General features: G+C 32.1%; 54 protein-coding genes and 2 pseudogenes (1 of these 56 only partly in view). 47 read left to right on the top strand and 9 right to left on the bottom strand.

Features of this window, described 5'->3' with window-relative positions:
* The 16 genes from HMPREF2580_RS07200 to hfq form a co-directional block, all read left to right on the top strand.
* Positions 1–1,027 carry the 3' portion of a 2-oxoacid:acceptor oxidoreductase subunit alpha gene (locus tag HMPREF2580_RS07200; protein ID WP_070831569.1) on the top strand. The gene continues 734 nt to the left of window position 1, outside the view, so the window shows 1,027 of its 1,761 coding nt (coding positions 735–1,761); its start codon lies beyond the left edge, outside the window; the stop codon is at positions 1,025–1,027.
* Positions 1,028–1,894: a 2-oxoacid:ferredoxin oxidoreductase subunit beta gene (locus tag HMPREF2580_RS07195; protein ID WP_002442615.1), complete on the top strand. Its 867-nt coding sequence runs from the start codon at positions 1,028–1,030 to the stop codon at positions 1,892–1,894. It abuts the gene before it with no gap.
* A gap of 157 nt (positions 1,895–2,051) precedes the next feature.
* Complete coding sequence (locus HMPREF2580_RS07190) at positions 2,052–2,672, top strand: poly-gamma-glutamate hydrolase family protein (protein WP_070831568.1); 621 nt, start codon at positions 2,052–2,054, stop codon at positions 2,670–2,672.
* Between the two features lie 83 nt (positions 2,673–2,755).
* Positions 2,756–3,052 carry a thiamine-binding protein gene (locus tag HMPREF2580_RS07185; protein ID WP_002442618.1) on the top strand — a complete coding sequence of 99 codons (297 nt, stop codon included), beginning with the start codon at positions 2,756–2,758 and terminating at the stop codon, positions 3,050–3,052.
* A 201-nt stretch (positions 3,053–3,253) separates the two neighbouring features.
* On the top strand, positions 3,254–4,798 hold the full coding sequence (gene miaB, locus HMPREF2580_RS07180) for a tRNA (N6-isopentenyl adenosine(37)-C2)-methylthiotransferase MiaB (RefSeq protein ID WP_070831566.1): 1,545 nt from the start codon (positions 3,254–3,256) through the stop codon (positions 4,796–4,798).
* Position 4,799: 1 nt separating this feature from the next.
* On the top strand, positions 4,800–5,165 hold the full coding sequence (locus HMPREF2580_RS07175; RefSeq protein ID WP_070831564.1) for a YlbF/YmcA family competence regulator: 366 nt from the start codon (positions 4,800–4,802) through the stop codon (positions 5,163–5,165).
* Between the two features lie 23 nt (positions 5,166–5,188).
* Positions 5,189–5,683 carry an energy coupling factor transporter S component ThiW gene (gene thiW / locus HMPREF2580_RS07170; protein WP_002442623.1) on the top strand — a complete coding sequence of 165 codons (495 nt, stop codon included), beginning with the start codon at positions 5,189–5,191 and terminating at the stop codon, positions 5,681–5,683.
* A 202-nt stretch (positions 5,684–5,885) separates the two neighbouring features.
* A complete protein-coding gene (gene mutS / locus HMPREF2580_RS07165) occupies positions 5,886–8,504 on the top strand; it encodes a DNA mismatch repair protein MutS (protein ID WP_070831556.1) in 2,619 nt (872 codons plus the stop codon).
* A 15-nt stretch (positions 8,505–8,519) separates the two neighbouring features.
* On the top strand, positions 8,520–10,490 hold the full coding sequence (gene mutL / locus HMPREF2580_RS07160; RefSeq protein ID WP_070831553.1) for a DNA mismatch repair endonuclease MutL: 1,971 nt from the start codon (positions 8,520–8,522) through the stop codon (positions 10,488–10,490).
* 13 nt (positions 10,491–10,503) lie between these two features.
* Entirely contained in the window at positions 10,504–11,037 is a 534-nt protein-coding gene (locus HMPREF2580_RS07155; protein ID WP_037541419.1) for a glycerol-3-phosphate responsive antiterminator, read from the top strand.
* A 330-nt stretch (positions 11,038–11,367) separates the two neighbouring features.
* On the top strand, positions 11,368–12,186 hold the full coding sequence (locus HMPREF2580_RS07150) for an MIP/aquaporin family protein (protein WP_037541420.1): 819 nt from the start codon (positions 11,368–11,370) through the stop codon (positions 12,184–12,186).
* A 156-nt stretch (positions 12,187–12,342) separates the two neighbouring features.
* A complete protein-coding gene (gene glpK / locus HMPREF2580_RS07145) occupies positions 12,343–13,842 on the top strand; it encodes a glycerol kinase GlpK (protein ID WP_002442632.1) in 1,500 nt (499 codons plus the stop codon).
* A 176-nt stretch (positions 13,843–14,018) separates the two neighbouring features.
* Positions 14,019–15,692 (top strand): glycerol-3-phosphate dehydrogenase/oxidase, encoded by a 1,674-nt coding sequence (locus tag HMPREF2580_RS07140; RefSeq protein WP_002442634.1) that lies wholly within the window; start codon positions 14,019–14,021, stop codon positions 15,690–15,692.
* A 247-nt stretch (positions 15,693–15,939) separates the two neighbouring features.
* Complete coding sequence (locus HMPREF2580_RS07135; RefSeq protein ID WP_070831551.1) at positions 15,940–16,875, top strand: alpha/beta hydrolase; 936 nt, start codon at positions 15,940–15,942, stop codon at positions 16,873–16,875.
* A 4-nt stretch (positions 16,876–16,879) separates the two neighbouring features.
* The gene (miaA, locus tag HMPREF2580_RS07130; protein ID WP_070832596.1) at positions 16,880–17,878 is read left to right on the top strand and encodes a tRNA (adenosine(37)-N6)-dimethylallyltransferase MiaA; all 999 of its coding nucleotides are present in this window, start codon (positions 16,880–16,882) and stop codon (positions 17,876–17,878) included.
* Positions 17,832–18,071 (top strand): RNA chaperone Hfq, encoded by a 240-nt coding sequence (hfq, locus tag HMPREF2580_RS07125; RefSeq protein ID WP_002442642.1) that lies wholly within the window; start codon positions 17,832–17,834, stop codon positions 18,069–18,071. Before miaA ends, hfq begins: the two co-directional genes overlap by 47 nt.
* Before the next feature lie 345 nt (positions 18,072–18,416).
* On the opposite strand, the gene HMPREF2580_RS07120 is transcribed toward hfq, so the two are convergent.
* Positions 18,417–18,893 (bottom strand): glutathione peroxidase, encoded by a 477-nt coding sequence (locus tag HMPREF2580_RS07120; RefSeq protein ID WP_037541421.1) that lies wholly within the window; start codon positions 18,891–18,893, stop codon positions 18,417–18,419.
* Positions 18,894–19,005: 112 nt separating this feature from the next.
* Here HMPREF2580_RS07120 and hflX point away from each other — a divergent pair, with 112 nt between their 5' ends.
* The 7 genes and pseudogenes from hflX to HMPREF2580_RS07090 all read left to right on the top strand — a co-directional run bounded on the left by hflX (position 19,006) and on the right by HMPREF2580_RS07090 (position 25,867).
* Entirely contained in the window at positions 19,006–20,244 is a 1,239-nt protein-coding gene (gene hflX / locus HMPREF2580_RS07115) for a GTPase HflX (protein ID WP_070831548.1), read from the top strand.
* A gap of 16 nt (positions 20,245–20,260) precedes the next feature.
* Positions 20,261–21,499, top strand: a complete 1,239-nt coding sequence (locus HMPREF2580_RS07110; RefSeq protein WP_044466342.1) for a methionine gamma-lyase family protein — start codon at positions 20,261–20,263, stop codon at positions 21,497–21,499.
* Positions 21,500–21,761: 262 nt separating this feature from the next.
* A complete protein-coding gene (locus HMPREF2580_RS07105; RefSeq protein ID WP_161792476.1) occupies positions 21,762–22,130 on the top strand; it encodes a MerR family transcriptional regulator in 369 nt (122 codons plus the stop codon).
* 19 nt (positions 22,131–22,149) lie between these two features.
* A complete protein-coding gene (gene glnA, locus HMPREF2580_RS07100; protein ID WP_037541422.1) occupies positions 22,150–23,490 on the top strand; it encodes a type I glutamate--ammonia ligase in 1,341 nt (446 codons plus the stop codon).
* A gap of 425 nt (positions 23,491–23,915) precedes the next feature.
* Positions 23,916–25,214, top strand: a pseudogene (locus HMPREF2580_RS12070) (minor capsid protein); the annotation flags it as partial.
* A gap of 191 nt (positions 25,215–25,405) precedes the next feature.
* A pseudogene (locus tag HMPREF2580_RS12470) lies at positions 25,406–25,499 on the top strand (hypothetical protein); the annotation flags it as partial.
* Positions 25,490–25,867, top strand: a complete 378-nt coding sequence (locus HMPREF2580_RS07090) for a capsid assembly scaffolding protein Gp46 family protein (RefSeq protein ID WP_070831545.1) — start codon at positions 25,490–25,492, stop codon at positions 25,865–25,867. The pseudogene HMPREF2580_RS12470 and the gene HMPREF2580_RS07090, both read left to right, overlap by 10 nt.
* A gap of 249 nt (positions 25,868–26,116) precedes the next feature.
* On the opposite strand, the gene HMPREF2580_RS07085 is transcribed toward HMPREF2580_RS07090, so the two are convergent.
* Entirely contained in the window at positions 26,117–27,142 is a 1,026-nt protein-coding gene (locus HMPREF2580_RS07085; RefSeq protein WP_070831543.1) for a threonine aldolase family protein, read from the bottom strand.
* Between the two features lie 321 nt (positions 27,143–27,463).
* Between HMPREF2580_RS07085 and HMPREF2580_RS07080 the strand changes: the two genes are divergently transcribed.
* From HMPREF2580_RS07080 to HMPREF2580_RS07055, 6 genes are all read left to right on the top strand, one after another.
* Positions 27,464–27,661 carry a hypothetical protein gene (locus HMPREF2580_RS07080; RefSeq protein ID WP_070831540.1) on the top strand — a complete coding sequence of 66 codons (198 nt, stop codon included), beginning with the start codon at positions 27,464–27,466 and terminating at the stop codon, positions 27,659–27,661.
* A gap of 60 nt (positions 27,662–27,721) precedes the next feature.
* The gene (gene cls, locus HMPREF2580_RS07075) at positions 27,722–29,194 is read left to right on the top strand and encodes a cardiolipin synthase (protein ID WP_070831536.1); all 1,473 of its coding nucleotides are present in this window, start codon (positions 27,722–27,724) and stop codon (positions 29,192–29,194) included.
* A gap of 178 nt (positions 29,195–29,372) precedes the next feature.
* Complete coding sequence (locus HMPREF2580_RS07070; protein WP_070831533.1) at positions 29,373–30,254, top strand: ABC transporter ATP-binding protein; 882 nt, start codon at positions 29,373–29,375, stop codon at positions 30,252–30,254.
* Positions 30,248–30,979: an ABC transporter permease gene (locus HMPREF2580_RS07065; RefSeq protein WP_070831530.1), complete on the top strand. Its 732-nt coding sequence runs from the start codon at positions 30,248–30,250 to the stop codon at positions 30,977–30,979. The genes HMPREF2580_RS07070 and HMPREF2580_RS07065 overlap by 7 nt, the downstream gene beginning before the upstream one ends.
* On the top strand, positions 30,980–32,080 hold the full coding sequence (locus HMPREF2580_RS07060; protein ID WP_070831528.1) for a sensor histidine kinase: 1,101 nt from the start codon (positions 30,980–30,982) through the stop codon (positions 32,078–32,080).
* Positions 32,077–32,679, top strand: a complete 603-nt coding sequence (locus HMPREF2580_RS07055) for a response regulator transcription factor (protein ID WP_070831525.1) — start codon at positions 32,077–32,079, stop codon at positions 32,677–32,679. Before HMPREF2580_RS07060 ends, HMPREF2580_RS07055 begins: the two co-directional genes overlap by 4 nt.
* Positions 32,680–32,710: 31 nt before the next feature.
* Here the strand turns inward: HMPREF2580_RS07055 and HMPREF2580_RS07050 are convergent, their stop codons facing one another.
* Entirely contained in the window at positions 32,711–32,890 is a 180-nt protein-coding gene (locus HMPREF2580_RS07050; protein ID WP_070831522.1) for a hypothetical protein, read from the bottom strand.
* 199 nt (positions 32,891–33,089) lie between these two features.
* Positions 33,090–33,278, bottom strand: coding sequence for a hypothetical protein (locus HMPREF2580_RS07045; protein WP_002442686.1), 189 nt, complete (start codon positions 33,276–33,278; stop codon positions 33,090–33,092).
* A gap of 164 nt (positions 33,279–33,442) precedes the next feature.
* Here HMPREF2580_RS07045 and HMPREF2580_RS07040 point away from each other — a divergent pair, with 164 nt between their 5' ends.
* Positions 33,443–33,979, top strand: a complete 537-nt coding sequence (locus HMPREF2580_RS07040) for a thermonuclease NucI (RefSeq protein ID WP_002442688.1) — start codon at positions 33,443–33,445, stop codon at positions 33,977–33,979.
* Positions 33,980–34,070: 91 nt separating this feature from the next.
* Here HMPREF2580_RS07040 and HMPREF2580_RS07035 read toward each other — a convergent pair whose 3' ends face one another.
* Positions 34,071–34,943, bottom strand: a complete 873-nt coding sequence (locus tag HMPREF2580_RS07035; protein WP_070831519.1) for an NERD domain-containing protein — start codon at positions 34,941–34,943, stop codon at positions 34,071–34,073.
* A 335-nt stretch (positions 34,944–35,278) separates the two neighbouring features.
* On the opposite strand from HMPREF2580_RS07035, the gene HMPREF2580_RS07030 reads away from it, so the two are divergent.
* Positions 35,279–35,872 carry a hypothetical protein gene (locus tag HMPREF2580_RS07030; protein ID WP_070831516.1) on the top strand — a complete coding sequence of 198 codons (594 nt, stop codon included), beginning with the start codon at positions 35,279–35,281 and terminating at the stop codon, positions 35,870–35,872.
* Between the two features lie 76 nt (positions 35,873–35,948).
* On the opposite strand, the gene HMPREF2580_RS07025 is transcribed toward HMPREF2580_RS07030, so the two are convergent.
* Complete coding sequence (locus HMPREF2580_RS07025; RefSeq protein ID WP_070831513.1) at positions 35,949–37,325, bottom strand: aspartate kinase; 1,377 nt, start codon at positions 37,323–37,325, stop codon at positions 35,949–35,951.
* Positions 37,326–37,513: 188 nt separating this feature from the next.
* On the opposite strand from HMPREF2580_RS07025, the gene HMPREF2580_RS07020 reads away from it, so the two are divergent.
* The 4 genes from HMPREF2580_RS07020 (at position 37,514) to HMPREF2580_RS07005 (ending at position 41,653) form a co-directional block, all read left to right on the top strand.
* On the top strand, positions 37,514–38,794 hold the full coding sequence (locus HMPREF2580_RS07020) for a homoserine dehydrogenase (RefSeq protein WP_070831510.1): 1,281 nt from the start codon (positions 37,514–37,516) through the stop codon (positions 38,792–38,794).
* 5 nt (positions 38,795–38,799) lie between these two features.
* Complete coding sequence (thrC, locus tag HMPREF2580_RS07015; protein WP_002442698.1) at positions 38,800–39,864, top strand: threonine synthase; 1,065 nt, start codon at positions 38,800–38,802, stop codon at positions 39,862–39,864.
* A gap of 1 nt (position 39,865) precedes the next feature.
* On the top strand, positions 39,866–40,786 hold the full coding sequence (gene thrB / locus HMPREF2580_RS07010; RefSeq protein WP_070831508.1) for a homoserine kinase: 921 nt from the start codon (positions 39,866–39,868) through the stop codon (positions 40,784–40,786).
* Positions 40,787–40,849: 63 nt separating this feature from the next.
* A complete protein-coding gene (locus HMPREF2580_RS07005) occupies positions 40,850–41,653 on the top strand; it encodes a Cof-type HAD-IIB family hydrolase (protein ID WP_002442702.1) in 804 nt (267 codons plus the stop codon).
* Positions 41,654–41,772: 119 nt separating this feature from the next.
* Here the strand turns inward: HMPREF2580_RS07005 and HMPREF2580_RS07000 are convergent, their stop codons facing one another.
* Entirely contained in the window at positions 41,773–42,087 is a 315-nt protein-coding gene (locus HMPREF2580_RS07000; protein ID WP_002442704.1) for a hypothetical protein, read from the bottom strand.
* A gap of 169 nt (positions 42,088–42,256) precedes the next feature.
* Positions 42,257–43,705, bottom strand: coding sequence for an amino acid permease (locus HMPREF2580_RS06995; RefSeq protein WP_070831506.1), 1,449 nt, complete (start codon positions 43,703–43,705; stop codon positions 42,257–42,259).
* A gap of 219 nt (positions 43,706–43,924) precedes the next feature.
* Between HMPREF2580_RS06995 and HMPREF2580_RS06990 the strand changes: the two genes are divergently transcribed.
* The 5 genes from HMPREF2580_RS06990 to HMPREF2580_RS06970 all read left to right on the top strand — a co-directional run bounded on the left by HMPREF2580_RS06990 (position 43,925) and on the right by HMPREF2580_RS06970 (position 48,347).
* On the top strand, positions 43,925–45,439 hold the full coding sequence (locus HMPREF2580_RS06990; protein WP_070831503.1) for a catalase: 1,515 nt from the start codon (positions 43,925–43,927) through the stop codon (positions 45,437–45,439).
* Between the two features lie 93 nt (positions 45,440–45,532).
* Positions 45,533–45,682, top strand: coding sequence for a 50S ribosomal protein L33 (gene rpmG, locus HMPREF2580_RS06985; RefSeq protein ID WP_001831295.1), 150 nt, complete (start codon positions 45,533–45,535; stop codon positions 45,680–45,682).
* A gap of 218 nt (positions 45,683–45,900) precedes the next feature.
* Complete coding sequence (gene rpsN / locus HMPREF2580_RS06980; protein WP_002442709.1) at positions 45,901–46,170, top strand: 30S ribosomal protein S14; 270 nt, start codon at positions 45,901–45,903, stop codon at positions 46,168–46,170.
* 160 nt (positions 46,171–46,330) lie between these two features.
* Positions 46,331–47,308, top strand: a complete 978-nt coding sequence (guaC, locus tag HMPREF2580_RS06975; RefSeq protein WP_070831500.1) for a GMP reductase — start codon at positions 46,331–46,333, stop codon at positions 47,306–47,308.
* Positions 47,309–47,321: 13 nt separating this feature from the next.
* The gene (locus HMPREF2580_RS06970) at positions 47,322–48,347 is read left to right on the top strand and encodes a CAP domain-containing protein (protein WP_176747472.1); all 1,026 of its coding nucleotides are present in this window, start codon (positions 47,322–47,324) and stop codon (positions 48,345–48,347) included.
* 230 nt (positions 48,348–48,577) lie between these two features.
* Here the strand turns inward: HMPREF2580_RS06970 and lexA are convergent, their stop codons facing one another.
* Positions 48,578–49,198 carry a transcriptional repressor LexA gene (lexA, locus tag HMPREF2580_RS06965; protein WP_002442714.1) on the bottom strand — a complete coding sequence of 207 codons (621 nt, stop codon included), beginning with the start codon at positions 49,196–49,198 and terminating at the stop codon, positions 48,578–48,580.
* 142 nt (positions 49,199–49,340) lie between these two features.
* Between lexA and sosA the strand changes: the two genes are divergently transcribed.
* The 7 genes from sosA (at position 49,341) to sbcC (ending at position 57,623) form a co-directional block, all read left to right on the top strand.
* Complete coding sequence (gene sosA, locus HMPREF2580_RS06960; protein WP_002442716.1) at positions 49,341–49,574, top strand: DNA damage-induced cell division inhibitor SosA; 234 nt, start codon at positions 49,341–49,343, stop codon at positions 49,572–49,574.
* 177 nt (positions 49,575–49,751) lie between these two features.
* Positions 49,752–49,997, top strand: coding sequence for a DUF896 domain-containing protein (locus tag HMPREF2580_RS06955; protein WP_070831497.1), 246 nt, complete (start codon positions 49,752–49,754; stop codon positions 49,995–49,997).
* A 124-nt stretch (positions 49,998–50,121) separates the two neighbouring features.
* Entirely contained in the window at positions 50,122–52,110 is a 1,989-nt protein-coding gene (gene tkt / locus HMPREF2580_RS06950; RefSeq protein WP_070831494.1) for a transketolase, read from the top strand.
* A 228-nt stretch (positions 52,111–52,338) separates the two neighbouring features.
* Positions 52,339–52,575, top strand: coding sequence for a YneF family protein (locus HMPREF2580_RS06945; RefSeq protein ID WP_037541427.1), 237 nt, complete (start codon positions 52,339–52,341; stop codon positions 52,573–52,575).
* 309 nt (positions 52,576–52,884) lie between these two features.
* Entirely contained in the window at positions 52,885–53,352 is a 468-nt protein-coding gene (locus HMPREF2580_RS06940; RefSeq protein WP_070831491.1) for a CcdC family protein, read from the top strand.
* Positions 53,353–53,465: 113 nt separating this feature from the next.
* Positions 53,466–54,590 carry an exonuclease subunit SbcD gene (gene sbcD, locus HMPREF2580_RS06935; RefSeq protein ID WP_070831488.1) on the top strand — a complete coding sequence of 375 codons (1,125 nt, stop codon included), beginning with the start codon at positions 53,466–53,468 and terminating at the stop codon, positions 54,588–54,590.
* Between the two features lie 3 nt (positions 54,591–54,593).
* A complete protein-coding gene (gene sbcC / locus HMPREF2580_RS06930; protein ID WP_070831485.1) occupies positions 54,594–57,623 on the top strand; it encodes an exonuclease subunit SbcC in 3,030 nt (1,009 codons plus the stop codon).
* Positions 57,624–57,671: the final 48 nt, after the last annotated feature.

Here is a 57,671-nt window from a genome sequence, read left to right as displayed (position 1 = left end):
CATTCAAACAGAGGATGAAATTGCCGCTGCAACAATGGCTATTGGTTCCAATTATGCTGGCGTGAGAGGATTTACTGCTAGTTCTGGTCCGGGATTATCACTAATGATGGAATCGATAGGGTTATCTGGTATGACTGAAACACCATTCGTTATTGTTAATACACAACGTGGAGGTCCTTCAACTGGTCTACCAACTAAACAAGAACAATCTGACTTAATGCAAATGATTTATGGTACACATGGTGATATTCCTAAAATAGTTGTTGCGCCTACAGATGCTGAAGATGCATTTTATCTTACTGTAGAGGCGTTTAATTTAGCTGAAGAATATCAATGTCCTGTTATTATTCTCAGTGACTTACAACTTTCTTTAGGTAAACAAACTGTTAAAGCGCTTGATTACAATAAGATTGAAATTAAACGTGGTGAATTACTTCAGTCTGATATTGAACGTGAGGAAGATGATAAGAGTTACTTCAGAAGATACGCATTAACTGGAAGCGGTATTTCTCCTCGTCCAATTCCAGGAGTTAAAGGCGGTATCCACCATATAACTGGGGTTGAACACAATGAAGAAGGTAAGCCTAGTGAAGCGGCTTCTAATCGCCAAGCTCAAATGGAAAAACGTATGCGTAAAACTGAAAATCTAGTTATCGAAAAACCTGTTGAATCAAATGAAAGACATGAACATGCCGACATTCTTTATATTGGATTTATTTCTAGTAAAGGAGCGATTATGGAAGGTTCCGAACGTCTTGAAGAACAAGGCATTAAAGTGAATACTTTACAAATTAGACAATTACATCCTTTCCCTAAAGATACGATTCAACAATCTATTGATAAAGCCTCTAAAGTAGTTGTAGCCGAGCATAACTACCAAGGACAATTATCCAATATTTTAAAAATGAATACCCAATTACAAGATAAATTAGTTAATCAAACTAAATATGACGGTACACCGTTCTTACCTCATGAAATTGAAGCAAAAGGTTTAGAAATAGTTAAGGAAATTAAGGAGTTGGTTTAATTGGCTACATTTAAAGATTTTAGAAACAATGTTAAGCCAAATTGGTGCCCAGGATGTGGTGATTTCTCAGTACAAGCTGCGATTCAAAAAGCTGCAGCCAATGTAGGCCTAGAACCAGAAGAGGTTGCAATTATAACTGGTATAGGTTGTTCTGGTAGGTTATCAGGTTATATTAAATCATATGGCGTTCATGCAATTCATGGACGTGCACTCCCTCTTGCCCAAGGCGTTAAAATGGCTAATAAAGATTTAACAGTAATTGCTTCAGGTGGAGATGGCGACGGATATGCCATCGGTATGGGACATACGATTCATGCATTAAGACGTAACATGAATATGACTTATATCGTTATGGATAACCAAATTTATGGTTTAACTAAAGGACAAACATCACCATCATCAGCAGTAGGATTTGTAACTAAAACTACACCTAAAGGAAATATTGAGAAAAACGTTGCACCACTTGAATTAGCGTTGTCCTCTGGAGCAACTTTTGTAGCACAAGGTTTCTCAAGTGATATTAAAGCATTAACGAAATTGATTGAAGATGCTATTAACCATGATGGATTTTCATTTGTAAATGTCTTTTCACCATGTGTAACGTATAACAAAGTAAACACATATGATTGGTTCAAAGAACATTTAACTAATATTGATGATATTGAGAACTATGATACATCAGATAAGCAATTAGCTATGAAAACTGTTTTAGAACATGAATCATTAGTTAAAGGTATTGTATACCAAGATACTGAAACACCATCTTATGAATCACAAATTGACGAATTAGAAGATGAAGCTCTCGCTAAAAAGGATATTCATATATCTGAAGAGACATTTAATGATTTAACTGCGCAATTCGTATAAATTATAAGTTAACTGAGTGCTTTTTGTGCGCTCAGTTTTTTTACACCAATTTTGAGATTTTAAAAAATCAATTAAAAGCGTTTAGATTATGTAAATCACTTTTTAAACTGAAAATTAGGGGAATGGATAACGTAAAAGTTGTTGTAGGGAGGTTACTATGGACAAATTTAAATCAATGAAAAAATTGGAAAAAAAGACAATTGAAAATGAAGATTGGGAGATTGAAATTGAAGATAAAGACAGTGATGTTTCGATATTAGCTATTCATGGGGGTGGAATTGAACCTGGTACAACTGAATTGGCTCAAGTTATTGCTGAGAAAGGTGGGTATAATTACTTTTCATTCAAAGGTATCCGTAGTAAAGGGAATAATGAATTACATGTCACTTCCATTCATTATGACAACCAACAAGCTTTAGATTTAGTGAAAAAAAGTGAAAGAGCAATAACAGTTCATGGATGTAAGGGTGAAGAGAGCGTAGTATATATAGGTGGCGATGATTATCAACTTATTGATATTTTAAGTGAAACTTTACAAGATATAGGTATTAAAGTCGAAGGGGCGCCGCATACAATGGCTGGGACTCAAAATAGAAATATCACAAACCAAACTAAAAATGATGCAGGTGTACAATTAGAATTAACTTCTGAACTAAGAAAATCATTATTCGTTAATCATAAAAGTTCGCGTAAAAGTAGAGAAAATCGTGATAATTGGGGAGATTTAATGTATGATTTTGCTGACGCAACTTCTAAAGCAATTCAGCAAGTACAATGAAAAGTTAATAAAAAATGATACTTGCTTTCATCATGTTAAAATAGGATTGTATTAATATTTTAACGAAGAGGAGTGTTTGTATAATGAATGATACATTGATGAGCGTACAAATTGTTCCGCGAACGCCTAACAATCAAGATGTGATTCCATATGTTGATGAAGCAATAAAAATTATTGATGAATCAGGTTTGCATTATAGAGTTGGACCATTAGAAACGACAGTTCAAGGTGATATGAGCGAATGTTTAATCTTAATTCAAAAACTTAATGAAAGAATGGTTGAACTAGAATGTCCAAGTATTATTAGTCAAGTTAAATTCTATCACGTGCCTGAAGGTATTGAGATAGAAACGTTAACAGGTAAATATGATCAAGAATAAAGTTTTTCAATTAGTAGATTGAAAATGAATAAATATAATAAATTTGTGGCTAGAGCATGGAATTAATCTTTTTTAAGTTTGATTTCGCGCTCTTTTTTTATAAAATTTTTCAAAAGCATATGTCAGCGTCTTTTTGCACTTTAATCTTAAATTTAATATAATGAAATAATGATTATGGGCATATAGAAAGGATTTTTCAAAGTGAATGAAGAACAAAGAAAAGCTGGTACGATAAATATTTTAGCTGAACGTGATCGCAAAGCTGAAAAAGACTATAGCAAATACTTTGAACAAGTGTATCAACCGCCAAGTTTGAAAGAAGCAAAGAAACGTGGGAAACAAGAAGTACAATATAACAGAGATTTCCACATTGGTGAAAAATATAAAGGTATGGGTAACGGACGAACATTTTTAATTAAAACGTATGGTTGCCAAATGAATGCACATGATACCGAAGTCATGGCGGGGATATTGAAAGCTTTAGGTTATAGTGCGACTTCAGATATTAATCAAGCTGACGTTATTTTAATTAATACTTGTGCGATTCGTGAAAATGCTGAAAACAAAGTGTTTAGTGAGATTGGAAATTTAAAACATCTTAAAAAAGAACGCCCTGAGTGCCTAATTGGCGTTTGTGGTTGTATGTCTCAAGAAGAATCCGTAGTGAATAAGATTTTGAAATCTTATCAAAATGTAGATATGATTTTTGGTACACATAATATTCATCATTTGCCTGAAATTTTAGAAGAAGCTTATCTATCTAAAGCTATGGTAGTTGAAGTGTGGTCTAAAGAGGGCGATGTAATTGAAAACTTACCTAAAGTACGTGAAGGTAGCATCAAAGCTTGGGTGAATATCATGTATGGTTGCGATAAATTCTGTACATATTGTATTGTTCCATTTACAAGAGGTAAGGAACGTAGTCGTCGTCCTGAAGACATTATTAATGAAGTGAGAGAATTAGCTAGGGAAGGTTATCAAGAAATCACTTTACTAGGACAAAATGTTAACTCTTATGGTAAAGATATTGAAGGATTAGATTATGGTTTGGGTGACTTATTAGAGGACATCTCTAAAATTGATATTCCTAGAGTACGTTTTACTACAAGCCATCCTTGGGACTTTACAGATCGCATGATTGAAGTCATTGCTAATGGTGGTAACATCGTTCCGCATATTCACTTGCCAGTTCAATCTGGTAATAATGCTGTTTTAAAAATTATGGGACGCAAATATACTAGAGAAAGTTATCTTGACTTAGTAAGTAGAATTAAAAATGCTATTCCTGATATTGCTTTAACAACAGATATTATCGTTGGTTATCCTAATGAAACAGAAGAACAATTTGAAGAAACATTATCACTATATGATGAAGTTGAATTTGAACATGCATATACTTATCTGTATTCACAAAGAGACGGTACACCAGCTGCAAAAATGAAAGATAACGTTCCAACTGAAGTTAAAAAGGAACGTCTACAAAGATTAAATAAAAAAGTTGGAGAATATTCTCAAAAAGCTATGAGCCAATATGAAGGTGAAATTGTCACAGTACTATGTGAAGGTTCAAGTAAAAAAGATGATACTGTATTAGCTGGATATACTGCTAAGAATAAACTAGTAAACTTTAAAGCTCCAAAAGAAATGATTGGAAAACTTGTTGATGTGAAAATTGATGAAGCCAAACAGTACTCATTAAATGGAACTTTTGTTGGAGAACATCAAAGTGAGATGGTGGTTCAATAGTATGTATTCAAAAGAGGATATCTTAAAACATGCTGATACCCTTGCAAATCGAATTAATAATTTGGAGATTGTTAAAGATTACCAAACTATTGAAAACCAAATCCATAATAATAAAACGATTGAAAATAAGATGAAAAATCTTAAAAAGCAACAAAAACAATCCGTTAATTTTCAAAATTATGGTAAAGATAACGCATTTCAGCAATCAGAGGATCAAATTCATCATATTGAAGATGAAATTAATCAATTGCCAATAGTTGAAGAATTCAGGTCAGCACAATATGATGCCAATGATTTGCTGCAGATGATGATTAAAACAATGGAAGACCGACTTAATGAACATAATGAACGAGAACATAAAGAGTAAATTCTAAATGAGGAGTAAATGCTATGAAAGTAAGGAAATTGACTATAACCGCAATTTTGATAGCTATTAATATAGTACTTAGTAGTCTTATCGTAATACCATTAGGACCGATTAAAGCAGCACCCGTTCAACATTTTATTAATGTATTATGTGCAGTCTTTGTTGGACCATGGTATGGCTTAGCTCAAGCATTTATTTCCTCAATTTTCAGAGTGAGTTTTGGCACAGGTAGTGTGTTTGCATTCCCGGGAAGCATGATTGGGGTATTCCTTTCTAGTTTATTTTATATGTATAGAAAACATATCTTTATGGCAGCTGTGGGAGAAGTATTGGGAACCGGAGTAATAGGAAGTTTAATGTGTATTCCTTTAGCATGGTTTATGAATTTTGATAACTTTTTAGTTAGACCATTAATGATAGCATTTATAGTTTCAAGTGTTATAGGTTCTTTAATAAGTTATATATTACTTATTGTTTTGAAAAGACGTGGTCTATTGGATAAATTTAATAAGAAATGATTTATTTACAGGTACGCTTTATTAGTGAGGGGTTAAATATTGGGGTTTAAACAATTTTGTCTCATGTTAAAGCGTACTTTTTTATACACTTTTTTGGTTAAGCGAGTTGTATTTATATATGTTAAAATGTATGAGTTAAAAGCGTATGTAAAAAATATTAAAATAAGAAAAATATTTATAAATAAGGGTTGTGAAAATAGAAATGGCTAATGTAACACCAATGATGCAACAATATTTAAAAATAAAATCTGAATATGACGATTGTTTATTATTTTTTAGACTCGGCGATTTCTATGAAATGTTCTTTGAAGATGCGAAAGAAGCTTCAAGAGTTCTTGAAATTACTTTAACAAAGAGAGATGCTAAAAAAGAAAATCCTATCCCTATGTGTGGCGTACCCTATCATTCAGCTGATAGTTATATTGAGACATTAATCAACAATGGTTATAAAGTTGCAATATGTGAACAAATGGAAGACCCTAAACAGACTAAAGGCATGGTAAAAAGAGAAGTTGTTAGAATTGTCACGCCGGGTACGGTGATGGAACAAGGCGGCGTGGACGAAAAGCAAAACAATTATATTTTAAGTTTTGTTAAAGATGAAGTGTATGCATTAAGTTATTGTGATGTTTCTACCGGAGAACTTAAGGCTACTCATTTTCAAGATGAAGCAACATTACTGAATGAAATTACGACAATTAATCCTAATGAAATAGTTGTAAATGAAGAATTGCCAGAAGAATTAAAACGTCAAATAAGCATGACAACTGAAACAGTTACAGTACGTGAGAATATTTCAGAAATGCAGTATAACACTAACCAGTTAACTCATAATCAAATGTTCAAGTCCACACAATTATTGTTAGATTATATACATCATACTCAAAAAAGAGATTTATCACATATTGAAGAAGTAGCTGAATACGCAGCAATTGATTTTATGAAAATGGATTTCTATGCTAAGCGAAATTTAGAGCTAACTGAAAGCATTAGACTTAAATCGAAAAAAGGTACATTACTTTGGTTAATGGATGAAACAAAAACGCCAATGGGTGCAAGACGACTGAAGCAATGGGTTGATCGACCTTTAATTAACAAAAATCAAATTAACGAAAGATTGAACATCGTAGAGGAATTTATCAATCGTTTTATTGAGAGAGATACACTACGTAATTATTTAAATCAAGTTTATGACATTGAACGATTAGTGGGTAGAGTCAGTTATGGTAATGTGAATGCAAGAGACTTGATACAACTCAAACATTCGATTTCAGAAATTCCTAATATTAAAGCATTGCTCAACGAATTAGATGCTCAGACCACATCACAATTTAGTGATTTAGAACCCCTCGATGATCTTTTAGAACTTTTAGAGGAAAGTTTAGTTGAAGAACCACCTATTTCAGTCAAAGATGGCGGTCTATTTAAGACTGGATTTAATGAGCAATTAGATGAGTATTTAGAAGCTTCTAAGAATGGTAAAACTTGGTTAGCAGAGTTACAAGCGAAAGAACGTGCTCGAACAGGAATTAAGTCTTTAAAAATTAGTTTTAATAAAGTTTTTGGATACTTTATTGAAATTACTCGTGCAAATCTACAAGGGTTTGAACCTAGTGAATTTGGTTATAATCGCAAACAAACATTGTCCAACGCCGAACGATTTATAACGGATGAACTTAAAGAAAAAGAAGACATTATTTTAGGAGCAGAAGACAAAGCAATTGAATTAGAATATCAATTATTTGTTAAATTAAGAGAACATATTAAAACGTATACTGAAAGACTACAAAAACAAGCAAAAATTATTTCTGAATTAGATTGTTTGCAAAGTTTCGCAGAAATTGCTCAAAAATATAATTATGTACGACCTTCGTTTAGTGATGATAAAACTTTAAAATTAGAAAACTCTAGACATCCGGTTGTAGAGCGCGTGATGGATCATAATGATTATGTGCCAAATGATTGCAATCTAGACAATGACACATTCATCTATCTTATTACAGGGCCAAATATGTCTGGGAAATCTACGTATATGAGACAGGTTGCTATTATTAGTATCATGGCTCAAATGGGTGCCTATGTACCATGTGATTCTGCTGTATTACCTGTATTTGATCAAATCTTCACTAGGATTGGTGCTGCAGATGATTTAGTATCAGGTAAAAGTACCTTCATGGTAGAAATGTTAGAGGCGCAAAAGGCTTTAACTTATGCTACTGAGAATAGTCTAATTATTTTTGATGAGATTGGTAGAGGAACATCTACATATGATGGGCTAGCTCTAGCTCAAGCCATGATTGAATACGTCGCTCAAACTTCTCATGCTAAAACACTATTTTCAACGCATTATCATGAATTGACCACCTTAGATCAAATGCTTCCATGTTTAAAGAACGTGCACGTGGCTGCTAACGAATATAAGGGAGAACTCATTTTCTTGCATAAAGTTAAAGATGGTGCGGTCGATGACAGTTACGGTATTCAAGTTGCCAAACTTGCTGATTTACCAGAAGAAGTGATTAATAGAGCTCAAATTATACTCGATGAATTTGAACAAAAACCTTCAGATCAAATCATGCCTAATGAATTATCTCAAGATAATCATGAAGGTCGTCTTTCTACTAATGAAAGTAATAATTCTATTAATACTGAAAAAACAATAAATTCTAAAAATGATTTTGAACAAGCCTCATTTGATTTATTTGAAAATAGCGAACAACAAAGTGAAATTGAATTAGAAATTAAAAATTTAAACTTATCCAATATGACGCCTATAGAAGCACTTGTGAAATTAAGTGATTTACAGAAACAATTAAGATAGAGGTAGGTGTAAACAATGGGAAAAATAAAAGAACTACAAACCTCTTTGGCTAATAAAATCGCAGCTGGAGAAGTCGTGGAAAGACCAAGTTCTGTAGTTAAAGAATTGTTAGAAAATGCCATAGATGCTGAATCTACTGAAATTAATGTTGAAGTGGAACAATCTGGTGTTGCTTCAATTAGAGTAGTAGATAATGGGACTGGTATTGAACAAGATGATTTAGGCTTAGTTTTCCATCGACATGCAACTAGTAAAATAGATGCTGATGATGATTTATTTCATATCAGAACATTAGGATTTCGTGGCGAAGCTTTAGCAAGTATTTCTTCAGTGGCTAAAGTTACATTGAAAACGTGTACTGATAATGAAAATGGCTTTGAAGTATATGCAGAGAATGGAGAAATTATTGACAGTAAGCCAGCTAAAGCTAAAAAAGGAACAGATATTCTAGTAGAATCGTTATTCTATAATACGCCAGCACGTCTGAAATATATTAAAAGTCTATATACCGAATTAGGAAAGATTACAGATATAGTAAATAGAATGGCGATGAGTCATCCTGATATTAGAATTTCTTTAGTGTCAGATGGTAAAACTTTAATAAGCACGAATGGATCAGGGCGTACAAATGAAGTGATGGCAGAAATTTACGGTATGAAAGTTGCTAAAGACTTAGTTCACATTTCTGGAGACACAAGCGATTATCATCTTGAAGGTTTCGTAGCTAAACCTGAACATTCAAGAAGTAATAAGCATTATATTTCAATTTTTATCAATGGTCGGTACATTAAAAATTTCTTGCTAAATAAAGCTATTATCGAGGGTTACCATACGTTACTGACAATTGGGAGATATCCGATTTGCTACATTAATATTCAAATGGACCCTATATTAGTGGATGTCAATGTACATCCTACTAAACTTGAAGTACGTTTATCTAAAGAAGAACAGCTATTTGCTCTAATTGTAGAAAAAATCAGAGAGGCGTTTAAAGACAGAATATTAATTCCTCAAAATGATTTAGACCATTCACCTAAAAAGAATAAAGTTCTTGAATCATTTGAACAGCAGAAAATGGATTTTGAAAAAAGAAATAATTCTAATGCGTCTAATCAATCAGCTTCATCATATCAATCTTCTGAAAATGGATATCGTTCGGATAGCGATAATTCGGTAGTAAATGAAGATTCGGGCCAAAAATATGAATATGACAATTCGACGATTGATGTAGAAAATTCTAATTCTGATTCCTCTCACTATATACAACGTACGAGTGAAGATAATTACTTCCAAAATCAAAAAGATATTCTAAATGAAATTGAAAATGATCAATATAATGAATTAGATTCATCATCAGCAAAAGAAGATGATATTAAAGGCACTATAAGTAAATCGCCTCATCGCCGTGTTCCTTATATGGAAGTTGTTGGACAAGTACATGGCACATATATCATTGCTCAAAACGAAAATGGAATGTTTATGATTGACCAACACGCAGCGCAAGAAAGGATTAAGTACGAATACTTTAGAGAGAAAATTGGCGAAGTTACCAATGAAGTCCAAAATCTATTGATTCCGCTTACGTTCCACTTTTCAAAAGATGAGCAAATGATTATCGATCAATATCAAGACGAATTAGATAGAGTTGGTGTACATCTAGAACACTTTGGCGGACATGATTATATTGTAAATAGTTATCCTGTCTGGTTCCCTAAAGGCGATGCTGAAGAAATTATTAAGGATATGATTAATTTAGTATTAGAACATAAAAAAGTAGACGTTAAAAAAATACGAGAAGAAGTTGCAATCATGATGTCTTGTAAAAAGTCTATTAAAGCAAATCATTACTTGAAAAATAATGAAATGTCAGATTTAATTGATCAACTTAGAGAAGCTGAAGATCCATTTACTTGTCCTCATGGCAGACCGATTATTATCAATTTTTCAAATTATGAACTCGAAAAACTATTTAAACGAGTGATGTAGAGGAGCTGCTATCTTGAAAGAAAATATTTTGCCAGCGATCAGAAATATGAGAGATCTTGAAAGATTAACAAAGACAGATTATAAAGCTTGTGTATTATTAGATATGCACATTGGCCATTTGAAAAGTATAATGGAACTATTAAAACGTCAAGGTATAGCATGCTATATTCATATTGATTTAATAAAAGGTTTAAGTCATGATGAATTTGCGTGTGAATATATCATTCAACAATATAAGCCCAAAGGTATTGTTTCAACTAAAACAAAGGTTATTAGAAAAGCCAAATCTCTAAATACCTTAACAATCTTTAGAGTATTTATTATAGATAGTCAGGCGTTAACGAGAAGTATTGAATTAATCAAGAAAGTTGAGCCTGATTTCGTAGAAGTGTTACCCGGTATTGCAAGTAAAGCAGTGAATCAAATTCAAAAAGAAACTTCAACACCGGTAATTGCAGGCGGTTTAATTAATGATGAAAATGAAGTACAAGAAGCCGTTTCAAGTGGTGCGAAATATGTAACCACAAGCTATCAAAAACTTTGGTAAATGATAATAGTCAAAAAGGTGAGAGTGTGTGATATTTGAAAGGATCTACTCATTTTAAATATCGCACATTCTTTTTTTACTTTAAAATTTAAAATCAAAAATATAAATTTCTCGAAAATTTAGTTACTAGGATATAAATAAATGCTAGCTATATTTATAATTCTAAATACTAATTATGACAAATTTTTTACAAAGTCATTGACAACGCTTACAAGTCGATAGTAAAATTATATCAAGTTTAAAAGTTAATAATAGAACAGAGACTGGGAGATTTCTACAAGCTTAATATCGCTAACGTAGGGGTCTCTCTGTTTTTTGGGAGGAAATGATATGAATGCATATTTAGCAGAATTTTTAGGTACTGCAATTTTAATTCTTTTCGGAGGTGGCGTTTGTGCAAACGTTAATTTGAAAAGAAGTGCTGGCAACAATGCAGATTGGATTGTAATCGCTGCAGGTTGGGGTCTAGCCGTATCAATGGGCGTATATGCCGTAGGTAAATTCTCTGGCGCACATTTAAATCCAGCTGTTACAATTGCACTTGCAATGGATGGCGGATTCAGTTGGGCACAAGTTCCTGGTTATATTGTTTGCCAAATGTTAGGTGGTATCGTCGGTGGTGCACTTGTATGGTTAATGTATTTACCACATTGGAAAGCTACTGAAGAGCCAGAAGTCAAATTAGGCGTGTTCTCTACAGCACCTGGAATTAAAAACTATTTTGCTAACTTCTTAAGTGAAATTATTGGTACAATGGCTCTAACTTTAGGTATATTATTCATCGGTGTTAATAAAATTGCTGATGGATTAAATCCACTTATTGTAGGTGCTTTAATTGTAGCAATTGGTTTAAGTTTAGGGGGACCTACAGGTTATGCGATTAACCCTGCTCGAGATTTAGGTCCTCGTATTGCACATGCTATTTTACCTATCGCAGGTAAAGGTCATTCTAACTGGTCATACGCTATTGTGCCTGTATTAGGTCCAATTGCTGGTGGTATGCTGGGCGCTGTGGTTTACGAAGTGTTTTATAAACAAACATTTAACGTGAGTTGTGCAGTTGGAATCGTCTTAGTTGTTATTACTTTAGTATTAGGATTAATTATTAATAAATCCTCTAAAAAAGGTGACATCGAATCTATTTACTAATTGATAGGGATAATTGAAGGATAATTTTAAAATATCGGGATTAAATTACCTCAATTTTGTGTATAGATGTAATGGTTGATACTTTATTAATGAAATTTTAAATTACAACTTTACTTTATTACTTATTATTAATTACATCAAAAGGAGTCAAAACCTATGGAAAAATATATTTTATCAATCGATCAGGGAACTACAAGTTCACGTGCGATTCTTTTCAACAAAGATGGAGAAATTAAAGGTGTTTCTCAACGTGAGTTTAAACAACATTTTCCACAATCAGGTTGGGTAGAACATGATGCAAATGAAATTTGGACTTCTGTGCTGTCAGTGATGGCTGAAGTAATGAATGAAAATGACATTCAAGCTAACCAAATTGAAGGGATTGGTATTACAAATCAACGTGAAACGACTGTTGTTTGGGATAAGAATACAGGACGTCCAATTTATCATGCAATCGTATGGCAATCTCGTCAAACACAAGATATTTGTACAGAATTGAAAGACCAAGGATACGAAGAAACATTTAGAGATAAGACTGGTCTATTGTTAGATCCATACTTTGCAGGTACTAAAGTGAAGTGGATTCTTGACCATGTTGACGGTGCAAGAGAAAAAGCTGAAAATGGCGATTTACTATTTGGAACAATTGATTCTTGGTTAGTATGGAAATTATCTGGTAAAGAAGCACATATTACTGATTATACAAATGCAAGTCGTACATTAATGTTTAATATTCATGATTTAAAATGGGACGATGAACTATTAGAAATTTTAGATGTTCCAAAACAAATGCTTCCAGAAGTTAAAGAATCTAGTGAAATTTACGCCAAAACTATCGATTATCACTTCTTTGGACAAGAAGTTCCTATTGCAGGTATTGCAGGTGACCAACAAGCAGCATTATTTGGTCAAGCTTGTTTCGACCGTGGTGACGTGAAAAACACTTACGGTACAGGTGGATTCATGTTAATGAATACTGGTGAAGAAGCGGTTAAATCTGAAAGTGGTTTATTGACAACAATTGCGTATGGTCTTGATGGCAAAGTCAATTATGCACTTGAAGGTTCAATCTTCGTTTCAGGCTCAGCAATTCAATGGTTGCGTGATGGTTTAAGAATGATCAATTCTGCACCTCAAACCGAAAATTATGCTTCACGTGTAGATTCAACTGAAGGTGTTTATATGGTTCCAGCATTTGTTGGTTTAGGTACGCCATATTGGGATTCAGATGCAAGAGGTGCCTTCTTTGGTTTAACACGTGGTACTGAAAAAGAACATTTCATCCGCGCAACATTAGAATCACTATGCTATCAAACTCGTGATGTTATGGAAGCAATGTCTAAAGACTCAGGTATTGAAGTTCAAAACTTACGTGTCGATGGTGGCGCAGTTAAAAATAACTTCTTAATGCAATTCCAAGCTGATATCGTAAACTCAGCAGTTGAAAGACCAGAAATTCAAGAGACTACAGCATTAGGTGCTGCTTATTTAGCAGGATTAGCAGTAGGATTCTGGGACAATAAAGAAGATATCAGAGAACGTTGGAAACTTGAAACTGAGTTTGAACCAAAAATGGAAGAAGAACAACGTACTAAGTTATACAAAGGCTGGAAAAAAGCTGTAGAAGCAACACAAGTATTCAAACTAGAAGATTAAGCAAAAATTTTGAAGTAAGCGTGAGCATTAAATGGACTTGATTTTCTTAAGTGTGTTATACTGAATTTAAGTTAATAAGAAAATCGAGAAACGAGAGATCTGTTCGTACAAAACAATTAAATGTTTTTGTGGGATAGGTGTCTCGTTTTTTATTTATTTTTAGGAGGCGTTAGATAATGGCATTATCTACATTGAAAAGGGATCATATTAAAAAGAATTTAAGAGAAAACGAATATGACGTTGTTATCGTCGGCGGTGGTATTACAGGTGCAGGTATTGCCTTAGATGCTAGTAACCGTGGTATGAAAGTAGCATTAGTAGAAATGCAAGACTTCGCTCAAGGTACAAGTTCAAGATCAACTAAACTTGTACACGGTGGATTAAGATATTTGAAACAATTACAAGTTGGCGTTGTAGCTGAAACTGGTAAAGAACGTGCCATTGTTTACGAAAATGGTCCACACGTAACAACACCAGAGTGGATGCTTTTACCAATGCACAAAGGTGGTACATTTGGTAAATTCTCAACTGCAATCGGTTTAACAATGTATGATAGATTAGCAGGCGTTAAAAAATCTGAACGTAAAAAAATGTTATCTAGACAAGATACTTTAAATAAAGAACCATTAGTAAAACAAGATGGCTTAAAAGGTGGCGGTTACTACGTTGAATACCGTACTGATGATGCACGTTTAACTATTGAAGTTATGAAAAAAGCTGCCGAAAAAGGCGCTGAAATCATTAACTATACACGTTCTGAACATTTCACTTATGATTCAAATAAAAAAGTAAATGGTATTGAAGTGCTAGATATGATTGACGGCGAAACTTATGGTATTAAAGCTAAAAAAGTCATCAATGCTTCTGGTCCATGGGTAGATGAAGTTAGAAGTGGTGACTACGCTCGTAATAATAAACAACTACGTTTAACTAAAGGTGTACACGTGGTTATCGATCAATCTAAATTCCCATTAGGTCAAGCTGTTTATTTCGATACTGAAAAAGATGGTCGTATGATTTTCGCTATTCCTCGTGAAGGTAAAGCATATGTAGGTACAACTGATACGTTCTACGACAATGAGAAAGCAACACCATTAACAACTCAAGAGGATAGAGATTATCTCATCGATGCAATTAACTATATGTTCCCAAGTGTTGATGTTAAAGATGAAGATATTGAATCTACTTGGGCAGGTGTCCGTCCATTAATCTTAGAAGAAGGTAAAGACCCATCTGAAATTTCACGTAAAGATGAAGTTTGGGAAGGTGAATCTGGTCTACTAACAATCGCTGGTGGTAAATTAACTGGTTACCGTCACATGGCATTAGATATTGTTGACCTATTAGCGAAACGCTTGAAACAAGAATACGGTCTTAAATTTGAACCATGTGCAACTAAGTATCTTAAAATTTCTGGCGGTGACGTAGGCGGAAGTAAAAACTTTAAACACTTCGTCGACCAAAAAGTTGATGCAGCAAAAGGTTTCGGCATCGATGAAGATGTTGCACGTCGCTTAGCTAGTAAATATGGTTCAAACGTAGATCATTTATTCAATATTGCTCAAACTGCACAATATCATGAAAGTAATTTACCTTTAGAAATATACGTAGAATTAGTTTATGGTATCCAACAAGAAATGGTTTATAAACCTACAGATTTCTTAGTACGTCGTTCAGGTAAATTATATTTCAATATTCAAGATGTTTTAGATTATAAAGATGCAGTAATTAACGTCATGGCTGATATGTTGAACTATACTGACGCTCAGAAAGAAACTTACACTAAAGAAGTTGAAGAAGCGATTGACCAAGCTCGCACAGGTAACGACCAACCAGCTGTTAAAGAATAAATGATATTATTTATGAGTATCAATTGATATTTAAATCTAACTACTTGTAGATTTTTGGATATTCCATTTTCTGCAAGTAGTTTTTTAATTTTTATTTAATTTATTTTCCGAAAATAAAAGTAAAATGACCGAAGAAACGCTATGCATACGATTTGATTACATATCACTCACACGGTATATTATTTATAAAATAGTTTTAAGCTAATATTGAATTAAAGTGAATTAGGAAGGTTAGGGGGCATATGTTGTGAGTCAAAGTCAGTTTAAAATCACTGTTGAAGATGGGACAATGATAGAGGTTAAAGTGGATAAGGCTAAGAAAAGTACCATAGGAATTGTTCATCTTTTTCATGGAATGGCTGAACATATGGACCGTTATGACGAATTAGTTTATGCCCTAAATTTACAGGGATATGATGTATTGAGACATAATCACCGTGGACATGGTAAGGATATTGATGAGGTAGAGCGAGGCCACTTTGATAATATGTCGCAGATTGTTGATGATGCTTATGAAATAGTGGAAACACTTTACGGCACACAACTTACAATTCCGTATATTGTATTAGGACATTCTATGGGGTCTATCATAGCAAGATTATTTGTAGTCAGATATCCAGAATTCGCTAATGGATTAATCTTAACTGGTACAGGAATGTTTCCGAAGTGGAAAGGTATTCCGGCAACATTCGCCTTAAAACTTATTACGGTAATATTAGGTAAGCGTCGACGTGTGAAATGGGTAAATAATTTAGTCAATAAATCATTTAACAAGCGTATCGAGAATCCTGAAACTGAGAGTGATTGGATTTCAACAAAGCGCGATGAAGTAGATAAATTTGTCCAAGACGAATATTGTGGATTCAGAGTGTCGAATCAGCTCATTTATCAAACTGTGAAGTATATGATGCTGACAACAGAACGTAAATCTCTAGAGAAATTAAACAAACATTTGCCTATCTTACTCATTTCAGGTAAAGAAGATCCATTTGGTGATTATGGAAAGGGCATTCGACAATTAGGTAAATTGTATAAGAAATCAGGTATAAATCATGTTACTGTACAGTTATATAAAAATAAAAGACATGAAATTTTATTTGAAGATGATTATCAAATGACTTGGCAACATATGTTTGAATGGATAGAAAAACAAATTTTAAAGAAAAATAAAGCGAGTGAATAATGAAATGACGAATCAAAACAAGCCATTTCTTGTTGTAATTGTAGGTCCAACTGCCTCAGGTAAAACTGAATTAAGCATTGAAATTGCTAAAAAATTCAATGGTGAAGTGATTAGTGGAGATTCCATGCAAGTGTATAAACAAATGGATATTGGAACTGCTAAAGTGACTCAAGATGAAATGGAAGGCATTCCGCATCACATGATAGATATATTAGAGCCTGATGAATCATTTTCAGCGTATGAATTTAAAAAAAGAGCAGAAGCTTGTATTGAAGATATTATCAATAGAGGTAAATTACCTATTATCGCTGGAGGCACAGGACTTTACATACAATCATTGCTTTACAACTATGCTTTCGAAGATGAAACAGTCTCCCCTGAAAAAATGCAAATTGTTAATGCGCAACTTGTAGAACTCGAACAATATAACAATGAGGAGCTACATCATTATTTAGCTTCGTTTGATAGTGAATCAGCAGAGAATATACATCCTAATAATCGAAAAAGAGTGTTGCGAGCTATAGAATATTATTTAAAAACAAAAAAACTTTTAAGTTCTCGAAAGAAAGTGCAACAATTTACTGAAAATTATGATACATTATTAATAGGGATTGAAATGTCGCGCGAAACATTATATTTTAAAATAAATAAACGTGTCGATATTATGTTGGGTCACGGATTATTTAAAGAAGTGCAACAACTCGTGGAACAAGGATTTGAAACAAGCCAAAGCATGCAAGCGATTGGTTATAAAGAACTTGTACCTGTAGTCAAAGGCAATATGAACATGGATGACGCTGTGGAGAAACTCAAACAGCATTCACGACAATATGCTAAACGCCAACTGACTTGGTTTAAGAATAAAATGAATGTTCACTGGTTAAATAAAGAAACGATGTCACTTCAGATGATGTTAGATGAGATTACAACCCAAATAAATAAAAGGAGTTCTAGACATGATTGCAAACGAAAACATCCAAGATCAAGCACTAGAGAACTTTAAAGCAGAAAAAACTGAAGTCACTGTATTCTTTTTAAATGGCTTTCAAATGAAAGGTGTTATTGAAGACTTTGACAAATATGTTGTAAGTTTAGTTTCTCAAGGCAAACAACATCTGATTTACAAACATGCGATCAGCACTTTTACAGTTGATAATGAATCTGAAGAATCAGCTGAAGAAAAAAGTGAAGAATAAGAGTTGTAATCAAAGTGCATTAATTTTGCATTTTCATTGATAAGCGGAAGTGGATGATCATGAAGTTTATCAGTGAATTACATTTAAGTATTGAAGATAATGGTATAACACGCCTAGCACTTTAGAACAAACCAAGGAAATGTTTGTAATAAAAAATATGCTTCATGCAATGTATAGCTTGAAATCTACGATTGATTTCGTTAGTCATACATTACATGAAGCATTTTTCTATTTTATTTAAATTTATTATATTTCTATGACCGTTATACACAAATAGAAATTACTTTTAAATGAGCTAAATGTACATAACGCGATAATGAGTAGAAGTGTTAATCTACAGTCTGATTATAATAATTTTTCAATTTCACTTTTAATTTGATCAGGTTTTTTCTGTGGAGAGAAACGTTTAACAACGTTACCTTCACGGTCGACTAAGAATTTAGTAAAATTCCATTTAATTTTTTCATTTAACATACCTTTTGCTGCGTCAGTGAGATAGCGGAATAATGGATGTTGATTCTCACCTTTTACGTCTACTTTTTCATGGATAGGGAAGGTTACGCCATAATTGATTTTACAATTTTGAGCTGCTTCTTCTCCTGACCCAGGTTCTTGACCACCAAATTGATTACAAGGGAAACCTAAAATAACGAAACCTTTATCTTTGTATTCATCATACAATTTTTGTAAACCTTCAAATTGTGGGGTGAAACCACATTCACTAGCAGTATTAACGATGAGCATTACATCGCCTTTATATTGTTCTAATTTATAATTTTCACCGTTATTTTTTTGCACTACAAAATCATAAATCGTTTCCATATTTATCACCCTTTCGATATACTACAAATTTAACATAATTTGACTCTATAGTCTTTGTTCAAAGTCTATGATAGAATGTTTTGAGTAACTTTTTATAGAGGAGATGTATATCATGGCACAGCAATCAACTCATGATACAAAGAAGAGATTAGAAACTGCTGTATTAGTCGGTGTACATGCTCAAACGGATAATCAATTTAATTTTGATTCAACGATGGAAGAGTTAGAAGCTTTATCTCAAACTTGCCAATTAAATGTTAAAGGTCAAATCACTCAAAACAGAGAACAATTTGATCATAAATATTATGTAGGTAAAGGTAAAATTGAAGAAATTAAAGCTTTTATCGAATTTCATGATATAGATGTTGTTGTGACGAATGATGAATTGACAACTGCACAATCTAAAACATTAAATGATAATTTGGGCATTAAAATCATCGATAGAACCCAATTAATTTTAGAAATATTTGCTTTAAGAGCACGAAGTAGAGAAGGTAAATTACAGGTTGAATTAGCTCAACTTGATTATCTTTTACCAAGATTACAAGGGCATGGTAAGAGCCTTTCTCGTTTAGGTGGCGGCATAGGTACAAGAGGTCCTGGTGAAACAAAATTAGAAATGGATCGTCGTCATATTAGAACGCGTATGAATGAAATTAAACATCAATTACAAACTGTAGTTGAACATCGTGAAAGATATAGAAATAAGCGTGAGCAGAATCAAGTTTTCCAGATTGCTTTAGTTGGTTATACAAACGCTGGTAAATCCTCATGGTTCAATGTCCTAGCTAATGAGGAAACCTATGAGAAGAACTTGTTATTCGCAACATTAGATCCTAAAACACGCCAAATTCAAATTAATGAAGGATTTAATCTGATTATTTCAGATACTGTAGGATTTATTCAGAAACTTCCAACGACATTAGTAGCAGCATTTAAATCAACACTTGAAGAAGCGAAAGGTGCTGACCTATTATTACATGTTGTCGATGCGAGTCATCCTGAATATCGCTCACAATATGATACAGTTAATCAGCTAATTAATGATTTAGATATGGATCAAATTCCTCAAGCTGTAATTTTCAATAAAAAGGATTTATGTGGTGAAGATACAGAAGCACCTGTTTCTAAATCTCCACATGTCTTTGTATCAAGCAGAGATGAAAACGATAAAGAAAAAGTGAAATCACTAATGATCGATGAGATTAAACGCAATTTAGAATATTATGAGGAAACTGTGGATAGCGTTAATGCGGACAGATTATATTTCTTAAAGCAGCATACCTTAGTGAGTGAGCTGTATTTTAATGAGGAGAATGAAACGTATAGCGTTAAAGGCTACAAAAAATGATAAAGGAAGAAAAAATATGGAAGAAATGACTCAATTGATTGAAGAGGTTGAGATGACCTTGGCACCATATTTCAAAGAAATTGAAAATAATGCCTTAATCAATCAAGAAAAAGTGCTTAACGCCTTTCATCATGTCAAAGCGACAGAAAGTGATCTTCAAGGATCCACGGGATATGGATATGATGACTTTGGAAGAGACCATTTAGAAGAGATTTACGCACATACATTTAAAGCTGAAGATGCGCTAGTAAGACCTCAAATCATTTCAGGTACACATGCAATTACATTAGCGCTCCAAAGTAATTTGAAATATGATGATGAATTATTATATATCACCGGAAGTCCTTATGACACGTTGTTAGAAGTCATTGGTGTAAATGGCAATGGAATTGAAAGTTTAAAAGAACATGGCGTCCATTATAATGAAGTGAAATTAAATAATGGCAAAATTGATATACCCAATGTACTTGAAGCAATTAATGAAAAAACTAAAGTTGTAGCCATTCAACGTTCTAAGGGTTATGATCAACGTCCATCAATTCCAATAGATGAAATTCAAGAAGCGATCGAAGCAGTTAAAGCCAAATATCCAGATGTAATTATTTTCGTTGATAATTGTTATGGAGAATTTGTTGAAGATAAAGAACCGATCGAAGTTGGCGCTGACTTAATTGCCGGTTCGCTAATTAAGAATCCTGGTGGTGGCCTTGCTAAAATCGGTGGTTATATTGCAGGACGTAAGGATTTAATTGAGCGTTGTGGCTATCGTTTAACTGCGCCAGGTATTGGTAAAGAAGCGGGTGCGTCTTTAAATTCCTTACAAGAGATGTATCAAGGATTTTTCTTGGCACCGCATGTAGTGAGTCAGAGTTTGAAAGGTGCTTTATTTACTAGCCTCCTTCTTGAAAAATTAAATATGAAAACGACACCTAAATATGATGTGAAGCGTACAGATTTAATACAAACTGTACAATTTGATACGAAAGAACAAATGATATCTTTCTGTCAAAGTATTCAACATGCTTCGCCTATTAATGCACATTTTAGTCCTGAGCCAAGTTATATGCCAGGGTATGAAGATGATGTAATTATGGCAGCAGGAACTTTTGTACAAGGTTCATCCATTGAATTATCTGCAGACGGACCGATACGACCTCCTTATGAAGCTTATGTTCAAGGTGGTTTAACATATGAACATGTCAAATTAGCTGTCACTCGTGCAGTCATTCAATTAAATGAGCAAAATTTAATATAAAGTAGGCCTTTAACTCTCTAGATGATAAGACATTTAGAGAGTTTTGTATTTATTTGAAGTTTTTGTCAGAAAATTATAAAATTAATTTAGAAATTATAAGATGTTGTTTGGAATTTAACTCATTTTTCAATTGAAACATTGGTTTGAAATGTTGATATGATAAGGTTTCAAGTATTTATGTAAGAAAACCTGACATACTTTTGTATTATAAGTAAATCTATGCTAAATTAGTGTCAAGTTCAAAAGTAGAGGAGAGGTACAAGTGCAGTCTAACGATTCCATCAGACGAAACATGGCCGTATTCTCTATGAGTGTTGTGAGCAAACTAACTGAATTAAGTCCAAGACAAATTCGTTATTATGAAACACATGAACTCATTACACCAGAAAGAACTCAAGGAAACAAAAGGTTATTTTCAATGAATGATTTGGACCGCCTTTTAGAAATTAAGAGTTTAATTGAGAAAGGATTTAATATCAAAGGTATTAAACAAATCATATTTGATGACCAAGATCACTTAACTACAGACGAACAAGAGACTAGAAAAAGAATGATTGTAGATGCAACGCAGAAACCGCGTAGCGAAACATTACCAATAAATCGTGGTGACTTATCAAGATTTATTAAATAAAATTTGGAGGATTCAAACCATGCCAAAACGTAGTTTTACAAAAGACGATATTCGTAAGTTTGCTGAAGAGGAAAACGTAAGATATTTAAGATTACAATTCACTGATATTTTAGGAACAATTAAAAACGTTGAAGTTCCTGTAAGCCAATTAGAAAAAGTTTTAGACAATGAAATGATGTTCGATGGTTCATCTATCGAAGGTTTCGTACGTATTGAAGAATCTGATATGTACTTACAACCAGATTTAGATACTTGGGTAATTTTCCCATGGACAGCAGGTCAAGGTAAAGTTGCGCGTTTAATCTGTGACGTATTTAAAACAGATGGTACACCATTTGAAGGTGACCCTCGTGCTAACTTAAAACGTGTCTTAAAAGAAATGGAAGATATGGGCTTCACAGACTTCAACTTAGGGCCTGAACCAGAATTCTTCTTATTTAAATTAGATGAAAAAGGTGAACCTACATTAGAATTAAACGACGATGGAGGTTACTTCGACTTAGCACCAACAGACTTAGGTGAGAATTGCCGTCGCGACATCGTTTTAGAATTAGAAGATATGGGATTCGATATCGAAGCAAGTCACCACGAAGTTGCACCTGGACAACATGAAATCGACTTTAAATATGCTGATGCTGTTACAGCTTGTGATAACATTCAAACATTTAAACTTGTTGTTAAAACAATCGCACGTAAGCATAACTTACATGCGACATTTATGCCAAAACCATTATTCGGTGTAAACGGAAGCGGAATGCACTTTAATGTTTCATTATTCAAAGGTAAAGAAAATGCATTCTACGATCCAGAGGGTGAAATGCAATTAACTGATACGGCTTACCAATTTACAGCAGGTGTGCTTAAAAATGCACGTGGATTCACTGCAGTATGTAACCCATTAGTAAACTCATACAAACGTTTAGTACCAGGTTACGAAGCACCATGTTACATTGCATGGAGTGGTAAAAACCGTTCTCCATTAGTACGTGTACCTTCTTCAAGAGGTTTATCAACTCGTATCGAAGTACGTTCAGTTGACCCAGCAGCTAACCCTTATATGGCTTTAGCAGCAATTTTAGAAGCAGGATTAGACGGAATTAAAAACAAACTAGAAGTACCAAAACCAGTAAACCAAAATATTTACGAAATGAATCGTGAAGAACGTGAGGCAGTTGGCATCCAAGACTTACCTTCAACATTATATACTGCATTAAAAGCAATGCGTGAAAATACTTCAATCAAAAACGCTTTAGGTAACCACATTTACAATCAATTTATTAACTCTAAATCCATTGAATGGGATTACTATCGCACTCAAGTTTCTGAATGGGAACGCGAGCAGTACATGAAACAATACTAAAGCGCTAAACAAAACAGGGGAAACACAATAGGGATAAGAGCTGAGACACAATTGTCTTGGCTCTTTTTTTGCGTTGTGAAAAGATATCCTTTTGATCAGTTACTTTTTGAAAAACCGATCATATTAAAGTATAGATAGAGTGAAGCTATTTTGAAAGAGATTTTATATGTGAATAAAATATTATTTTTAGTAGTTAAAGGTAATGAAAAGACTCGCTATAATTTTAGTTTTATTATTTTGGTTAAATATCTTTTTAGGTAATAGAATTACTCATATTGCCTTAGCACTCATTACTACACTAGTTATTAACAGACTCAATAAAATAACAGTAATAAAAATTAAATAATTAAAAGACATTGAAGTAAGATTCTGTTATTCAGTATCAAAAGAATGAAATTTGATTGGCCACTTGTTTTAAATAATAAGCTAAAAAATATGTGAAGCGTAAAGATTTTAGCGATGAGGCAAACAACGCACTTAAGCTTTATAACTTGTCTATGAAAGTATCTAGAGAAAAACTATTAAAGCAGCAATTAGATTTGATAGTCAAAGACTCCACTTTAGATATTCAAGATGAAATAAAAAATAACTTAGTTGATGCAGTTGATAGAGAAGTTAAAAGACAAGCACATATACTTGGTGAACATGTGAAAATTGATGACACTGAAGTAAAAGCGGTTGTTAACAGTAACTTCAAAGGTGTGAACTGGTCAACTAGATTATGGCAAGATATGGCTGTAGTTCAAAAAGAAGTGGAAAAAACGACGAGCAATGTATTACTTAGAGGGAGACATCCTAATGAGTATGTATCTGAGTTTAAAAAGCAAACAAATTCCACTACTTATAATGCTAGTAGATTATTAGTTACTGAATCAGCACGTGTGCAGGCTGAATCACAGAAGCTAACTTATCTTAAAGATTTAGGTGAAGATGGCGAGTATAAATACGTGGCCAAAATAGATAAGAAAACATCTAAAATTTGTCACTCATTAAATGGAAAAGTATTTAAAGTTAAAGACACGATACCTGGCATTAATGCTCCACCAATGCATCCTTGGTATCGGAGTACTACAGTACCACATGTGGGAAACTGGCGGGATAAATTCTTTACTGAGCGTAAAGGTAAGTATCAAGTAGAACAAAAACAAGGAAATAACGAACTTAAGCAAGCTAAAGTATTAGGTAAGAAAATTATTATTACTGATCAAGCAATTGATAAAGTAAGATATATTGATATTCCTACACATACAAAAGAAGAAAATAAATTTATACAAGAACAACATAAAGCACTTCTAAAAGATGCCAAAGAAAACAATGATAGCAATGAAGTTGCATATTTATTAAAAGATGGCAAAGTTATAAAAGTATATGGAAATCAAGATAGTGTTTCATTTGAACCAGGAAGTATGGCGAATAATTTATTATTTAACAGTAAAGAAAATTCTATAATCATGCTACACAATCATCCTGGACAATCTAATTTTTCACTAAATGATTTAGGTTTATACATAAGATTAAATTCTTTGAAAACTATCACTATTGTAACTAATAAAGGTCAAGTTAAATATATAACTAAAACAAATAAATATGTTAGTAGCGATGCCATTGATTTATTAGCTAAACATTTTTATAATAAAGACGAAAGATTGATAAAAGAAAAAGAAATCGAAAAATATCTTAAGGATTTACACCGAATAAATATGATTAAATACATTGTGAGGTGATTTAGATGTACACATATCAACTTGATGGTAGCTGTTCAATCAATGAAATGATTACTGATTTAAAAGAAAACGCTAAAAAAGAATCTGGTGAAACTAGGACAAAACCATCTAATTAAAGCATCCTTTCTGCATAGATAAAGAGAAAGTGATGCTATTTTTATACACTTTTTTAACCTTCTACGGAAGGTTATTTTTTATGTCCAAAACGTGCTGATGACGTTATAAAAGCAAGTATGGAATACGCAGTCGACAGACTTTAAACGGAGGTATATCTCATGGAAAACAACCAAAGTAATATTACTGAAGAAACAAAGAACAATACGAATTTAGAAAATAATGATGAACAAGCACAACAAAATGAGAAAACATTCTCTCAAGAAGAAGTGTCTCAAATGATTAAAGACCGTCTAGCTAGAGAAAGAAGAAAATCTGAAGAACGTATGAAAGATGCAATTCAGGAAGCTGAAAAACTAGCCAAGATGATTAAAGACCAAAAGAATCAATATGAGTTGGAAAAGCTGTTAAAAGAAAATGAAGAACTAAAAGCAGAAAAAGCTTTATCTCAAATGAAGAATGAAACGCGTTCAATGCTTAATGAATTTGGTGTGCAAAATTTTGATGATCAAATTGTTAATGTATTAGTCAAAGCATGACAGCAATAGATAATGTGATTGTTAAAGTAACTTCTGCGTTTATAAGTGTTATTGATTATATATATTTATTAAAAATAGATATTGAAATAGAAAACAAACATAATAAAAAAGATTTCGTCGAATTCTTATAATATTTAAAACGTTTACCTTTTATTACTATATTTTACGTTCAAAGTAAACTAAGAATAGACGAAATCTTTTTAACACAAACTTCCATTCGATAATATCTTTAAATTTAAAAACGATATATTAAATTAACTTCAATAACTCTTCTACATTTTCTTCGGTAGTTGCCCAGCTTGTCGCAAATCTTACAACGCGGTGATTATCGTCATACTTCTCCCAAATTGCAAATTTAACTTTTTGTTCTAATTCTTTAATTTTATCGTTACTTATCACAAAGAATTGCTGATTCGTAGGGGAGTCAAAATATAACTGATATCCTTTATCTAAAAATCCTTTTTTAACTTTCTTAGCCATATCGATGGCATGTTTACTAATTTTAAAATATAAATCATCTGTAAATAATTCTAAAAATTGTATGCCAGTTAAACGACCTTTAGCTAATAAAGCACCATGATGTTTAATAATTGTTGTGAAATTCTTAGGTTCATTGTTTTTAGTAAATACAATGGCTTCACCACATAATGCACCAATTTTAGTACCACCTATGTAAAAGATGTCACAGTAATTTGCGACGTCTTTTATTGTGACATCGGTATTCTCACTCATTAAACCATAACCGAGTCTTGCGCCATCCATAAATAAAGGAATCTCGTGTTTTTTGCAAACCTTTGCCAAACTTTTCAATTCATCTTTGGTATACAATGTTCCATATTCAGTTGGGTGTGAAATATAAACCATTCCTGGAAAGACCATGTGCTCTCTTTTAAAATCACTATAGAAAGTATCTAAGTAAGCTTCAACACCCTCGGCAGATATTTTACCTTCACTTGATGGTATAGCTAACACTTTGTGCCCACTAAATTCAATTGCGCCGCCTTCATGAACAGCGACATGGCCTGTATTTGCTGAAATAACGCCTTCATAACTCTTTAACATTGAATTGATGACAACTTGATTCGTCTGAGTTCCGCCAACTAAAAATCTTATCGTTGCATCAGGACATTGTATTGTTTCTCGAATTTTGTCAGCTGCTTGTGCTGAAAAATCATCAAATCCGTATCCAGCAGCTTGTATTCTGTTTGTTTCAACTAATCGTTTTAACACTTGTTCATGTGCACCTTCTAGGTAGTCATTTTCAAATGAAATCATTAACTTTCCCTCCTAAGTTAAATCCATGTTGCAATATTTTCCAACTTATCTTCATGCTCTAACTTTTATTAGAAAATAAATTCTTTATAAATAAGAGGTAGTTATCAAGAAAATATAAACTAATAAATTATAGTAAAAGATAGATAATTCTGAATATTCAATCGAATGTTGTTATTATACATCATAATACCTTAAATTCAAATATATTCCGTACAACCTATTAAAGTTCATTTCATCACATCTGATTGTCTTAATAATAATTGAATTTTTGTATGAAAAGTTCTATCATTTAATCAACATAGAGAAAGGGGAATGAACCTTATGCAACAAATTAAATTTAAAACATTTACTGAAGATTCTTTAGAAAGATTAGAAAAAAGTGTTAACGAGTTCCTTCGTTCTGACGATGGGAGTTCATACAAATTATTAAATATTTCGATTAAGCAAGTCGAGGAACGTAAGTTTCCAAATATAGAAGAAGACTATAACGCTGTGTTAACATTAGTTACTCAAGAGTAGTAAAATTAAATTATCCACTTGAATCATTTTGAGTGGAAATACATATAGGAGTACAATTTCATGGATTTTGGATATTTAGGTACTATATTAACAATCATATTAATACTCGGATTTATTATTAATCTAGTACTTGCGTTTGTCATTATTTTTCTAGAGAAGGATCGAAGAAGTGCAAGTTCCACTTGGGCCTGGTTATTTGTTCTCTTCATACTACCGATTATCGGTTTCATTCTATATCTATTCTTAGGCAGAACCGTTTCTAAAAAGAAAATGGAAAAAAATAATGGTAAAGAGTTAGATGCCTTTCAAGATTTAGTAAAAGCTCAAGCTGATAGTTTCGAAAAATTAAATTTTGAATCTACGAATGACCAAGTTGAGAAACATCACGATTTAATTCGTATGTTATTAATGAAACAAGATGCTTTTCTAACTGAAAATAATAAAATTGACTTATTTACAGATGGTCATAAACTATATGACAAAGTAATAGAAGATATTTATAATGCGAAAGACTACATTCATTTAGAGTATTACACTTTCGAACTTGATGGTTTAGGGAAAAAGATTATAGATGCGCTTGAAACTAAACTTAAAGAAGGTTTAGAAGTTAAATTATTATATGATGATGTTGGTTCTAAAAAAGTCAATATGGCTAAATTTAAGCAATTCAAATCTTTAGGTGGAGAAGTTGAAGCATTCTTTGCATCAAAATTTCCACTTGTCAATTTTCGAATGAATAATCGAAATCACAGAAAGATCATTATTATTGATGGCCAAATAGGTTATATTGGTGGATTCAATATCGGTGACGATTATTTAGGATTAGGTAAGCTTGGCTATTGGAGAGATACACATTTACGTGTTCAAGGTGATAGTGTGGATGCGTTACAATTAAGATTTATTTTAGATTGGAACTCTCAAGCACATCGTCCACAGTTTGAATATGATCAAAAGTATTTCCCTAAAAAGACAGGCGACAAAGGTGACAAAGCATTACAAATTGCCTCAAGTGGGCCTGCGTTCGACTTACATCAAATTGAATACGGTTATACGAAAATGATTATGAGCGCTAGAAAGTCAATTTATCTTCAAAGTCCGTATTTTATACCGGATCAATCTTATATAAATGCGCTGAAAATGGCTGCAAATAGTGGTGTTGAAGTTAATTTAATGATTCCTTGTAAACCTGACCATCCATTTGTTTATTGGGCTACATTTTCAAATGCGGCAGATTTATTAGATAGTGGCGTGAATGTTTATACCTATCAGAATGGTTTCATTCATTCAAAAATTCTTATGATTGATGATGAAGTATCTTCAATAGGTAGTGCGAATATGGACTTTAGAAGTTTCGAGTTGAACTTTGAAATCAATGCATTCGTCTATGATAAGGAGATTGCGCAACAATTGCGACAAGCTTTTGAAGAAGATATTAAAAAATCTAAATTACTTACTAAAGAAAAATATGATCAACGTCCGTTATCAATTAAATTTAAGGAAGATTTAGCTAAATTAGTTTCTCCAATTTTATAAAATACTTAGAATTCCTGCTTTCTATAAGCGGGAATTTTTTATTGCACATAGAAATATTATGTAAACTTTACAGAATTTTCATGACAAATGTCATATACAAATCGTGACAAAATGAACTAAATATCATAACGACTCAATGCTAAATTAGAATTATCTTATAGCAAAGGTGTGACATGTGGTGATAAAGTTAGAAAACTTATCAAAGTCCTTTAATAACAACAAAGTTCTTAATGATATCTGTCTTGAGTTGAAAGATAATACGTGTACGGCATTAATAGGGAAAAATGGAGCAGGGAAAACAACACTTATCGATATCCTGATTGGCAACATACAGGGTGACGAAGGGCATATTGTTGATGAATCGAAGATGATTGATACAAATCATATGGGTGTGTTATATCAAAAAACGAATTTTCCTAAATTTTTCAAAGTAAAGGAATTGTTTCACTTGCATCAATCATTTTATAAAAATCCTATTACGCTTTCACAATTTATCAATATTACTCAATTTAATGACAAGCAGATGAACCAAATGGCGAGTCAGTTGTCTGGAGGTCAGAAGAGGATACTAGATTTCGCCTTAACATTAGTAGGACAACCTGAATTTTTGATACTTGATGAGCCAACGTCAGGGATGGATATTGAAACAAGAGAACATTTTTGGAGTATCATAGAAAAGCTTAAGCAAGCGCATGTCACTATTCTTTATACTTCTCATTACATTGAAGAAGTCGAAAGAATGGCCGACCAAGTAGTTCTTCTTGATCAGGGTCAAATTCAACTCGACGATTCTCCTGAACATATTAAAAACACTCAAAATAACTCAATCATCGTACTTCCAGTTATTGATGATGGATTATTAAGTGACCTAAAGAATGAGTTCAATATTAAAAAGTTAAAAAATCATTATGAGATAAAAACGAATCAAGTTGAACCAGTCATCCAGAAATTAATAGAGTATAAGTTCGATTTAAACAAAATAGAAATTCATAAAATGTCATTATTGGAAATCATGTTTTCAGGTATTGAGAATCAAAAAGGAGTGATGACCGAATGTTAGATACATTTTTAAAGACAGAAATTAAAATCATGTTTAGGAAAAAATTATATCTATTTATGTCTATTTTCCTACCTGTCGCATTTTACTTATTATTTACCTCATTATTAGATTTACCAGAGGAAGCTAAAAAACCATTTTATAAAGAATATATGTATAGTATGACAGTGTTTAGTTTGATGAATTTTTGTATGATGTCGTTCCCTTTAGATATGATAGAAGAAAGAAACAATGGTTGGTATAAACATTTAATGTCTACGCCTTTGAAACCTGTTCATTATTACTTAGCTAAAGTTTTAAAGACGATGTGCCAATTTTTAGTGGCAATTATTATTATTTTTATGGTTGCTCATTTTTATAAAAATGTGAATATGGACTTCACAAATTGGATATTATCAAGTGTTGTTTTATGGATAGGAGCGAGTTTATTCTTAACATTTGGGTTAGTTATAGCTCAATTTAATGATATTCAGAAGGCAAGTAGTGTTGCAAATTTACTCAATATAGCGATGGCCATTGTAGGTGGCTTATGGTTTCCAGTCAATACCTTTCCCAATTGGTTACAAGTCATTTCGAAAAAGATGCCAACGTATCATTTAAAACAAATAGCACTAGATCTAGGGAAGGATAAAGGTATTAACTTCACGTCATTTGGCTTTTTAATTCTTTATAGTATAATTTTTTTGAGTATTGCTTTATTGATTAATAAAAAGAAAGATGTGTCATAGATGAACGTAAAACGTAGTTTCGGAGTTAGAATGGGAGAAATTTCTTCACTAGTTTATTTAATATTTCCGATATTTGGTTTATTTGATTCTGAACGTGTTTCTAATAAGTTGATATATATTATTGCTTTATCTATTTTTACGATCTCATATTTAATGCTCGTTCTGCTTCACACTAAGTTGAATAAAAATCATCTGTATATCTTACTGCTTATCCATTATGTATGTATTATGTATTTCGTTTATGCTTATGAACCATTACTAAGTATGTTTTTCTTTTATAGTGCCTTTGCATTGCCCTTCATTTTCGATGTGGGATTGAAATCAAAAGAATTTATAAGCTATATCATCACAATGATTATTTGTGTTTTGTTTATTTATATTATGCATCATGATCAAGTTTATATGATGATTATATATTATGTCGTCATTTTAATGATTATGTTTGGTAATTTTCAAGTTAGAAAGGAACGCAAAGTTCGAAAAGAGCTTGAAGAAAAGAACCGCTATATTAATGTGTTAATTGCGGAACAAGAACGTAATCGTATTGGTCAAGATTTACATGATACACTCGGACATGTCTTTGCAAGTTTGACTTTAAAGTCTGAATTAGCTGCGAAACTCATAGATACTGATAAAGAATCCGCTAAGAAAGAAATGATGGCTATCAATCAACTTTCTAGAGAAACGCTTAATAAAGTTCGTTCAATTGTTGATGATTTAAAGGTACAATCTTTCGAGGAGGAAGTGTCTTCGGTAGAGACGATTTTACGTGATGCGAATTTGAAGTTTATTTTCAAAAATAAAGGCGCAGCAAAGTCATTAAACCCTGCTAAGCAGACAATATTATCCATGATATTAAAAGAGGCAATTAATAATGTGATTAAACACGCCCATGCTACAGAAGTCATAGGGCAACTGGTTGAAGAACATCAGCAAATTAAATTAATCGTACAAGATAACGGCGTTGGCATAAAAGATAAAGAAGCATGTCATTTAAGAAGTATTAAAGAACGAGCTGAATATTTAAATGGCAAGGTGGCTGTTAAATCTGAAAATGGAACAACCGTGGTCGTGACGATACCAAGGGGTGAATTAATGTGATTTCACTAATTATTGCAGAAGATCAACTTATGCTTAGAAAAGCGATGGTTCAACTTATTGAGTTACATGAGGAAATGAAGATTTTGAATGATGTTGAAAACGGCAAGGAAGCACTTCAATTTATTGAAAATGAAGAACCAGATGTGGCTATTTTAGATATTGAGATACCTGGCATGACGGGATTAGAAATTTTGGCACAAATAAGGGCTAAAGGATTAAATACGAAAGTGATTATTGTGACGACGTTTAAGCGACCAGGTTATTTCGAGAAAGCTGTCGCCAATGGCGTGGATGCCTATGTACTTAAAGAACGTTCAGTAGAAGACTTGGTCCGTACGATTTATAACGTAATGAATGGTGAAAAAGAGTACAGTACATCATTAATGACCTCTCTATTTAAAGAATCCAATCCATTGACACATAAAGAACAAGTCGTTCTGAGGGAAATAGGAAATGGTTTAAGTAGCAAAGAAATTGCTGAAAAATTATATCTTTCTGATGGCACAGTTCGAAATTACACCAGTACAATTATCGATAAATTATATTCTGACAATCGGTTTGATGCATGGAAAAAAGCTACGGCGAAAGGTTGGATATAGTTCGTTAAAATATATATTTAAATTTGATTATTTATATTTTAAGCTTGGTTTGATTCGATTTATCAATATGATCTGATAAAAGAGTTAGAATTTCTATTACTTTTTTAGTGGGTGTATCAGTACTTAATGTATGATGAAACACATTACCGCCTGTCGTTTTCACTGTATAAATTGCTGAATTTGTATCAATCATGCAATCAAGAATTTCCATTATGTTGTACCTCCTATTTGAATAAGTTGTAAAGTGGCCACTTTAGTATGATGTAACTATACCACTATTGAGATTACTTACTCTTGATTTCAAGAATATAATAGGGAAATTGCTAAAAAAGTTAAAAACGCCTTCAAAAGATAGTTTGAATAATCTTTTGAAGGTGTTTATTTTCGAGATATTTAATTAATTTGAAATTCTATTTTTTTCTTTTATTGAGCGTAGATTGAATAAGGTACACGATAAAACCGACTAAGATACCTAGTAATATTGCTACAACTACACTTACTATAATTGGTAACTTAAAGACGATTTGTAATATAACGCCAACAATAATTGCTACGATAATTGCGATTAAAGATATTTTACTTTCATTAGATGAATCCATCTATTTCACTCCTAACGTATTGTATTATACCATGCACTTCTCATTTGAAAAAATAAGTTTAAAACAAGCGTTTTCAATCAATATTTTTTATTTTATCAATATTGACTGTGAAAGTATTTTTAATTAACATTAACCAGTATATAAAGTGAAGTAAGGTGACAACTATGAAATCGAAAAAATCATTATCGCTGATTGTTCTTGCACTTATTGCGATAATTGTAATAATGTTCCAATTGATCAATCATTCCGGTCCTTTTAGTAAAATTGGAACAAATCAACAGAACCAAAGTACTGATTTAAAAGGCAAAGACAAAGTTTATGTCGAACGAGTAGTGGATGGGGATACTTTTGTAGCAAATAAAGATGGCAAAGAAATTAAGGTAAGAATGATAGGTATGGATACCCCTGAAACCGTTAAACCCAATACGCCTGTTCAACCTTATGGGAAAGAGGCTTCAAATTATACGAAGAAAGCTTTAACGCATCAGAATGTTTATTTAGAGTATGATAAAGAAAAAAATGATAGATATGGACGAACTTTAGCATATGTATGGATAAGCGATAAAAGGATGTTCAATGAAGAATTGGTTGAAAAAGGTCTAGCTAGAGAAAAATATTACTCACCTAATGGTAAATATCGAGATGTATTGATTAAAGCTCAAAACAAGGCAAAACAGAATAAAGTGAACTTATGGAGTTAAGTTAATTGAAAAAGCCTAGAAGATTTCAAACGAATGCTTCTAGGCTTAACTATTGTACTTCATTATTTAGGATTTAAGAATGCAACTTTATTTAGTTATTCATATGTTGTTTGAAACTGTTAGATATTTCTTCAATTTGATTATCGTTAAGTGGATGTTTAGAAAGTTGCACAGCTTCGTCTATGACTTTTTCAAGTGAAGAACGCGTAGAGACTGTATCTACATATTTATCACTTTCGTCAGAACCTTCAATGATATTTACACTTCCATCACTGAAGTAAATCACACCGATACTTTGTATTTTAAACTGGTAATCCTTTTCAATCTGATCTTTCAATGCCTTAGCATTGTTTGCAGCTTGTTGATACGGATCATGGTCATAGAATTCATATATCACGCGATTATCTTGAAGAATTTCAGTGAATGTGTAAACACCACTACGAGTTGTGTTAAATTGGCTGTGATATCTACTACTGATGTAATGACCTACTACTTTATCAGTGTTATATTGATTGCTCCCTTCTTCAGCGTGTTTGTCTGGTACATCAAAGTGATAGAATGTTTTTTGATTCCAATTTTTAACATCTACATTAATCAGACCAACTTCTGTAATGATTATGAAATCAAAGGAACGCGCATATTCAAATAATGGATGTTTAATAGCTAAATTACTTGTAGGTATAATTGTATATGATTTTAGTCGACTCTGTTCTATAAAACGATCTAAAATCTTTTGTAATTCACGTTTCGCATTTTTAAAAGCGTGATGGCCAACATCATTATTCGAACTCAACATTTGATTCTTTAATGATAAATTTTCCTCGCTTAATATAGAATTTTTCGCAATTAATTGATTTCTAGCATATTCTTCCGTCTCAACTCTATCTTTCATGTATCTTTGATTTAGGAATAGAGCTATTACTAAAATAATGATAATTACAGATAAAATGACCGTTACAGACATAAATATTCACCCGAATCTTTAAATTTTAAATTCTAATTGCCAAAATAAATTATAAACGTCTTAAAATTTGAGTTCAATAAAAATGAGAAGAGAATATGATTAATTAAATAGTGAGTACGACAAATGTTTACAAAATTTTAAGAATTATAAAATTGTTCTCAGAATACAAATAATTGTTTATTCAAATCTTTATGATATGTGATAAAGATTCAATTTTTACTTTTTACAAATAGTTTAATTTTAATTTACTAAATGTTCACAAATCTGCGTTTGATTATTAAGTACTTCAAATGTATAATTAAAGTTATGAAAGCGCTTGCTTAGGAGGTGGTTGAATGAAATTAGAAGAGCGAAATGCTGTAGATGACCTTGTTCAAATTTTGATGCAAACGTCCTCGCACTCATTTAAATTTCATGGTGTTGTTGCTATGCAATTATTTTTAAATGATGAGTTTAAATTGCCGTCCAAAGTTGATATATGTGTGGAACGTAAAAAATTAATTGAAATTATTAAAGTGATCCCTAAAGACTTTTCAATAAAATATTATGGGAAAGGCCATTCTCCACATCAAACTGAGAGACCTTCGCTATCAGAAGTTGCACACGTTGAGATACTTAAAGATAACAATATCGTACTTAATATTTTTGTTTACGATGTGGTTAATGATGAGTGGATTTTTAGGCTAGATAGTAGTATTCGTTTGCCGAAGAATAATATATATTTTCATTCATTAAATTGGAACGTAGATTATATTAAACCAGAAATAGTTTTAATGTATGATTTGATGGATAATCAAGAGTATCATCAATTTTCAAATTATAAAGCAGTTATAGATGCATTGAGTTACTACCAATTTTATATCTTGAAATTAGTAGTAGGGGAAAAGCGTATTGAAGAAGCGGTTATTAATAATAGAAAGACATCATAAAAAGATTTCTACGACATACACACTTTTTAGATTATAGAGTGAAGTAGTATATGTTTTGTAGAAATCTTTTTTTATTTTAAGAACATAAATTTTTTAAACAGACACCGTGATAACAAAATTCATAAGTAGAAAGCACAGCCTTCTCTGCATCTTCTTCGCGAATACCGAACATCATTGAGATTTCAGAGGCACCTTGGTTAATCATCTTTAAATTAATATTGGATTCTGAAAGTGCATGAGTGATTTTACTTGCAGTACCAACAACTTGGTTCATTCCTTCTCCAACAATCATCAGTATTGCTAAATCATGATCGACACTCAACTCATCAACCTCGCAACGTTTACGTATTTCATTTAACACTTGACTTTCTTTTCCTTTAAGTTGATTGCTCCGCATAATAATACTGATATTGTCGATTCCTGATGGCATATGGTCAAATGAAATATTAAATTGTTCTAATACTTCTAAAATCTTTCTTGTAAAGCCAACTTGTCTATTCATTAGATATTTTTTGATGTTAATGACTGTAAATCCTTTGTCACAGCTAATACCACTAATAACATTGTCTGAATTAATTTCTCTGTCATGTCTGATATATGTTCCTTTATCGTTTGGGCGATTCGTATTCTTAATAACAACTGGAATTCGGTCTTTATAGAGCGGTTGCAAAGCTTCGTCATGAAACACTCCAAATCCCGCGTAAGACAATTCTCGCATTTCTCTATAAGTAATTTCTTCAATTAATTCCGGTTGATCAATAATTGTAGGATTTGCTTTGAAAATACCAGAAACGTCAGTGAAGTTTTCATAAATAGAGGCTTTCACACCTCTAGCAATAATTGCACCTGTAATGTCAGAACCTCCTCGAGGAAATGTAACAATGTCATTTTGTTTAGAAATACCGAAGAAACCTGGAATAATAAGTTTTTCTTTATAATCACGTAATTTATAGATATTTTCATATGAAGAATCTAAAATTTGAGCTTGTTGTGGTAAATCAGTCACTATTAAACCGGCTTCTTTAGGAGAAATATAACGTGTTGGTATCCCTTGATTGTTATTATAATTAGCAATTAATTGCGCATTAAAATCTTCACCACAAGAGACTAAAGCATCGTAAAGACGAGAAGGTTTATCTGAAAGTTGACTAATGTAAAGTTCTAACGTTTCATCAATAGTGGTTAATATCTCATCGTCCATTTTTAAACCTTCAACAATATCAGCGTATCGTTGAATAATTTCATTCTTCTTATCCTGATAATTAATTCCGTTTAATACCTTTTCATATAAACGGATGAGTAAATCAGTTGTTTTAATATCATCTTTACTTCTTTTACCTGGCGCAGAGACAATGATAATCTTTCGTTCAGGATCTTCGTTTACAATTTTTAATACTTTTTTAATTTGTTTGGCATTGGAGACAGAGCTACCTCCGAATTTTGCAACTTTCATGAGTTATCAACCTTTCTAAAAAATCAGAAAATTCTATTCAGTTTTCTGATTAAGCATGGTACTATAGATTTGTATTTTCAATATTAAGAACTTTACAAAAATTAAGAATGATTTTATACTAAACCATTATCTAGTATTTTTCAACAGTACAATTGTTTTTCTCGAAAGCACAAACGGAGGTATGATATATGAGAGAATTGAATATTGCATTACTTGGTTTGGGAACTGTCGGATCAGGTGTTGTAAAAATCATTGAGGAGAATAGGCAACAAATTAAAGACACCATCAACAAGGATATCGTCATTAAGCATATTTTAGTGCGTGACACATCTAAAAAGCGTCCGTTAAATATTAGTCAATATCATCTAACAGAAGATATTAATGAGATATTAGAAGATGAATCAATTGATATTGTAGTTGAGGTGATGGGAGGTATAGAACCGACCGTAGACTGGTTAAGAACAGCATTAAAAAGGAAAAAGCATGTCATCACTGCGAATAAAGATTTGTTGGCAGTTCATTTAAAACTTTTAGAAGATTTAGCAGAACAAAATCATGTAGCACTAAAATTTGAAGCTAGTGTCGCAGGTGGTATTCCTATTGTTAATGCTATTAATAATGGATTAAATGCTAACAATATTTCTAAATTTATGGGTATTCTTAACGGAACTTCTAATTTTATTCTCTCTAAAATGACACGTGAGCAAACATCATTTGAAGAAGCATTAGACGAAGCACAGCGTTTAGGTTTTGCCGAAGCGGACCCTACTGATGACGTAGAAGGTGTAGATGCAGCTAGGAAAGTAGTCATCACATCTTATCTATCATTTAACCAAGTGATTAAATTGAATGACGTTAAATTAACAGGTATTAGCGGCACAACTTTATCAGATATTAATGCAGCTAATGACTTAGGATATAAAATTAAATTAATTGGTAAAGGGACTTATGAAAATGGACGTGTTAACGCATCTGTCGAACCTACACTCATTCACAAAACACATCAACTTGCATCTGTTGAGAATGAATATAATGCTATTTATGTAATTGGAGATGCCGTTGGAGATACAATGTTTTATGGTAAAGGTGCTGGTAGTTTAGCTACAGGTAGTGCTGTAGTAAGTGACTTACTCAATGTAGCATTATTCTTTGAATCAAATCTTCACACTTTACCACCACATTTTGAATTAAAAACGGATGAAACAAGGGAAATGATGGATGGTGAAGAACCTGTAGCAATTAAAGAGAAGTTAAATTATTACATAGTATTGCAACGTAACAACTTAGCTATAGATAAACTGGAAAATGAAATTAAAGCACAATTACCATTCCATAAATCATTACAGATTGTTGAACGAGATGATCAAACAGTAGCAATTATCGTTATTGGTCTAGATCAATCTCCAGAGAAAGTGTTAAATAAAGCAGGATTCAATGTTGAAAAAATTTATCCTGTAGAAGGAGTTTAATAAATATGAAAAGATGGCAAGGTTTAGTTAAAGAATTTAGCGAATATTTACCAGTCAATGAGGAAACACCACAACTTACACTAAATGAAGGTAGTACACCGCTCATTTATTGTGAAAAACTTTCAAAAAAATTAGATATCGAATTATATGTGAAATATGAAGGTGCAAATCCTACTGGTTCTTTTAAAGATCGTGGAATGGTAATGGCGGTAACTAAGGCAAAAGAACAAGGCAAGAAAGTAGTTATTTGTGCTTCTACGGGAAATACTTCTGCTTCAGCAGCAGCTTATGCAGCACGTGCTGGTTTAAAAGCAATTGTAGTGATTCCAGAAGGTAAAATCGCTTTAGGAAAGTTATCGCAAGCAGTAATGTATGGTGCTGAAATTGTTTCAATTGAGGGTAATTTCGATGAAGCTTTAGAAATAGTGAAAGAAATTGCTGCAGAAAACAAAGAAATTGAACTGGTGAACTCAGTCAATCCTTTTAGAATAGAAGGTCAAAAAACAGGTGCATTCGAGGTAGTCGAACAACTTGATGGTGAAGCTCCTGATGTTTTAGCAATTCCAGTAGGTAACGCTGGAAATATCACTGCTTACTGGAAAGGATTCGTTGAATATCACGATAAGAAAAAAACGCAATTACCACAACTATTTGGATTCCAAGCAGAAGGTGCTTCTCCAATTGTTCAAAACAAAGTTGTGAAAAACCCTGAAACAATTGCAACAGCTATTCGAATTGGTAACCCAGCAAGCTGGCAAAAAGCAGTCAAAGCTCTAGACGAATCAAATGGGTTAATTGATAGTGTAACTGATGAAGAAATTTTAGAAGCATATCAATTAATGACGACAAATGAAGGGGTATTTAGTGAACCAGCAAGTAATGCATCTATTGCAGGCTTAATCAAGCTTCATAGAAAAGGTAAGCTACCTAAAGGTAAGAAAGTCGTAGCTGTACTCACTGGTAATGGCTTAAAAGACCCTGATACAGCCATCTCATTATTAGACAATCCAATTCAACCGTTACCAAATGATAAGGATAGTATTATTAGTTATATTAAAGGGGCAATTTGATATGGAAGAAGTTTTAAAACTTAAAATTCCGGCATCAACTGCTAATTTAGGTGTAGGTTTCGATTCTATTGGAATGGCATTAGATAAATATCTCTATATGTCTATTAGAAGAATAGAAGGTAGAGATTGGGAATTTTTATATTATAGTCCAGAATTAGAGTCCCTTCCAAAAGATGAAAGTAATTATATATATAAAGTAGCACAAGAAGTTGCTCAAAAATTTAATGTAACTTTGCCATGTTTACAAATTGAAATGAGAAGTGATATCCCACTAGCTAGAGGACTTGGTTCTTCTGCTTCAGCGCTAGTGGGCGCTTTATATATCGCTAATTACTTTGGGAATATTCAATTGTCGCGATATGAGTTATTACAGTTGGCGACAGAAATTGAAGGTCATCCTGATAATGTGGCGCCTACGATTTACGGTGGACTTATATCTGGTTATTACAATCCTGATACTAAAGTTACAGATGTGGCACGCATTGATGTACCAAAAGTTGACATTATTATAACAATTCCACCTTATGAACTAAAAACGGAAGACTCTAGAAATGCATTGCCAGAAACTTTTTCACATAAGGCTGCGGTACAAAATAGTGCTATAAGTAATACAATGATATGTGCGTTAATTCAACATAAATATAAATTGGCAGGTAAAATGATGGAACAAGATGGTTTTCATGAGCCATATAGACAGCATCTTATTCCGGAGTTTGAACAGGTACGACAAATATCAAGAGAACACGATGCATATGCTACTGTCATAAGTGGAGCAGGTCCTACAATTTTAACATTGAGTCCTAGAGAATATAGTGGAGAATTAGTAAGAACATTGCGCGATAAAGTGACAAATTGCATATCTGAACTCGTTACAATTAACGAAGTAGGCGTGATAGATGAAGTAGTGTACCAAAAGTCTTAAACTGTTGTAAAATATAGTTAAGAAAGAGTTTTGACTATGTCATGGAAGGAGTTCTATTGCTATATGAGTAAATATAAAATGATAGTATTAGACATGGATGACACACTAATGAATGGTGAGAATCAAGTTTCACCTGAAACTAAATCCTATTTAATTGATATTCAAGAAAAAGGATACAGTGTCGTTTTAGCTTCTGGCCGTCCTACAGAAGGTATGATTCCAGTAGCTAAAGATTTAAAGTTAAACCACAATGAAAGTTTTATTATTAGTTATAATGGTGGGAAAACGATCAGAATGTTTGACGAAGAAGTTGAAGTGAGCAAAACAGTTTCTAAGGAAAACTTTGATTTAATTGTTGATTACTGTAGAGATAGAGGATTTTTAGTTTTAACCTATGATAATGGCTATATTATTCATGATAGTGATCATGAGTATATGAATATTGAATCTGAATTAACTGGCTTGCCAATGAAACGCGTTGATGACATTAAGACTTACATTAAACATGATGTCCCAAAAGTTATGGGTGTCGATTATGTAGGTAATATCACTGAAGCACGTATTGATTTAAATGGTTTCTTCAACGAAGACATTGATGTTACAACTAGTAAGCCATTCTTCTTAGAGTTCATGGCGAAAGATGTGTCGAAAGGGAATGCAATCAAAGCGCTCTGTAATAAAATGAATATAGGTTTAGAAGAAGTGATTGCATTTGGTGATAGTTTGAATGACCAATCTATGTTTGAAGTTGCTGGTTATTCAGTTGCTATGGGTAATGCAAGTGATGAACTGAAAGCTCTAGCTGATGAAGTTACATTAGATAATAATTCGAATGGAATTCCACATTTATTAAAGACATTGCTTTAAAATATAAATAAGACTTAGGTAAAGTTTGAAAAGAAGTGCTCTGAACCTTAAAAGTTAGACTGAAATTCTAACCCAAAGGGTACACTTTTATCAAATAACCTAAGTCTGTTTTTTTATTTTTATTTAGCTGTGTGCGTCCAATCATGTTTACCTTTATATCGTTTCACATGAGCATAAACTTGATCAGCAGCATAATCTAGGTTTGTATATACAGTAATGCTAAAGGCTGATTGGTTTTCTTCAAAAGGTTCATCTAAGAATACTTCTTTTAGATGCGTAAATAAATCGTTCATTTGATTATGTTCTAAACTAGGATATTCTCTTAATGTACGTTTCAATAACTTACCGTTTTTTTCTTCTAGTGCTTGTACGACGATAACAAAGCGTTCATCCTGTTTCATAACATCATCAAATAAGTTAGTTTGTCCAACCATGTTATCCACCTCTAAACCGTTTTATTACTTATATTATACATGATTACTTATAAACATAAAATATTGAAAGTTAGCGCTAGAAAAGTTTGTTTTCAAAAATTTGAATAAGAAAATTTGAATATTGTAATAAAAAAACGATGATTCAAAAATGAATCATCGCTTTTAAAAATTAATCTTTATAATTGTGTGGTGTTAAGTCCATCGCCTCTAATTTAACAAAGTGTGTACGTTTAATAACTTTATGAACAAAATAAATAATTGCAAGTATGATGATCGGCGTAAAGTTTCTTAATACGCTTAAGAAATCGCCTGAAATAATACTTCCGAACGAGTTACCTAATAGTAAAAATAACAATGTAATAATCACTATAATTGGACCAACTGGATAAAATGGTGCTTTATAAGGCAGTAATTCATTTGGATTCTTACCTTGGCGTTTAATAGCTCTACGTAATCTAATTTGAGACCATATACTTGATCCCCATACAACTATAACCATTGAACCAATGATATTAAGAAGATTAAACACTGCGTTAGCATTAAAATTTGCGTATATAATGACAAGCACAATTAATACATAAGTTGTAACTAACGCACGCATTGGTAATTTAGTTTTGTCGTTTAACTTACCGAAAAATTTAGGAGCTTGACCATTTGCACTTAATGAAAATAGCATTCTACTCGTTGTATAGATACCAGAGTTCGCCGCTGATAATAGTGAAGTTAAAATGACCGCATTAATTACTGATGCCGCAAACGCAATACCAATTCTATCAAATACGATTGTAAACGGACTTTGAGAAACAGATTCGTGTTTATTAAGTAACAAAGGATCTGTATATGGAATAATTGCCGCGATAACTGCGATAGATAAAACATAGAATAAGAGAATTCTCCAGAAAACTTGTTTAATCGCTTTAGGCATAGATTTCTGAGGATTATTAGACTCTCCAGCAGTTACTGCAACAACTTCGGTACCTCCAACAGAGAATCCGGCTACAAGTAACACACTCAATATTCCTGATATACCTCCAACAAATGGTGCTTGTCCTTTAGTATAATTTTCAAAACCATAAGAATGGCCACCTAATATACCGAAAATCATTAATATACCAAATATTATAAAAACAATAATCGTAATGACTTTAATAAGTGATAGCCAGAATTCAGTTTCACCAAAGGCTTTTACTGAAAATATATTGATTAAGAAAATGAATGTTAGGAATATCAAACTCCAAGTTAAAGGACTTAATACTTTAAATACATCCCAGAATTGTAAAACATTTGAAGCTACAATGACGTCCACGCTTGTTACAAGCGACCACATTCCCCAATAAAGCCAACCCATAGTAAAACCTAAAGAAGGGTCAACGAAACGGGTAGAATAGGAACTAAAAGAACCTGAAACTGGGTAAAATGTCGCTAATTCACCAATAGATGACATTAAAAAGTAAAGCATAACTCCAATAAGTATGTAGGCTAATATTGCACCGCCAGGCCCAGCTTGTGAAATTACACTGCCGGTTGCTACAAATAGACCTGTACCGATAGCGCCACCAATTGCAATCATAGATATATGTCTCGAATTGAGACTTCGTTTCATATTGTTATCTTCCATATGGTGTCTCCCATCTAATTAAATATATCCACCATTTTAATCGTTTTAGTTAGAGTATTCAATAACTTTTTAGCACTTTAAAGTGAAAAAATATTTAAAATTTCTGTGAAAATTCTAATACGTAGTGAATTTGTGTTTAATTGCTTATTAAAACGGGTTTAATTACAATGTATATTACATTGTAATTATTATAAAAAGTAATAAGAGGGGGAACTTATAATGTCAAAACAAGATGGGAAATTAACGGGCTTATTTGGTGCACCAGTATCAGATAGAGAAAATAGTATGACAGCTGGTCCGCGTGGTCCTTTATTGATGCAAGACATTTATTATTTAGAACAAATGTCACACTTTGATCGCGAGGTTATTCCAGAACGTCGTATGCATGCAAAAGGTTCTGGGGCTTTCGGTACTTTCACAGTGACAAATGATATAACAAAATATACGAACGCTAAAATCTTTTCTGAAGTTGGAAAACAAACTGAAATGTTTGCACGTTTCTCAACAGTATCTGGTGAAAGAGGGGCTGCAGATTTAGAACGTGATATTAGAGGATTTGCTTTAAAATTCTACACTGAAGACGGTAACTGGGATTTAGTAGGAAATAATACACCTGTATTCTTCTTTAGAGACCCAAAATTATTTATTAGTTTAAACCGTGCTGTGAAGCGTGATCCTCGAACAAATATGAGAAGTCCTCAAAATAACTGGGATTTCTGGACAGGGGTCCCTGAATCATTACACCAAGTTACAATCTTAATGTCAGATCGTGGTATGCCTAAAGGGTTCCGTAATATGCATGGATTCGGTTCCCATACGTATTCAATGTATAATGACGAAGGTGAACGTGTTTGGGTAAAATACCATTTTAGAACGCAACAAGGTATTGAAAACTATACTGATGAAGAAGCGGCTGAAATCGTGGGAATGGATAGAGATTCTTCTCAAAAAGATTTATACAATGCCATTGAAAAAGGGGATTATCCTAAATGGAAAATGTATATCCAAGTTATGACAGAAGAACAAGCTAAAAATCATCCAGACAATCCATTTGATTTAACTAAAGTATGGTACAAAGGTGATTATCCATTAATAGAAGTCGGAGAGTTTGAATTAAACCGCAATCCTGAGAACTATTTTATGGATGTAGAACAAGCCGCATTTGCACCTACAAATATTGTACCTGGATTAGACTTTTCACCTGATAAAGTGTTACAAGGTCGATTATTCTCATACGGTGACGCACAACGTTATAGATTAGGAGTTAACCACTGGCAAATTCCTGTTAATCAACCTAAAGCTGTTGGCGTAGAGAACTTATGCCCATTTAGTCGTGATGGTCAAATGCGATTCTTAGATGATAACCAAGGTGGAGGGCCGCACTATTATCCTAATAACCAAGGTGTTTATGATTCACAACCTGAATTCAAGAAACCGCCATTCCCAACTGATGGCGATGGTTATGAATATAACTTCCGTCAAGATGATGATAATTATTTTGAACAACCAGGTAAGTTATTCCGTTTACAATCAGATGATGCGAAAGAACGTATCTTTACTAATACTGCAAATGCGATGGACGGGGTGACTGAAGATGTGAAAATTCGTCATATACGTCATTGTTATAAAGCTGATCCAGAATATGGTAAAGGTGTAGCTAAAGCATTAGACATCGATATCAACCAAATTGATTTGGAAACTGAAAAAGACGAAACTTATGAAAATTTTAAATAATTAATTTGAAATGATTAGATTGCACACCTTCATATAATATGGTAGAATTTTAAATCGTAAGAATTCCTAACAACATTAGAAAGGGTGTTTAACGTGCGCGTAAATATTACATTAGCTTGCACTGAATGTGGCGATCGTAACTATATTACTACTAAAAATAAACGTAATAATCCAGAACGTATTGAAATGAAAAAATACTGCCCTAGATTAAATAAATATACGTTACATCGTGAAACTAAATAATTTTCTTATCTTTCAAATACGACAATTTGAAATTGATAGTCTCTTCTGTAATTTATGGAAGAGACTTTTTTGTTGCTTAAATAGTTTTTAATGACAGACGGGTAAATTAGTAGACATGTATGATGATTGTTAAAAGAAATTTTTTACTTGTATAAATGAGAATTTATGTTATTCTATAAAACGTAATAATTACGATTTATAGAAAAGAGGTTATTTTAATGGCTAAGAAATCTAAAGTAGTAAAAGAACAAAAAAGACAAGAACTTGTAGAAAAATATTATGAGTTGCGTAAAGAATTAAAAGCAAAAGGTGATTACGAAGCTTTAAGAAAACTACCAAGAGATTCTTCTCCTACAAGACTTACTAGAAGATGTAAAGTCACTGGTAGACCAAGAGGCGTTTTACGTAAATTTGAAATGTCTAGAATTGCTTTTAGAGAACATGCACATAAAGGTCAAATTCCTGGCGTTAAAAAATCTAGCTGGTAATTTTAATATAAGTCTTTAGTCCATTTACAATAGTCGAAAAACAATGTACAGTTAATAAGGATATAAATAACTGAATAATATAAGTATTTTTAATGAGATTATTCGGTTTTAATAAATTAATCCTATTTAAAATTTTCTATTGTAAGGGGAAAAAGAAAAAATGAAGATTTTTGATTATGAAGATATACAATTAATACCAAATAAATGTATTGTTAGTAGTCGTTCAGAATGTGATACTTCTATAAAGTTTGGACCACGTTCTTTTAAATTACCTGTGGTACCTGCAAATATGCAAACTGTAATGAATGAAGAATTAGCTCAATGGTTTGCTAAAAATGATTATTTCTACATTATGCATCGTTTCGATGAGAAAGCACGTATTCCTTTCATTAAAAAGATGCAAAATGAAGGGCTATTTGCTTCAATTTCTGTTGGCGTGAAAGATAATGAATTTAAATTTGTAGAAGAACTCGCTTCAGAATCTCTAGTTCCTGAGTATATTACAATCGATATTGCACATGGTCATTCAGACTCTGTAATTAATATGATTAAACATATCAAAACATATTTACCAGAAAGCTTTGTGATTGCTGGTAATGTTGGAACACCTGAAGGCGTTAGAGAGCTTGAGAATGCAGGTGCTGATGCCACTAAAGTAGGTATTGGACCAGGACGTGTTTGTATCACTAAAATTAAAACAGGATTTGGTACAGGTGGTTGGCAATTAGCTGCACTTAATATCTGCAGTAAAGCAGCACGAAAACCTATTATAGCTGACGGTGGATTAAGAACACATGGTGATATTGCCAAATCCATTCGATTTGGAGCATCAATGGTTATGATTGGTTCACTATTTGCGGCACACGAAGAGTCTCCAGGTGAAACAGTTGAACTTGAAGGTAAAAAATATAAAGAGTATTTTGGTAGTGCTTCAGAATTCCAAAAAGGTGAACATAAAAATGTTGAAGGTAAAAAGATGTTTGTAGAACATAAAGGTTCACTTAAAGATACTTTAACTGAGATGCAACAAGATTTACAAAGTTCAATTTCATATGCAGGTGGTAAAGACTTGAAATCACTAAGAACTGTTGACTATGTCATTGTGAGAAACTCTATTTTTAATGGTGATAGAGACTAATATGAAGTAGTAGGTGGAAATAATTAAAAGGTTTCTATTATTTTTTGTAGTTTTATTATGTGTTGTTATATTCACTCCGATTAAAGAAGTAGCGCCTTTGGTTCATTTTCAAAATGAGGTTCGACACCAAGTAGACATTTGGTTAAATGATGATACAAACAGTAGTGAAAATGCTTTAGCTATACCAAATAAACAAGAATTTGCAATTAACAATATTCAAATGAATATGACTAAAAAAGATGTTGAAAATAAATTAGGACATCAAAAGCGTGTAACTTCAAACGAGTACGGAACAAATTGGTATACGTATTACGACAAAGATTATAATAACTTTATTATGATTAGCTATATTAAAAATCGAGTTAATGCGATGTATACAAATCAGAACTTAATTTCTTCAAAATCAAAGATAAAATATGCAACACCTAAAGAAACTGTTAGATCTCGGTTAGGAAACCCCATTCAATATATTAATAAAGGGAGATATCGTTTCGAAGTTAAAAATAAAGAGTACGATGTGTTCCACAAAGATCATGTATACACGACGGTGTTCTATGATAAACATGAAAGTAATGGGGTAACCTCATTGTTGCAAGTAAGTGAAAATATGGAGAATCGTTTACGAAATCAATATGGAGCTCCTTCTAAATCACTGGAAAAGAGTTTTGAATTACAAGATTTTGATTTAGTTAATTCAGAACGTAAACAACATGGATTAAATACTTTGAAATATTCAAGCGCAATTTCTAATACTGCTAGAAAGCACAGTGTCAATATGTCTGAAGATCACTTTTTCGATCATACCGACAAACAAGGGAACTCTCCATTTGATAGATTGAAAAGGGACCATATAGATTTTAATTCGGCCGGAGAAAACTTGGCCTATGGGCAAGTAAGTAGTATATATGCTCACGAGGGACTCATGAATTCCTTAGGTCATAGAAAGAATATACTCAATACGCATTATAAGAATTTAGGTTTAGGTGTTGACTTTAATGAAGATAAACAACCATTTTGGACCGAAGATTATACCGGATAAACGTTTATCTAAAAGATATAGGGGTATTTGTATGTTGTAAGGATGTAGATATATATGACAACTAAAAATGAAAAACAACCCGATGTATTGGATAAAGTCAAAGATATTTTAAAAAAAGGTTCTAAACAAAAGACTAGGTAGTTCGGTAAATGAACTGCCTAGTCTTTTTACATGTTATATGAGTTATATATGATAAAGGAGGTCTTATTAGAGAGAATAGTAATTAATCACTACATTTCTCTGTATAATCCAATAACTTTTCCAATTACTATGACATTATCTAAATAAATAGGTTCCATAGTACTATTTTCAGGTTGTAAACGATAACGATTCTTTTCTTTATAAAAACGTTTTACTGTAGCTTCTTCATCTTCTGTCATTGCAACAATGATATCACCATTCTCAGCAATCGTTTGGCTTCGTACAATCACTTTATCGCCATCTAGAATTCCAGCTTCAATCATACTGTCGCCGACTACATTTAAAATAAAGATATCACTGTTATGCGTTGACGTTAAATGTTCTGGTAATGGGAAATATTCTTCAATATTTTCTACTGCTGTGATTGGCATACCCGCTGTAACTTTACCAATTACTGGAACGTGAATGGTTTCTTCTACATTTACTTCATCTAATTGTTCGCTAACTATCTCAATGGCTCTTGGTTTTGTAGGGTCTCTTCTAATATAGCCCTTTTCTTCTAATCTTGATAAATGTCCATGTACTGTGGAACTAGATGCCAAGCCAACTGCTTCACCAATTTCTCTAACACTAGGTGGATAACCCTTTGTTTGAACAATATGTTTAATGTAATCATAAATCTCACTTTGTCGTTTAGTTAGTTCTCTCATATATAGGCACTCCCTAATTTTATTTAATTTGATTATAGCATTAATCTACAATAAAAACAAACGTTTGTTCGTTTTGTTGTTGACAGAGAACATTCGTTCTGGTAAATTAAATATACAAACAAACGTTCTAGGAGTGAGATTGATGTTAACTAATACAAAACAAAAGTTTTTAATATATATAGCTGTAGTACTCGTCTCTTGCATGGTATTTCTAACATTCTTTTTAAGTGTGAATCAAAGTGCCCATTCAGAACAAACGTACGAAATGACGGATCATGAAATTCATCAAAAAGATAATAATAAAACTAATGATAAAGTTGAATATAAACAAAATAGCGAACAAAATGACACTTCAGTGTTCGCATTAGTTAATTAAAGCTATTATAAAAGAATGAATTAAGATGGATGAAATGAGCGTAACGATTTGGTTATGCTCATTTTTTTGATATATTCTATTCAAGAATTTTACTTCTATATTATTTATAGAAACTCATCGTAAAATATTAAATAAGCATCTTTAATAAGTAATTTGATTAAAAAGGAGTTGCAATATATGTCTAAGGAAGATTTGAATATAGACAGAATTAATGAATTAGCTAAGAAAAAGAAGGAAGAAGGTTTAACTGAAGCAGAGGCTAAAGAACAATCAAAGCTAAGAAAACAATATTTAGATTCATTTAGAAAGGGATTCAAACAACAAATCGAAAATACTAAAGTAATAGACCCTGAAGGTAATGATGTAACACCTGAAAAACTTAAGAAAATTCAGGCCGAAAGAGAAAATAAAGGGAAAGATTAAATGAATTGATATTGTTTATTCATCATATGATGTGAGTGAATTTATCTGATTTTTCTTTATCATTTTAATTTAAAATAAGTTATAATTAAATATAGATATTATTTGAAGAAGGGAAGACACAACGATGTTTAATGAAAAAGACCAATTAGCTATCGATACGATACGTGCGCTTAGTATAGATGCTATCGAGAAAGCAAATTCAGGACACCCTGGTTTACCTATGGGAGCAGCTCCTATGGCATATACACTATGGACACGTCATCTGAATTTTAATCCTCAATCTAAAGATTATTTTAATAGAGATAGATTTATCTTATCAGCAGGTCACGGGTCTGCTTTACTATATAGTTTATTACACGTATCTGGCAGTCTAGAATTAGAAGAACTTAAACAATTTAGACAATGGGGTTCTAAGACGCCAGGTCACCCAGAATTCAGACATACAGATGGCGTAGAAGTTACAACTGGCCCTCTTGGACAAGGTTTTGCAATGTCAGTCGGAATGGCTTTAGCTGAAAATCATTTGGCTGGTAAATTCAACAAAGACAATTATGATATGGTTAATCATTATACTTATGTGTTAGCTTCAGATGGAGATTTAATGGAAGGAATTTCACATGAAGCAGCGTCATTTGCTGGTCATAACCAGTTAGATAAGTTAATTGTGTTATATGATTCTAATGATATTTCTTTAGACGGAGATTTAAATAAATCTTTCTCTGAAAACACAAAATCTAGATTTGAAGCATATGGTTGGAATTACATCTTAGTGAAAGATGGCAATGACTTGGAAGAAATAGATAATGCTATTAATAAAGCTAAATCACAACAAGGTCCAACAATTATCGAAGTGAAAACTGTAATTGGCTTTGGTTCACCTAATAAAGCTGGTTCAAATGGTGTTCACGGTGCACCATTAGGAGAAGATGAAAGAAAACTTACTTTTGAAGCGTATGGTTTAGATCCTGAAAAACGTTTCAACGTGCCAGATGAAGTATATGAAATTTTCCAAACTACAATGCTAAAACGTGCAAATGAAAATGAAGATGCTTGGAAAGCTAAATTAGAGGACTACAGTAAAGAATACCCTGAATTAGCTGAAGAATTTAAGTTAGCTATTAGTGGTAAATTACCTCAAAATTACGAAAAAGAATTACCAAAATATGATTTAGATCATAAAGGAGCTTCTAGAGCAGATTCTGGAGAGATTATTCAAAAACTTAGTCAAACTGTACCATCATTCTTCGGTGGCTCTGCTGATTTAGCAGGTTCAAATAAATCAAATGTTAAAGAAGCCAAAGATTATGACAAAGAAACACCTGAAGGTAAAAATATATGGTTTGGTGTACGTGAATTTGCTATGGGTGCAGCAGTAAATGGAATGGCCGCTCATGGTGGTTTACATCCATATGGAGCAACGTTCTTTGTATTCAGTGACTATCTGAGACCTGCCTTAAGATTGTCAGCTATAATGGGTCTTAATTCAACATTTATATTCACTCATGATTCGATTGCAGTAGGTGAAGATGGCCCAACTCATGAACCAATTGAACAATTAGCTGGTTTACGCGCAATTCCTAATATGAACGTTATTCGTCCTGCTGATGGTAATGAAACACGTGTTGCATGGGAAGTTGCACTTGAATCTGAAAATACGCCAACTTCTTTAGTATTAACTCGTCAAAATCTTCCTACATTAGATATTGCAGAAGAAACTGTTGAAGCAGGAGTTCGTAAAGGTGCATATGTAGTATTTGAAACTGAAAAAGAACCTGAATACTTATTATTAGCATCTGGTTCAGAAGTAAGTTTAGCAGTAGAAGCTGCCAAAGACTTAGACAAACAAGGTAAAGGTGTTAGAGTCGTATCTATGCCAAACTGGTTTGCATTTGAACAACAATCTGATGAATATAAAGAATCAGTGATACCAACTTCTCTTACAAAACGTGTCGCTATAGAAATGGCTTCTCCACTTGGTTGGCATAAATATGTAGGTACTGAAGGTAAAGTTATCGGTATTGATGGCTTTGGCGCAAGTGCTCCAGGAGATTTAGTCGTTGAAAAATATGGCTTCACTAAAGAAAATATTTTAAATCAAATTCGTACATTTTAAGTAAATAAATACTTAGAATTGTAAAATAAACAATATTATATTTGGGTTACTAGCTAAAGTTTATTAGTTAGTAACCTTTTTATTTTATTATTGATGATTGTATTGTGTTGTAAAACTGTAATTTGTTATCATAACTTTTGGAATAGCATATACGAGTCTTAAAGAAGCTCTTGAAATAACTAAGTGAATTTAGTAAAATTCAGTAGGATAAAGAAAGTGGGTGAAACAATGGCAACTTGGTTAGCAATAATTTTAATCATTTTAGCACTTATCATAGGATTAATCGGTGGTTTCTTCCTAGCAAGAAAATATATGATGGATTACCTCAAAAAAAACCCACCTATCAATGAAGAAATGCTACGTATGATGATGATGCAAATGGGTCAAAAACCATCACAAAAGAAAATTAATCAGATGATGACAATGATGAATAAAAACATGGATCAAAACATGAAAGGTAAATAAAATTTACTATGACGGACGTTGCAGTGTATATATAGCATTGCGACGTCCGATTTTTTACTTTTTCTAAGAAGTTGGGACATCATTTAATTTTTCAGTCGCATTTAACGCATGGTGGTAGATGTCAGAATTGAAAGTGTATTAATACAAGCTTCACTCAATCCTAGCGTTTCCATAAGCAATTTTTACAAATTAAATTATTCAACTTTTTAATTTTTAGAAAGTTTAAAGTAGTCATTGATATAGTGATAGTGATATACTATCATGTGATGAATTAAGAGTATTAAGTTTATGTCATAAGAAGGTGTCAAATTGGCTTATCTAATATTTTCTATTGTAGTCGCGTTTTTAATGGGTGCAGTAGTAATTGCAATCAGAATGAAAGCTCAAAAGTTTCCTGTTAATGAAAAGAAAATCATTTTACCTCCATTTTTTATGGCGACAGGAGCTTTAATGTATATAATTCCATATTTCAGATTAACTGGAATGGAAATGTTGGAATCGCTAATTTTAGGCGTACTCTTCTCTACGGTTTTAATTTGGACATCTAGATTTGAAGTAAAAGGTAGCGAAATCTATATGAAACGCTCTAAAGCTTTTCCTGTTATCTTAATTTCTTTATTAATCATAAGAACAGTCATCAAAATTTTTATTAGTAATGAAATTGATCCTGGAGAAATTGCTGGTATGTTTTTCTTATTAGCATTTTGTATGATTGTGCCTTGGAGATTAGCAATGTTTTATAAGTATAAAAAATTAAAAAAATCATTAGTTAAATAATGGGGGAAAAGCCACTTGTCATCAGATTTGATAAGTGGCTTTTTTACTTGAAAGTATGATAAAAAGATTATACAATAAAAATACGAACAAACGTTCTTATTAGGAGGATGAATATGAAAATCATACATACGGCTGATTGGCATCTTGGGAAAATATTAAATGGTAAACAACTGTTAGAAGATCAAAAATACGTGTTAACTCAGTTTGTAAATCAAATGAAATTGGAGAAACCTGACGTTATAGTTATTGCAGGTGACTTGTACGATACATCTTATCCTAGTAAGGAGACAATGGGTTTACTTGAAGATACAATTGCGGAATTGAATATCAAACTTCACATATCTATCATTATTATTAGTGGAAACCATGATGGAAAAGAAAGATTGAATTATGGTGCATCGTGGTTTGAAAGCAATCATTTATACATAAGGACGAAATTAGAAGATATTCATAAGCCTATTGAGATTAATGGTATTCAATTTTTCACATTACCATTTGCTACTGTGAGTGAAGTACAAGACTTTTTCAAAGATAAGGACATATCAACGCATCAAGAAGCTTTGAATAGCTGTTTAGAATATATGACTCAAAGTATAGATCGTAACAAAGTTAACATTCTTATTGGTCATTTAACTATTCAAGGTGGTAAAACTTCTGAATCCGAAAGACCTCTAACTATAGGAACTGTTGAATCAGTAGAGAAACAATCTTTTAAACAATTTGATTACGTTATGCTTGGTCATCTACATCATCCTTTTAGTATTAGTGATAATACGATTAAGTATAGTGGTTCATTGTTACAATATTCATTTTCTGAAATTAATCAAGCGAAAGGTTACCGAATCGTTCGTATTAAAGAGAAACATGATATTGAAGATACATTTGTACCAATAAAGCCTTTACGTGAGTTAGAAGTCATAGAAGGAGATTATGATGATGTCATTCAAGAGCGTTTACCAATCAAAAATAAAGATAATTATATACATTTTAAACTCTCGAATATGTCTCACATCAATGATCCTATGATGAAATTAAAGCAAATATATCCAAATACATTAGCGCTAACTAATCAAACTTTTGAAATTAATGAAGAATATAGAAATATAGAGATAAAAAAACAAGACGACCAATCGATTATTAAAAATTTTTATGAAACAATGACGAATGAAACTATGAGTGAAAACCAGTCAAAAAAAGTTGCAGATATTTTAAATCAAATTATGGGAAAGGAAGTTTAAATTATGAAACCAATCAAACTCCAATTAAATAACTTTGGTCCTTTCCTTAATGAGACAATAGACTTTAGTCAAATTGAAAATAATCAGCTATTTTTAATTAGTGGTAAAACAGGTTCTGGTAAAACTATGATTTTTGATGCCATTGTATATGCATTATTCGGTAAAGCTTCTACTGAAAATAGAAAAGAAGATGACTTAAGAAGCCATTTTGCTGATGGTAAATCACCTATGAGCGTGACTTATGAGTTTAAACTTCATAATCAGATTTTTAAAGTTCATAGAGAAGCACCTTTTATAAAGGAAGGAAACACAACAAAGACGCACGCAAAACTTGATATTTATGAACAAATTGATCATCAATATGAATTGAAAGAAAGTAGAGTGAATGCTGGAAATCAATTTATTGTTCAATTAATAGGAGTGAATGCTGAGCAATTTCGTCAACTCTTTATATTACCTCAAGGTGAATTTAAAAAATTTCTTCAATCAAATAGTAAAGATAAGCAATCTATTCTTAGAACGTTATTTAATAGTGAACGTTTTGAAGAAATAAGAAGTTATTTAATGGATAGTGTTAAAAATGAAAAACTTCAAATTGAAAACAGATATAATCAAATCAATCATTTATGGAACAGTCTCGCTACGTATGAAAATGACAATTTATCAAAGTTAAAAGAAATTGAAAGCTCTCAAACTGATAAAATTATTCAAAAGACATCAGATTTCATTGACTATGGTAAACAGTTATTATCAGATTATAAAGATAAGAAGATATCAGTTAATAAAGAAGTAGAAGAAATTACTAATAAATATAATTTAAATAAAGAGTTGAAGCAAAATATTGAAGCTTTAAACCAACAAAAAGAACAATTTGAAAATTTAAAGAAAGAACAAGACAAAATAAAAGAACTAAAGGTTGAACTAAATAAAATAAATGAATCAAATATTCTAATCACTTCTTTTAAGAGAGAACAAGTAGTGAATAGTGAAATCGAAGAATTAAAATTAGCGATAGAAAAAGCTGAGATTAAGGCGGAAAATTTTAAAAAGAAGATTAGAAATCTAGAAAATGAATTTAATACTCTACAGCCTAAAGAAAAAGAGTTTGAAAAAATTAATGATTATCTTAAATTGAATGCTAATTTTTATAATAATGCTGATACCTTCATAAAAAGTTATAACCGAAAACCGGAATTAATTGAAGAAATAGGCAAACTTGAAGAAAAGCATAAACATTTTGAAGCTGAAAAAGAAAATTTATTAAACCAATCTAATGGGAAGACGAGAGACTATGAAATAATAGATCAATATTCTCAACAAATAATTGAACTTAAAAAATCAATAGAGGATATAGATAAATATATAGAAAAAGAAAACCAATTTAAGAAAATTCAACAAGACAGACAGGAAAACAATGAAAAAATTAAAGAAGTGAATGAGAAATATAGTAATATTAAATCTTTAATCGCTAAAGTGGATGCTACAAATGTTGATCTTAATGATAAACAAACATTTATTAAAGAAATCAAATCAGCTCTTTCTATAGGTGACACTTGTCCAATTTGTGGTAATGAAATTCAATCTTTAGGTGAACATATTGATTTTGAGTCAATTGCTAAAAAGAAAGAACAGATAGAAAAACTTGAAAATAATAAAACCACACTAAAAGAAACATTAATTCGATTAGAAAGTAGAAGAGAAGAATTAAAAAATAGAGAAAGTGAGTTAGATTTTCAGGTTCAAGAAACACAAGATATAGAGACACTCAAAACTAAGTTAGCACACATAGAAGATGTTAAAAGTAAACAACAAGAAGAAAATAAATTTTTAGAATCGATTAATGAGAAAGAAAAAGATCTTGATAAAAGTCGTCACGAATTAGATTTAGAGACAAATAATAAGAAAGCTCAACTTGAACAAATTAATATTAGACTCAATGATTTTGAAGCTAGTACAGAATTTGAAAAGGTTAGTACATTTAAAGACTACTATGAAAAGAGAAAAGAAGAATTACATTCGTTCAATAATCATTTAGATGACATTAAAAATCAATTGACTGAAAATAAAAGTAATTTAACCATTGAATTAAATAATGTGGAGAACTTTAATAATAATTTAGAAAAAAGAAACAATGAAAAAACAGAACTTGAAAATAATATTGAAAAAGAAATGAAGCGTATTGGCTTTGAAACTTATGAACAAATAGAAGAGACAATTGAGTTAAGTAATCAAAAGCAAACGATTGAAGAAAAGATAAATAAGTATAATCTAGAATATCAAAACTATGAATTCGAAATAAAACGCTTGGAAAAACTTGTTAACGGCAAAGAATTATCAAATATAGAAGATCTTGAAGCTCAATTGATTAATAAAAAACAAGAACTAGATGAGATTAATTCAGAAATTGCAACGATAGATTATAAAAATGAAACTAATCTTAAGAATATCAAACAAATCAAAGAACTTATTTCGATTCTCAATGATGAATTAAAAGAACAACAAGAGATATTTCTGTTAACTGAAATACTTTCTGGTAAAAATAGCCACAAATTAACTTTAGAGAACTATGTACTGATTTACTATTTAGAGAAAATTATCTTCCAAGCTAATCAAAGACTATTGCAAATGAGCGGTAATAGATATCAATTAGTTAGGAGAGAAGCAATTTCTCAAGGGTTTAGCGGTTTAGAGATTGATGTATTTGATTTTCATTCTAATAAATCTAGACATATCAGTTCTTTATCCGGCGGGGAAACATTTCAAGCTTCTCTTGCTTTAGCTTTAGGATTAAGCGAAATCGTGCAACAAGAATCAGGAGGTATTACTTTAGAATCAATGTTTATTGATGAAGGGTTCGGCACATTAGATCAAGAAACGTTGGAAACAGCACTTGATACACTCATCAATTTAAGATCGTCGGGGAGAATGGTAGGAATTATCTCTCACGTTAGTGAATTAAAACAAAGGATACCATTAATACTAGAGGTTTCAAGTAATCAATACCAAAGCAACACACAATTTAAGAGAAATTAGAAGACAAAAAATGGGAGTGAGACAGAAATATAATTTAGCAAAATTATT

This window comes from Staphylococcus sp. HMSC036D05 (genome assembly GCF_001836225.1).
GTDB classification, from domain to species: Bacteria; Bacillota; Bacilli; order Staphylococcales; family Staphylococcaceae; genus Staphylococcus; species Staphylococcus caprae.
Note: the sequence above shows the minus strand (reverse complement) of the source record. Positions and strands in the feature narration are given on the sequence as shown.

Coding starts and splice junctions, on each gene's coding strand:
- HMPREF2580_RS07190 (WP_070831568.1), top strand. CDS start 2,052: ATGGACAAATTTAAATCAATGAAAAAATTGGAAAAAAAGACAATTGAA.
- HMPREF2580_RS07185 (WP_002442618.1), top strand. CDS start 2,756: ATGAATGATACATTGATGAGCGTACAAATTGTTCCGCGAACGCCTAAC.
- HMPREF2580_RS07175 (WP_070831564.1), top strand. CDS start 4,800: ATGTATTCAAAAGAGGATATCTTAAAACATGCTGATACCCTTGCAAAT.
- thiW (WP_002442623.1), top strand. CDS start 5,189: ATGAAAGTAAGGAAATTGACTATAACCGCAATTTTGATAGCTATTAAT.
- mutS (WP_070831556.1), top strand. CDS start 5,886: ATGGCTAATGTAACACCAATGATGCAACAATATTTAAAAATAAAATCT.
- mutL (WP_070831553.1), top strand. CDS start 8,520: ATGGGAAAAATAAAAGAACTACAAACCTCTTTGGCTAATAAAATCGCA.
- HMPREF2580_RS07150 (WP_037541420.1), top strand. CDS start 11,368: ATGAATGCATATTTAGCAGAATTTTTAGGTACTGCAATTTTAATTCTT.
- glpK (WP_002442632.1), top strand. CDS start 12,343: ATGGAAAAATATATTTTATCAATCGATCAGGGAACTACAAGTTCACGT.
- HMPREF2580_RS07140 (WP_002442634.1), top strand. CDS start 14,019: ATGGCATTATCTACATTGAAAAGGGATCATATTAAAAAGAATTTAAGA.
- miaA (WP_070832596.1), top strand. CDS start 16,880: ATGACGAATCAAAACAAGCCATTTCTTGTTGTAATTGTAGGTCCAACT.
- hfq (WP_002442642.1), top strand. CDS start 17,832: ATGATTGCAAACGAAAACATCCAAGATCAAGCACTAGAGAACTTTAAA.
- HMPREF2580_RS07120 (WP_037541421.1), bottom strand. CDS start 18,893: ATGGAAACGATTTATGATTTTGTAGTGCAAAAAAATAACGGTGAAAAT.
- hflX (WP_070831548.1), top strand. CDS start 19,006: ATGGCACAGCAATCAACTCATGATACAAAGAAGAGATTAGAAACTGCT.
- HMPREF2580_RS07110 (WP_044466342.1), top strand. CDS start 20,261: ATGGAAGAAATGACTCAATTGATTGAAGAGGTTGAGATGACCTTGGCA.
- glnA (WP_037541422.1), top strand. CDS start 22,150: ATGCCAAAACGTAGTTTTACAAAAGACGATATTCGTAAGTTTGCTGAA.
- HMPREF2580_RS07090 (WP_070831545.1), top strand. CDS start 25,490: ATGGAAAACAACCAAAGTAATATTACTGAAGAAACAAAGAACAATACG.
- HMPREF2580_RS07085 (WP_070831543.1), bottom strand. CDS start 27,142: ATGATTTCATTTGAAAATGACTACCTAGAAGGTGCACATGAACAAGTG.
- HMPREF2580_RS07080 (WP_070831540.1), top strand. CDS start 27,464: ATGCAACAAATTAAATTTAAAACATTTACTGAAGATTCTTTAGAAAGA.
- cls (WP_070831536.1), top strand. CDS start 27,722: ATGGATTTTGGATATTTAGGTACTATATTAACAATCATATTAATACTC.
- HMPREF2580_RS07065 (WP_070831530.1), top strand. CDS start 30,248: ATGTTAGATACATTTTTAAAGACAGAAATTAAAATCATGTTTAGGAAA.
- HMPREF2580_RS07060 (WP_070831528.1), top strand. CDS start 30,980: ATGAACGTAAAACGTAGTTTCGGAGTTAGAATGGGAGAAATTTCTTCA.
- HMPREF2580_RS07050 (WP_070831522.1), bottom strand. CDS start 32,890: ATGGAAATTCTTGATTGCATGATTGATACAAATTCAGCAATTTATACA.
- HMPREF2580_RS07045 (WP_002442686.1), bottom strand. CDS start 33,278: ATGGATTCATCTAATGAAAGTAAAATATCTTTAATCGCAATTATCGTA.
- HMPREF2580_RS07040 (WP_002442688.1), top strand. CDS start 33,443: ATGAAATCGAAAAAATCATTATCGCTGATTGTTCTTGCACTTATTGCG.
- HMPREF2580_RS07035 (WP_070831519.1), bottom strand. CDS start 34,943: ATGTCTGTAACGGTCATTTTATCTGTAATTATCATTATTTTAGTAATA.
- HMPREF2580_RS07030 (WP_070831516.1), top strand. CDS start 35,279: ATGAAATTAGAAGAGCGAAATGCTGTAGATGACCTTGTTCAAATTTTG.
- HMPREF2580_RS07025 (WP_070831513.1), bottom strand. CDS start 37,325: ATGAAAGTTGCAAAATTCGGAGGTAGCTCTGTCTCCAATGCCAAACAA.
- HMPREF2580_RS07020 (WP_070831510.1), top strand. CDS start 37,514: ATGAGAGAATTGAATATTGCATTACTTGGTTTGGGAACTGTCGGATCA.
- thrC (WP_002442698.1), top strand. CDS start 38,800: ATGAAAAGATGGCAAGGTTTAGTTAAAGAATTTAGCGAATATTTACCA.
- thrB (WP_070831508.1), top strand. CDS start 39,866: ATGGAAGAAGTTTTAAAACTTAAAATTCCGGCATCAACTGCTAATTTA.
- HMPREF2580_RS07005 (WP_002442702.1), top strand. CDS start 40,850: ATGAGTAAATATAAAATGATAGTATTAGACATGGATGACACACTAATG.
- HMPREF2580_RS07000 (WP_002442704.1), bottom strand. CDS start 42,087: ATGGTTGGACAAACTAACTTATTTGATGATGTTATGAAACAGGATGAA.
- HMPREF2580_RS06995 (WP_070831506.1), bottom strand. CDS start 43,705: ATGGAAGATAACAATATGAAACGAAGTCTCAATTCGAGACATATATCT.
- HMPREF2580_RS06990 (WP_070831503.1), top strand. CDS start 43,925: ATGTCAAAACAAGATGGGAAATTAACGGGCTTATTTGGTGCACCAGTA.
- rpsN (WP_002442709.1), top strand. CDS start 45,901: ATGGCTAAGAAATCTAAAGTAGTAAAAGAACAAAAAAGACAAGAACTT.
- guaC (WP_070831500.1), top strand. CDS start 46,331: ATGAAGATTTTTGATTATGAAGATATACAATTAATACCAAATAAATGT.
- lexA (WP_002442714.1), bottom strand. CDS start 49,198: ATGAGAGAACTAACTAAACGACAAAGTGAGATTTATGATTACATTAAA.
- sosA (WP_002442716.1), top strand. CDS start 49,341: ATGTTAACTAATACAAAACAAAAGTTTTTAATATATATAGCTGTAGTA.
- HMPREF2580_RS06955 (WP_070831497.1), top strand. CDS start 49,752: ATGTCTAAGGAAGATTTGAATATAGACAGAATTAATGAATTAGCTAAG.
- tkt (WP_070831494.1), top strand. CDS start 50,122: ATGTTTAATGAAAAAGACCAATTAGCTATCGATACGATACGTGCGCTT.
- HMPREF2580_RS06945 (WP_037541427.1), top strand. CDS start 52,339: ATGGCAACTTGGTTAGCAATAATTTTAATCATTTTAGCACTTATCATA.
- sbcD (WP_070831488.1), top strand. CDS start 53,466: ATGAAAATCATACATACGGCTGATTGGCATCTTGGGAAAATATTAAAT.
- sbcC (WP_070831485.1), top strand. CDS start 54,594: ATGAAACCAATCAAACTCCAATTAAATAACTTTGGTCCTTTCCTTAAT.